Genomic DNA, 53,985 nt, shown 5'->3' on the forward strand with positions numbered 1-53,985 from the left:
CCGGGGAACGGTCGGTCAGCGGCCGTCCTGCGGGCCCAGGTGGGCGGTGAAGGAGAAGCGGTCGCCCCGGTAGAGGGTCCGTACGCGCTCCAGCGGCCGGCCGGCGGTGTCGCGCGATACGCGGTGGAGCAGCAGCATGGGCAGCGCGGGCGGGGTGCCGATGAGCAGCGCCTCGCGGGGCGTCGCGAGCACGGTCTCGATCCGCTCGTCGCCGTCGCCGAAGGAGATCCCGAGCCGGTCGCGGAGGTAGGCGTAGAAGGACGAGTCGGGGTCGAACTCCGTGTCCAGGTGCGGAATGCGGGCGACCGGGACGTACGTGCTCTCCAGGCCGACCCGGTCGTCGTCGGCGAGCAGCACCCGCTCCAGGTGCCAGACCGGCTCGCCCCGGGCCACCCCGATGTCCCCGGCCAGCGCCTCGGGGCAGGGGAACCGCTCCAGGCCGATGAGGGTACGGCCCGGGGTGCGGCCCTGGCGGCGCACGCCCTCGGTGTAACTCGCCAGCGAGAGCGGCTGTTCCAGCTTGGGGCCGGCCACGACGGTGCCCCGCCCCTGCCGGGCGAGCCGCCCCTCCAGCAGGAGTTCGCGCAGCGCCTGACGCACCGTCTCGCGCGAGACCTCGTGGCGCTCGGCGAGATCGCGCTCGGTGGGCAGCATGCCGCCCTCGCCCAACTCCCCGATGAGTACGGAGATACGGGCCTTGACCGCGTAGTACTTGGGAATGCGGCCGTGCTCCGGGATGCCGGAGCGGATGGGTGCGCCAGGTGCCTGGTCGTACGGGTAGTCCACCGGCCGATCGTGGCAGACCGACATGAACACCGGTGAACATCCGGGGACGTGCGGGCGATCGGGGAGTTGCGGGAGCGGTGCCGGGGTGTCCCCCCGGGGCCCTCAGGTCCTGTCGCGGCGCAGCCGCCGGGCCGTGACCACCATCGCGCCGCCGGCGATCAGCAGCCCGGTGGCGGCGAGGGCGGGGGCCGTGAGCGGGTCGGTGCCGGTCGCGGCGAGTCGGGGGAGGTCGGGGTCTTCCGCGTCGGGGGTGCCGGTATCGGCGTCGCCCGGGTCGGGATCGCCGGGGTCGGCGGCGGGCGGGGGTGTGCGGGGGCCGTCCGGTACGGATTCGGCGGTGCCGGGCTCGTCGGGTCCGGTCGTTTCCGTCGCCGCCGGGGGTTCCGCGGTCCCCCCGGTGTCCCGCTCGGTCCCGTCGCCGTTGTCGTCGACGACGGTGAAGGGGTAGTCGTCGGACTCGCCGATCCAGGCCCCGTCGTCCTTGCCCGCCGCTCGCTGCCGCTGGACGACGACGGCGTTGGCGGTGATCCGGCCGGGGCTGGTGTCGGAGGTGAACGCCATCCGGACCCGGACGGTGACGGTGCGGCCCGCCGGGACGGTGAAACCGGCGAAGGTGTCGCCCCCGGTACCGCCGAAGACCCCGATGTGCTCGTCCTGGTCGGTGGTCTCCCAGCTGACGCGGTGCTCCGTAGCGGGGCGGGCCTGCTCGGAGAACTGGAGCTGGATCTGGTCGGAGGTGAGGTTGCGGTCCGCGTCGGTGAGGACGAGCACGGGGTGGACGGCCCGGCAGGGTTCGGCGGTGGTGTTGGTCAGGTCCAGGAACCAGGTGCCGTACCCGCCGCCGGAGGAGTAGGTGTCCGGGCCGCCGTGGATGCGGGTGGTGAGGGGGAAGTCCTTCGCCGCCGGGTCCCCGCAGGCCGCCGGGGGCCCGGGGGTGGGGACGGCGCCCGGTCCCGGGGCCGGGTCGGGGGCCGGGGCCGGGGCGGCGGAGGGGCCGGGCGCGGAGGAGGTGGAGCGGGCGGCCGAGGCGGGCGCGACGGACGTGCCGCCGAGGACGACCGCCGGGACGACGCTCGCCACGGCCAGCCCGAGCGCGAACCCGTGCCTCGTCCGCCCGGGAGGCGCCGGGTGCGGGGGCGAGGGAGGGTGCGCGGGGGCGGCGATCACCGGGATGGACGCGGCCGTGGTCACCGGTACGGAGGTGGGGGCGGCGGTCGCGTACGGCGCGAGGCGCGGCGGGGCGGGGTGCGTGTTCGGGGGCGCGGCGGGCGGCGTACCGGCGGGTTTCTCGGGGGGCGGGGTGGGGGCCATCGGGGGTCCTTCGCTGGGCGCGGAACGGTCGGCTCACCCCGTGCGCCGGAGTTCACCGGGTCCGGCCGACGCTGCCACCCGCGCGCGCGAAGGGCGGTTCCGACATGCCGCCCGTACGCCGATTGCCCGCCGTGCGTACGCCGATCGCGTGCCGCTCGCACTCCGCTCGTGCCCCGCTCGTACCCCGCTTGTACAAGGGAGGGCCTGTTGCTTGAGTGGCGGCATGAGCGCCCACGCGAGTAGCGGCGAGACCGCCGACGCCCCCCGCCAGCACCCCGGACCGCCCGACGCCCCGCTGCGCGTCGGACTCGTCGGCTACGGCCTGGCGGGGTCCGTCTTCCACGCCCCGCTGATCGCCGCGACCGACGGCCTCGTCCTCGACACCGTCGTCACCCGCAACGAGGAGCGCCGGGCGGCGGCCCGCGCCGAGCATCCCGGGGTGCGGTTCGCCGCCTCGCCGCAGGAGCTGTGGGAGCGCGCGGGCACCCCCGAGGCCCCCGATCTGATCGTGATCGCCTCGCCGAACCGGACCCACGTCCCGATCGCGACGGCCGCCCTGGAGGCCGGGCTGCCGGTCGTGGTGGACAAGCCGATCGCCGGGACGGCGGCCGGGGCGCGGGGGCTCGCGGCCCTGGCGGACGAGCGCGGGCTGCTGCTCTCGGTCTTCCAGAACCGCCGCTGGGACAACGACTTCCGCACCCTCGCCGGACTGCTCGCGGACGGGGCGCTGGGCGAGGTGCAGCGCTTCGAGTCCCGTTTCGAACGGTGGCGCCCCCGGCCCAAGGGCGGCTGGCGCGAGTCGGGCGATCCCGAGGAGATCGGAGGGCTGCTGTACGACCTGGGCAGCCATGTCGTCGACCAGGCGCTCACCCTGTTCGGGCCGGCCGTGCTGGTGTACGCGGAGGCCGATGTGCGCCGCCCCGGGGCCGCCGCCGACGACGACACCTTTCTCGCGCTCACCCATGCGGACGGGGTCCGCTCGCACCTGTACGTGAGCGCCACGACGGCCCAGCTCGGCCCGCGCTTCCGGGTCCTCGGCCAACGCGCCGGGTACGTGAAGTACGGCCTCGACCCGCAGGAGGCCGACCTGCGCGCCGGCCTGCGCCCGGCACCGGGCCGCCCCTGGGGCGAGGAGCCCGAGGAGCTGTGGGGCCGGATCGGCTCGGGCGAGTCCCCGGCCACCGGCGGCGGCACCCCGGTCCGCACCCTGCCGGGCGACTATCCGGCGTACTACGCGGCCGTGGCCGACGCGCTCCGCGGCCGCGGCCCGAACCCGGTGACCGCCCTCCAGGCCGCGGCGGCGCTGGACGTCCTGGAGGCCGCCCGCCGGTCGGCCCGCGAGGGCGTGGCCGTACGTCTGCCGCACGCCACACCCCCGCACGCCTCCGATCTTTCCGGCGTCTGAGTCGTGGTGCCGGGGGCGCGCGCCCCCGGCGCCTACGCGTCCTTCAGCTGCTGGCGCTGCCGTCCGAGTCCGACGATCTCCAGTTCCACCACGTCCCCGGCCCGCAGGTACGGCTTGGGCTCGGGCTGCCCGAGCGCGACGCCGGCCGGGGTACCGGTGTTGATCACGTCGCCCGGGTACAGCGTCATGAAGTGGCTCAGGTAGCGGACCACCTCGCCCACCGGGAAGATCTGGTCGGCGGTGGTGCCGTCCTGCTTCAGCTCGCCGTTGACCCAGAGCTTCAGCGACAGCGCCTGCGGGTCGGGGACCTCGTCCGCCGTCACCAGCCACGGGCCCAGCGGGTTGAACGTCTCGCAGTTCTTGCCCTTGTCCCAGGTGCCGCCGCGCTCGATCTGGAACTCGCGCTCGGAGACGTCGTGCGCGGTCGCGTACCCGGCGACGTGCGCGAGCCCCTCCTCGGCGGACTCCAGGTACCGGGCCGTGCGCCCGATGACGACCGCCAGCTCGACCTCCCAGTCGGTCTTCACGCTGTTGCGCGGCACCAGCACCGTGTCCTCGGGTCCGACGACGGTGTCCGGTGCCTTGAAGAACAGGATCGGCTCGGTGGGAATGTCCGCACCGGTCTCGGTGGCGTGGTCGTGGTAGTTCAGCCCGATGCACAGGATCTTGCCGATCCCGGTGAGCGGCGGCCCGGTCCGCAGCCCCTCGGCGTCGAGCTCGGGCAGGTCACCGGCGGCCGCCGCGGCCCGTACCCGGGCGAGCGCCGACTCGTCGGCGAGCAGGGCGCCGTCGATGTCGGTGACCAGCCCCGACAGGTCGCGCAGGGTTCCGTTCCCGTCCAGCAGCGCCGGTCGTTCCGCCCCTGCCGTACCCACACGAAGCAGCTTCAACTCTCTGTCTCCCCTTGGTCGAGATCGGGCCCGTCGGATGGGTGGCGGCCATCGCAGGCTTGTCCGATCGTCCAAGACATCCGATCACTCCACAAGACCCTGTTCACCACCTGGACCGGGGCGGCCGCCGTCCCGGTGGCCCCGTACGCGTCCCGCCCGCTCACACCGGGCTGGCCACGGCGGCCCCGGCGGCCGGCATGTCGCGGTAGAGGACGGCCCGCTCGACCGCGGTCCAGGTGGTGCTGGTGACGACGTACAGCGCGGCGGCGAGCGGTACGACGGCCACGGTGACGAGGGTGAAGAACGACATCAGCGGCATCAGCTTGGTCATCGCGCCCATGCCGGGCACCGGCTGCCCGTCCGGGCCGGCGGCCGGGGTGACGGGGTTGGCGGCCAGCTGCCGCTTCGTCCGCCGGAAGTTGAACGTGGCCACGGCGGCGACCACCGCGAAGAGCGCGAGGTAGACCAGCCCCTGCGTCCCGAACGGCCCGCCGTGCGCGAGCGCGTCGTGCCAGCGCGCGCCGAGCGGGGCGCCGAGGAGCTGGTGGCCGAGGAGTTCGTTGGGGGCGTCGCCGATGCGGTGGCTGGAGAAGAGGTGGTAGAGCAGGAAGAAGGCGGGCATCTGGAGCAGGCTGGGCAGGCAGCCGGAGAGCGGCGAGACCTTCTCCTCGCGGTGCAGCTCCATCATCGCCTTCTGGAGCCGTTCGGGGTTCTTTCCGTGCTTCCTGCGCAGTTCCGCGATCTTCGGCTGGAGTCTGGTGCGGGCCTTCTGCCCCCGCGCCGCGGCCCGCGACAGGGGGTGCACGGCAAGCCGTACGAGTGCGGTGAACAGCACGATCGCGGCGGCGGTGGAGGCGGTCTGGAAGAGCGGGTGCAGCGCGTCGGCCAGCGCGCCGACCAGGGCCGCGAACGCGGACATGAAGACGGACATGGGTGAGCCCTCCGGGGGTCTCGTCGTGCCGGGAGAAGTACGGGATCGGCATGACGGACCGCGCGACGGGGCGGCGAACGGCGCCTGCTCCGGCCGGTGTCCGAATGGAACCGGAACGGCCGGGCCGGCGGCGGGATCGAGCCTCTACGCGGTCGTCGGGAGGGCGTGTCCGGGGGCTCGGGGGCGTCTGCGCCCCTTGGCGTCGGGGTCGCGCTGGGGAAGGAACGCGGTGCGTTTCTCCCGGTCGCGGATGGCGGTGCGGATCCGGGTGCGGGGCACCGGGGGCGCGCAGCGGGCGCTGATGAGCGAGGCGACGGCGAGCGCGGAACCGGCGGCCGCGGTGGCGGCCAGCGCGACCGCGGCGGAGAGGCTGCCGCCCTCGGCGAGCAGCACCTCGGTGAGGAGGAAAAGCAGCAGACCGGCGGGGCGGAGCAGCCGGGCGAGACCACCGCGCAGACGGTTCATGTCACCGTTCATCGGTCCCTCCCCCTCTTCCCTCCGGCCGGACGCGTCGTCCGGTGCTCTCCAGCCGTTATACACGACCGGCCGGAACGACCGGCTTACGAGGCGGGCCCGCGGGCCCGCCACACCGGCCCGCCACGTGGGCCCCGGCCCTCACCCCGCCGCCACGGGAGGACGGACCTCGTCCCGCGCCAGCACCTCCTCGTCCGGCCGGTCGTCGCGCTCGCGCGGCCCCGCGTACGTCACGGCGAGCGCGACGGCGAGGTTGGCGGCGAGCGCCACGATCCCCGCGTTCACCCCCCACACCGGATCGTGCTCCGTGAACACGAACCCGCACACCAGGGCCACGCCGACGGCCAGCCCGCTCAACGCCCCCCATAGGGTCAGCCGCCGCCACACCAGCCCCAGCAGCACCATCGGCAGCAGCTGCGCCATCGCCTCGTACGAGATGAGGGAGAGCCGGACCAGGGTGTTCGGCGCGGTGTACGTGAGCAGCAGCGCGAGGCTCCCCGCGACCACCACGACGGTCTGCGCGGCCCCCTTCTGCCGCCGTTCCAGGCGCGGTACGAGCGAGACCACGCTGCGCCCCCACATGGTGCCGATGACCAGCATGAAGACGGCCATCGGCACGATCGAGGAGAGCGCTGCGGCCACCCCGATGACCCCGACCGCCCAGGCCGGCAGCGAGTCCACCACCAGCTTGAAGAGCGCCAGGTTGGACTCGGCGCCCACCAGCCCCGGCACGACGAAGAGCGCCGCCATGCCGAGCAGCATCGGCACGAACAGCAGCACGTTGTACGCGGGCAGCAGCATGGCGTTGCGGCGCAGCACGTCGGCGTTCTTCGCGCCGAGGTAGCCGGCGACGGTGGTCGGGAAGATGACCACGGTGAGCGAGTTGAGGAACGAGGTGGTGATGAACCACGCCTGGCCGAGCCCGCTGTCCCCGTGCCCGGGGAAGGTCAGCCACTCGCTCTTCTCGGTGACGAGCCGGTCGAGGAAGGGCCCGTACCCGCCGAAGTAGTGCGACGGCACGTAGAACGCGAGGAAGCCGAGGGTGGCGATGACCAGCACGTCCTTGAGTACCGAGACCCAGGCACTGCCCCGCAGCCCGCTCACCACGACGAAGCCGGTGGTGACGGCGAAGGCGATGAAGTAGGCCCAGTCCAGGCTGATGGATCCGTAGGAGATCGTCGAGACGACCACGCCCATGCCGGTGATCTGGAGCTGGATGTACGGGAGCAGGAAGACGGTGACGAGCACGGCGAGGAACGCGCCCAGCCAGGGCCGCCCGAAGCGGTGCGCCACCATGTCGGTGATCCCGACGAGCCCGTGCTCGCGCGCGTACGCCCAGAGCATGGGGCCGACGACGTAGCCGACCGCGTAACCGCATGACATGTACGCGACGACGTACAGCACCGGGGTCCCGTAGTTGTAGCCCCAGCCCGCGGCGCCCAGGTAGCTGAAGCTGGTGTAGCCCTCGCCGGCCATCAGCACCCAGATGAACACCGTGCCGAGGCTGCGCCCGCCGACGGACCACTCGGCGAGCCCGCCGCCCTCGCCGCCCTTCCGCCGCCCGCGCGCGGCGAGCAGCCCGAGGGCGACGGTAACGACCATGAAGGCGCCGAAGACGGAGGTCGCGACCGTGGCGTTCACCGGCGGTCCCCCCGTCGGGTCAGCCATACGGCGACGGGGGTCAGCAGGGTCGCCCCGAGCAGCCACACGAAGAGGAAAGGCAGCCCGAGAACCACCGGGTGGACCCGGTTCACGAGCGGCAGCACCCCCAGGTACAGCACGTAGGGGACCAGCAACCACAACAACTGCGGACGTCGTCTGAGCACGTCAGGGAACCTTAGGCCCTCCGCGTCACCGCGACCGGGCTTCCACCAGTTTTCCCCAGACGACGAGCCGGTACCGGGAGGTGAATTCGGGCGTACAGGTCGTGAGCGTCAGATAGGTACCGGCCCGGTGGTACCCGGGGTACGGGGCCAGGTTGCTGCGCGGAACGGCCGCGACGACCCCGCCGTCGCGCGGGCTGGTGCGCGCCAGCGTCCGGTCGACGGTGTACGTGTACACGGTGTCCCGGGTCTCGACGGCGATGCGGTCGCCGCGCCGCAGCCGGTTGATGTACCGGAAGGGCTCGCCGTGCGTGTTGCGGTGCCCGGCGAGGGCGAAGTTCCCGGGGCGGCCGGGCTGCGCGGTGCCCGGGTAGTGCCCGACGTACCCCTTGTCGAGGACGCCCCGCTTGTCGACGCCCTGGGCCACGGGGGCGACGAGCCCGAGCCGCGGGATGCGGATGACGGCGTACGCCTGGTCGCCACGCGGCTCCGTACGCCCACCGGACCCGCCGCCGCCGGCGGCCCCGGGCCTGCCCCCGCCCGCGCGCCCGTCCCCGCTCCCGGCCGCCTTCCCGCCCCCGTTCCCGTCTCCGTCCCCGTCCGTGTCCGCCCGCTCCACCGCCCACTCCCGCTGGAGCGAGCGCACCTCGTCCCCGGCCCCGGCACGGGCCTGCCGGTTGGTCCACCACAGCTGATGAACAACGAGCAACAACAGGACGACGCCGAGGGTCACCACCAGCTCCGCCCCGGCCCAGAGCCCGCGCGCGACGGCCCTGCGCCCGCGCGCGCTCCGCTGTGTCACCACCGGTATCCGCTCCCGCACGGCCCGCACGATAGGCCCCCGGCCCGTAACTCTCCAGGGTCCGAACGACCCTCCGCCCACGACCCGCACGGCAGTACGGTGTGGTCCATGCGCCCCGACACGCCTGCCGCCCACACCGCCGAAGCCGAGCGCCTGCTGCGCGCCGCGGCGCGGTACCCCGAGGACCGTGAGCCACTGCTCATCCAGGCCGCGGCCCATCTGGAACTCGCCGGCGACCGCGCCCGCGCCACCACCCTCTACGACGACCTCCTCGCCTCCCCCGACCTCGTCCGGCCCCACCTGGTCAAGGCCCTCAACGCGGCCAACCTGTGGGAGTACGGCCACGAGGCGGAGGCCCGCGCGATCATCGAGGGCGTCCGCACCGCGGCCCCCCTCGACCCCGGCCCCTGGGAGATCGCGGCCCTCACCTTCGAGGCCCACGACGAGCTGGAGTCCGCCCACGACTTCTTCTCCGCCGCGCTGACCCTGCTCCTGACCCCCGGCGAGGAAGTCCCGTACGCCACCCGGTCCCTGCTCTTCGGCCGCCACCGGGTCCGCAGGCTGATGGGCACCGGCCACGACGCCTGGGACGAGCTGGCCGACACCCTCCACACCGCGTCCGTCCCCCTGGACGAACTCCACGACCCCAAGCGCCTGTGGTCCCTGGGCTCGTCCGACCCGGCCGAGCTGAAGGCCGAGATCACCCGCCTGCGCGCCGAGTTGGGCACGTACCGCGACGCCCTGTCCCGGCCCTTCCCGGTCGCGGTGCTGCACTGGCCCGAGGCCGAACTCACCGAACTGCTCGCCGGCTACCCGGAGCTGCGCGGCGAGTACCCCTCGCACACCGAGCACCTGGCCCGCCTGGAGTCCGCCCTGCGCGACCTCCACCAGGCCGGCACCCCGAACCTCGGCATCGTGACCGGCACGGTCCCGTCGTACGAGGCGTTCGCCGCCTCGGAGGCCACGTCCCCGTCCGACCCGGACCTCCTCCCCCAGTACGCCACCACCCTCGCCGCCCGCGGCCGCGCCGTCCCCTGGCCCCCGGCCCGCACCGCCCCCTGCTGGTGCGGCTCCGGCCGCACGTACCGGGAGTGCCACGGCGCGGACTGACACCCCCTTGCGGGGGGGGGGGGGGGGGCCCCCCCCCCCCCGGGGCGCCCCCCCCCCCCCCCCCCCCCCCCCCCCCCCCCCCCCCCCCCCGCCACGACAAAACACATCGGCCGCACGCCCTCCGGTCCGTAGGGTGACGCCATGCCCGAACTCCAGCGCCTCCGCCCCGACCACGCGCCGGCCCTGCTCGCCTTCGAGCGGGAGAACCGCGCGTTCTTCGCCGCGTCCGTCCCGGACCGGGGCGACGCCTACTTCACCGACTTCGACGCCCGCCACGCCGCCCTCCTGGCCGAGCAGTCCGCCGGCATCAGCCACTTCCACGTGCTGATCGACCCCGACGGCGAGGTGCTGGGCCGCTTCAACCTGATGGACGCCGTGGACGGCACCGCCGAACTGGGCTTCCGCATGGCCGAGAAGGCCACCAACCGCGGCCTGGCCACCGCCACCGTCCACCACCTGTGCACCCTGGCGGCCACCGACTACGCCCTCCCCACCCTCCGGGCCAGAGCCGCCGTCACCAACACCCCCTCCCGCACCGTCCTCACCCGCACCGGCTTCACCCCCACCGGCGAAACCCTCCACCTCGACGGCCGGCCCGCCCTCGCCTATGTACGCAGGGCAGGGCAGGGAACCGTCAGTCCTGCTTGATACAACTGCATACCCAATGTTGGGATGAGGGGGGATCGGTCGTGCCTCACGACTCTGCAGATGCCACAGCTCCTGTTGCCGGGCTCTACGAAACGCTGATTACTCGACGTCTCGAAGACCGCATGAAGCAGTTCGACGCTGCAGGATGGCGTTCCATTGAAGAAGCGGTCGGGCACGAATCCGCCCCGCACGTACTAACACGCCACATCGCAAGCGTCGTACGTAGAGTGCTACAAGGTCTCTCGCCCGCGGAGCAGGTCCTCGCCGCCAACCACATCCTGGACTCGCTCAGCACGATCAAAGGCGCTGCCGAGTGGGTTGACCTCGTCATCGACGGCCCCCGCCAGTTGCTTGCAGTGGCCGAGCAAGAAGCACCCGGCGTATACGCGATCCGCCCGGCTACCCCGCTCTCCGAGACGGCTCTCCTCACCAACTCCCCCGAGGACCCCAGCCTGGGCTTCGAGTTGCGAGCCGAGTTGGCCACGGCAGACCGCGTAGACCTGCTCTGCGCCTTCGTCAAATGGCACGGGCTGCGTGTGCTGGAGCAAGCACTCACATCTGCACACGAGCGCGGCGTTCCCATTCGCGTGCTGACAACCACATACATCGGAGCCACCGAGCGTCGCGCCCTTGACCGTCTGGTCCGCGATTTCGGCGCTGAAGTGCGGGTGAATTATGAACTCCGGTCCACGCGCCTCCATGCCAAGGCTTGGCTTTTCCGCCGCGACAGCGGATTCGACACGGCATACGTGGGTAGTTCAAATCTCTCCAAGGCTGCTTTGCTCGATGGCCTCGAATGGAATGTGCGGCTTTCCTCGGTCGCTACACCTGCTGTCATCCGAAAGTTCGAGGCAACATTCGACACATACTGGAGCGATCGATCTTTTGAGCTCTACGACCCCCACACTGATGCCTCACGACTGGACGAGGCTCTGGCACAAGCTGGCGGATCCAGCAGGGGTAGCCAGCCCGTCATCACGCTCTCTGGGCTTGAAGTCCGCCCGTACCCTCACCAACGCGACATGCTTGAGCGCCTCGAAGTAGAGCGCATCGTCCACGGCCGGCACCGCAATCTCCTGGTTGCGGCGACCGGCACGGGGAAGACCGTCATGGCCGCCTTGGATTTCAAGCGTCTTCGGCAGACTTTGGGCCGCGATCCACGCCTGCTCTTCGTTGCCCATCGCAAGGAAATTCTGGAACAATCACTGCGGGTCTACCAAAATGTTTTGGTAGATGCAAACTTCGGAGAGCTTTTCGTCGGAGGAGAGATCCCAGAGAACTGGACACATGTCTTCGGTAGCGTTCAGTCCCTCAGTAGCTCGCGGGCGCTAGACCGACTGAATCCCGATCACTTCGATGTCATCGTGATTGACGAGTTTCATCACGGCACTTCCCCGACCTATCGAAAAATATTGAACCACTTTGAACCGCAAGAGCTTCTCGGCCTGACCGCAACTCCAGAGCGCATGGATGGACTAAACATCCAGGACGAGTTCTTCGACGGCCGGATCGCAGCAGAAATGCGCCTTTGGGAAGCCCTAGAGAACGACCTACTCAGCCCGTTTCATTACTTTGGCGTCACCGACAATACCGATATGAGCGCCATCGCTTGGAAGCGTGGCTCATACGACTCGGCTGACCTCAGTAACCTCTTCACTGGAAACACTGCTCGGGCCAGACTCGTCGTACAAGCCGTGCGAGACAAGGTCATGAACCCAGGCTCGATGCGCGCCTTGGGGTTCTGTGTATCGATCGCACACTCCAACTTCATGGCCGACTTCTTCCGCCAAGCCGGTCTCAACGCCGTCGCCCTGTCGGGTGAGACCCCACGCGACGAACGCAAGAATGCCCTGGAGAAACTCAGGGCCGGAGAGATCCAGGTTATTTTCTCCGTCGACCTGTTCAACGAAGGACTCGACATCCCGGATGTCGACACGCTCCTCCTCCTTCGCCCGACGTCGAGCGCCACGGTATTCCTTCAGCAACTAGGGCGCGGGCTGCGGAGAACAGAAGGCAAGCCCGTCCTCACTGTCCTGGACTTCATCGGTCAACACCGCAAAGAATTCCGCTTCGAGGAACAGTTCCGAGCGCTCACCAACCTCACACGCAACCGTCTACTCACTAACGTTGAGCAAGATTTTCCGCAGTTGCCTTCTGGTTGCCAAATCATCCTTGAGTCAAAGGCCAAGGACCTCATCATCCAGAACATCCGAAGCCAGATCAGCGTGAACGTGACCCATCTCGCTCGCGAGGTCGCAGAGTACGCCGAGCCGCAAATCGACAAGTATCTCCGGGAGAGTCGTCGCGAACTCAAGGAGCTTTATCGCGGCAACGGCAACTCATGGACTGGCCTACTCCGCAGAGCGAAGCTCCTTCCTGAATCCGGCCCGGATGGAGAGTCATCACTTCTCAAGCGCATTCCATCCTTCCTGCACGTTGATGATCCCCTCCGCGTCGCCACGTATACCAGGATGCTCACCGACGACGCCCCCGAGTACGACTCTCTCAGCGCACAAGATCAAGCTCTCGCTCGCATGCTTTTCTTCTCGCTATGGCCACTGGGCGGAGGTTTTAGCAGCTACCAGGAAGGCTTCGACACTCTTCGGCGACAACACGACTTCCGCAGCGAACTCCGCCAGGTCCTCGCGCACGCACTGGACCAAGCCGACCACGTCCCCGTCCCGCTTCTCGGCGTACACACAAGCGCACCACTGTCTGTCCATGCCTCGTACAGTCGCGAAGAGATCCTCCCCGCCCTCGGGCAGTCCCATATCGGCGGCTTCATGCCTGGACACTTCCGCGAGGGCGTGAAGTGGTGCGAGAGCATCCAGACTGACGCATTGCTCATCACCCTCGAAAAGGACGAGAAGGACTTCTCCCCGGAGACTCGTTACAAGGACTACGCGCGCAACGAGTATCTGTTCCACTGGGAATCCCAGAACCAGACCTCAGAAACCTCACCCACCGGCGTTCGCTACCAGACCCACAAGGAGAAGGGCTCCAACGTCCTCCTCTTCGTCCGCCGCTACAAGAAGACAGACATCAACGGGGCTCAACCCTGGATGCTCCTCGGCCCCGCCGATTACGTCGAGCACAAGGGCAGCAAGCCCATGGGCATTGTTTGGAAGCTCCACCACGAGATGCCAGCCGACGTGTGGACCTACTCGACAATTGCAGCCGGCTGACTGACCGCTCCGCTCCACTCCTCCTTACCGCCTCACCTCCTGCACAAGACACTGCCCCCGCACTCCACGGTGTGGAGCGCGGGGGCAGCGGGGCCGGTGTTGAGGCCGGTCAGTGCTGGGCGGCCTTGCGGCGGCGGAGGGCCAGGTAGGCGCCGGCGGCCACGAGGGCGGCGGCGGCTGCGGAGAGCAGGGCCACCGGGGCGCCCGTGCCGGTCTCGGCGAGGTCGCCCTCGGCGTGGTCGTCGGAGGTCGGCTCGGCCGCCGCCGGGGACGAGGTCGAGGCGGACGGGGTGGCGTCCGCGGGGGCGGACGAGCCCGGGGTCCCGGTCGGCGTCGCCGGCGTGGAGGTGTCGGTGCCGGGGGTGGACCCGGAGGGCGTCGGCTTCTCGCCGGGCTTCTCCTCACCCGGCTTCTCCTCGCCGGGCTTCTCCTCGCCGGGCTTCTCCTCGCCCGGCTTCTCGCCGCTGCAGTCGGTCCAGAAGACCTTCTGCTTGGCCTTGCCGTGCTCGCCGTCGAAGTTCCAGTACAGCTTGTAGTGGCCGTCGGGCAGCGTCTGGTCCGGCGTCCGGCCGTGGCCGTCGGCGTCGAGCTTCAGCGAACCGGACTTCACGATCTCGCCCTTGACGGCGGCGGTCGGGGCCCAGGCGGCGATGCGCCAGTCGACGTTCTGGCCACCGTCGAACCCGAAGGCGTCGAGGTAGAACGTGCAGACGTGCGGCTCGTTCTTACGGAGTTCCTCGCCGGTCTTGGCGTCGTGAATCTTCACGGTGCCGTTGTCGCCGGGAGGGTTGGCGTGGGCGGCAGGGGCGAAAATCATCGCTGCGGCTACGGCAGCGGTGAGTGTGCCTGCGGAAGCAAGTGGGCGCATGAACAATCCAACATCTGAAGAAGGGCTTCCGTGGGGGGCGCCTCAGCCTCCTTCGGTCGCATGATCCCGTCAAGGCACATAGATGCCCGCTTGTCGCCTATTCCTCCTTTGCCCTCCCGGCGGCGTATAACGATTGGGGCCCGACGCGGCCGGGGCGGGCGCCCGGCCGCATTTGACTCGACGCTACGTATCGCGAAAGATAGATGCGTACCTGATGGGCGCCACGAGGAGGCGGAGCGATGGACCCCCTGGCCGTGCACAAGGCGCTCGCCAACCCCGCGCGCCTCCAGTTCATGCGGTGGCTCAAGGAGCCCGGGAAGCACTTCGACGAGGACTCCTACCGGCAGCAGGGGCTCGGCTTCCACATCGGCGTCTGCGTCGGCGACATCCAGAAGCGCTCCGGGCTGGCGCAGTCCGTGGTCTCCGGCTATCTGCAGACCCTCAAGGACGCCGGGCTGCTCACCTCGGAACGCATCGGCAAGTGGACGTACTACCGCCGCGACGAAGCGGCGATCGCCGAGTTCGCCGCCCACGTACGGGACGAGCTGTAGGACGAGCGCGAGCCCGCCCCCACGGGGTGCGGCGCCGCATCGCCACTCAATACATCTAGATTTCGCGATTTGACGAAAGGACTTGGTCGTCTCGATGAGAAGGGCCTCCCTCGCCGTTCCGGTACTCGCCCTGGGCGTGTTCGGGATCATCACCACCGAGATGGGCATGGTCGGCGTGCTCCCCCGGATCTCGGCCGAGCTCGGCGTCACACCGTCCGACGCAGGCTGGCTCGTCGGGGCGTTCGCCCTGGTCATCGCGGTGTCCGGACCGTTCACCACGCTGCTCGCCTCCGGGATCGACCGCAAGAAGGTGCTCGCCGCCGCGATCGCGGTGTTCGCCGTGTCCAACGCCGTCTACGCGCTCACCACGCAGTACGGGGTGATGCTCGCCTTCCGGATCGTGCCCGCCCTGTTCCATCCCGTGTTCTTCGCGGTCGCGCTCGCCTCCGCCGCCCGGCTGGCGTCCGGGCAGGACGCGACCCGCGCCACGACGACGGTGTTCGGCGGGGTCACCGTCGGATTCGCGTTCGGCGTGCCGCTGACCTCGTACCTCGCCGACCACCTCTCGCTGGCCGCGGCCTTCTGGTTCGGGGCGCTCGTCAATCTCCTCGCCCTGCTGGGCATCCTGCGGTTCGTGCCGCCGATGCCGGTCGAACGACGCTCCTCCTACGGTGCGCAGCTGAGCGTGCTCAAGCGCACCGGTACCTGGCTGAGCATCGTCTCCGTCGTGCTCGTCTTCGCGTCGATGTTCTCGGTCTACGGCTACTTCGCGGAGTACCTGGGGCAGGTCACGGAGATGGGCGGTACATGGGTCAGCGCGATGCTGATGGCCTTCGGCGTGGTGATGATCCTCGGCAACTTCGCCTTCGGCGGCCTGCTGCGGCGCTCCCCCGTCCGCACCGCCGTCGCGTACCCGGTGCTCTGCCTGCTGGTCTACGTCCTGGTGTACGCCGTCGGTCCGCTGCTCGCGCCGATGGTGGCGGTGGTCCTGGTGTGGGGTGCCGTCCACTCCGGCGGGCTCGTCGTGAGCCAGAACTGGCTGGGGCGGGACGCGGCCGACGCACCGGAGTTCGGCAACAGCCTCTTCATCTCCTTCTCCAACCTGGGCATCACGCTGGGCACCGCCGTCGGCGGATGGGCCCTGGCGGCGTACGGGCCCCGCCAACTTCCCTGGGTCGGAGCGGGATTCGCGGTCGCCGCCGTGGCGGTGATGGCGCTGCGGCTGGGGCTCGGGGCGCGGGTGAACCGATACGGCCGAACGAGTGGCACCCGTACGGAGTGCGGGGTGCGCGGAAGCGCTGCTCAGGAGACTTGCCGGGAGAGCTGACGGTGGTTCGGGAGACGTCTCGCCCGATGGACGATTTCCGGCCACAACACAACACCCCTTACCCTGCGGTACGTCGGTCACCAACGGTCCGCAGGGACAGAAGGGCTCCACCATGACCTCCGAGACCAGCACATTGGTCACCATCGACGCCACAACCACCTTGCTGGAGGCGGAGCTTCCCCGCCTCGAACAGCACCAGCAGACGCTGGAGAAGGAACTCGCGGCCGTCACCGAGCGCCTGGGTTCGGTACGGACCGCGCTGACCGCGCTGCGGGCGCTGTCGGGTTCGTCCGCGCCTGTCGCCGGGGAGACGTCCGGGGTGGCGGCCGACGTCGACGCGGCCGTCGACGCGCCCGCGATCCCGCAGCAGGCACGCACCTCCGCCGAGCCCGTCGAGTCCGTCGAGTCCGTCGCGCGGACGGAGGAGGAGCAGGCGCCCGAGGAGCCGGCCGCCGCCCCCGCGCGCCGTTCCGCCGCGCGCAAGACCTCCGCCGCCCCCAAGAGCCGCAAGCGTCCCGCCGCCAAGCCGAAGGCCCAGCAGCGCGGCCGGGCCAAGGGTGCGAAGGACACCGCCAAGGACGCCGCCGAGGAAACGGCCCCGGCGGCCAAGGCGCCGAAGAGCGCCACCACCGCCAAGGCCGCCAAGCCCGCGAAGGCCAGGGCGGCGAAGCCCCGGGCCGCCAAGAAGGCGACCGCCGAGGACGAGAGCGGCAGCCTCACCGAGCTGACCCTGAAGGTGCTCGCGGAGGCCGGTGCCCCCGTGCGCGCCCGTGACGTGACGGAGGCGCTCGGGCGCGAGCTCTCGCCCAACGGCATCAACACCGTGCGCAGCACCCTCGACCGGCTCGTCGCCACCTCCCGGGCCCACCGCGCCGGCCGGGGCCTCTACCAGGCACCCGCCAACTGACGTACGGACAAAGGTAGTTCGCCGAGATGCCCGACCCCGCCCAGCGCGGGGCCGGGCATCCGCGCGACGGGGCCGGTCATTAGGTTGGGCCCATGTCTTCATCCTCATCACTGCGCCTGGAAGAGGTCACGGCGGACAACGTCGAGGCCGCCTGCGCGCTGACCGTCCGCCCCGACCAGCAAGGACTCGTGAGGCCGGTCTCCTGGTCGCTGGCCCAGGCGTACGCGACCCCCGACATCGCCTGGCCCCGGCTGGTCTTCGACGGGGACCGGCTCGTCGGCTTCGTCATGGCCTTCTTCGACGTCGAGTTCCACCCGGGGGACGCGAGGAAGCGCTCCGGACTCTGGCGGCTGAACATCGCGGCCGACCAGCAGGCACGCGGATACGGACGGTTCGCCGTGACGGCGGTGTGCGAGGAGATCCGGCGGCGGGGCGGCACCCGGACCACGGTGACCTTCGTTCCCGGTGAGCACGGGCCTGAGGGCTTCTACCTCGGTCTCGGATTCGAGCCGACCGGGGAGACCAGCGGGGACCAGGTCGTCGCCGAGCTGGACCTCGGCGACGCGTAGCGGTGCGCATGGAGCAGTACGTGCAGCAGTACGTGCAGCGGTGCGCGTGCGGTAGTACGTGTGCGGCGGTGCGTGTGCAGCGGCGCGGCGTGATGTTCGTGGGTGCGTGTCGTGCTGTGGCCGGAAATGGCGGTGGGGTCGGGCCGGGGCCGCGTCGGGGCCGCCGCCGGGGTCCGCCCCGGCCCGCACCCGGTCGCTCCGGAAGGCGTCCGGGCGGTCCGGGCGGTCCGGGCGGTCCGGGACCGATACGGCGGATCATGACCCGGTTGGCGTCAGCAGAACCGATTCAGCAGTTGCCGTCCAGGTGACGGAGGACGGAACGCGACGAGTAACCGCATGCCGAAGGCGCAGACTTGGGCCGTTTCCCACCTCTCGCACAAGGAGTTCCCCATGCGCCTGTGTCCGCGTTCCGCCGTCGCCGCCGCCCTCGGCGCGCTCGCGCTCATCGTCGCCGTTCCGGCCTCGGCGAGCGCGGCGACCGGAGACTTCACGTACGTCTACTCCGGCCACGACGGCTCGCTGCGGCCCGGCTACCTGGTCGACCCGCCGAGCCGGATGTGCATCACGCTGCCCGAGGTGGCCGACCCGGCCTCGTCTCTGCCCGCGACCACCCCGCTGAACCTCACCGGCTCCACCGCGACGGTCTTCACCGGCCCGGACTGCGAGGGCGACCACTTCTCGCTCCGGCCGCACGGCGGCTACGCCTCCAGCCGGCTGAAGCTCCGTTCGGTCGTCTTCAGCTGATCCGGGCGGCGCCGGGGCGGGCGGTCCGGTTCAGATCGCCACCGCGGTGCCGCTGACCTCGATACCGGTGTCCGCCCCGGCGGGCACCCGTACCCGGATCGTGCTCGGCCGCCCCATGTCGTACCCCTGGTGCACCGTCAGCGTCGCGGGGGTGTCGACGAGGCCCTCGGTGCGCAGATAGCCGCCGAAGGCGGCGGCCGCGGCGCCGGTGGCCGGGTCCTCGACGACGCCGCCGGGCGGGAACGGGTTGCGGGCGTGGAAGACCGAGGGGGACTCGCGCCAGACCAGATCGACGGTGGTCCAGCCGTGGTGTGCCATGAGGGCGGAGAGGGCCTCCCGGTCGTAGTCGAGCCGGGCGAGCCTGGCGCGGTCCGCCGCCGCGACCACCGGGTGCCAGGCCCCCGCGTACGCGGCCCGCACGGGCAGTGCGGGGTCCAGGTCCTCCGCCGACCAGCGCAGCGCGGCGAGCAGCCGGTCCGTCACGTCCCGCGGGATCGGCTCGGACCGGGGCGCCACGCTGACCAGGGTGGCCATGACCGATCCGTCCGGTCCGGTCTCCGTGGAGACCAGCACCTCGCCGGCCTTCGTACGGAAGGTGCGCTCGCCCACCCCGTGCCGCTGGGCGTGGGCGACGGCGGTCGCGATGGTCGCGTGCCCGCAGAACGGCACTTCGGCCAGCGGGCTGAAGTACCGGACGTCGAGGTGGCTGCCCTGCCCCGGCTGCGCCCCGCCCCGCCCCGGGAGGACGAACGCGGTCTCCGAGTGGCCGACCTCGGCCGCGATCCGGAGCATGGCCGCGTCGTCCAGCCCGGACGCGTCGAGGACCACTCCCGCGGGGTTCCCGCCGGTGGGGTCCGTGCTGAACGCCACGTATTCGAGGATTTCCATGGATCAGGACCCGTCTATCAGGGCCTGCAGCGCGGGCGCGTACAGGTCGGCGAGGTGTTCGGGGGTGGCGTCCGCTCCGGCGCCGGAGCGGTGGAGGCCGAGGGTGGCGCCGAGGCCGAGGAGGTGACCGGCGATCAGTTCGGCGCGCAGGGTGCGTTCGCGGCCGGTGAGGCGGGCGGCGAGGGCGTCGGTGACCTGTTCCTGGAAGCGGTCGCGCAGCAGGGAGCGTTCGTCGCGGTTGCCGAGCGAGAAGACGACGCGCAGCAGCGGGTCCGACTGGAGGGCGCGGCGGTGGCGGACGAGCGTGACGACCATGTGGCGGCCCAGGACCGGAAGCGGGGCGTCGAAGAGTTCCGCGGCGGCGGGGCCGAAGTCGGCGACCGTGTTGAAGAGCTCCTCCTTGCGGCCGAAGTGCTTGACCACCAGCGAGGGGCTCACTCCGGCGTCGGCCGCGATGCCCCGGATGGTGACGTCGGCGTACGGGCGCTGGGTGAACGCCCGGCGGGCCGCACGCAGGATCGCGTCGCGGCCCGTGCCCGGATCGCCCGTACCCGGATCGCCCGGGTCGGTGTCGGACCGGACCGGGGCCGGTACGGCGGCCTGCCCGCTGGTCATGTGCTCTCCTGGATCGGCATCGTCCGCACACCGTCCTTCCGGTCGCCCGGGACGTCGCGGCTGCTTTCGACCGTACCTGTCGCGGGGGTCCGCGCGCCCGGCAGGAACAGGGTGACCAGCAGCGCGAGGAGCGCCGCACCCCCGGCGACCAGGAAGACCAGCTGGTACGCGTGGAGCGTCGGGGCGGTCCGGCCGCCCACCCGGAAGGTGAGGTTGGCGAGGACGGCGGCGACCGTCGCGCTGCAGAACGCCTGCCCGATCGAGCGCATCAGGGTGTTGAGGCCGTTGGCCGCGCCGGTCTCGCTCACCGGGACGCCGCGCATGACCAGGGCGGGCAGCGCGGAGTACGCGATGGCCGTGCCGGAGGCGACGACCGTCGCTCCGGCGATGATCAGCCAGAGGTTGTGGCTGGTGAAGTAGCGGACCACGTAGCCGGTGGCGATCACCGCGGCGGCCAGGGCCAGGCTGACCTTGGGGCCGTACTTCCCGGAGATCCGGGCCGAGACCGGGGAGAGCGCGACCATCATCACGCCGCCCGGCAGCAGGCAGAGACCGCTGACGACGAGCGAGGCGCCGAGCCCGTAGCCGGTCTCCTTGGGCTCCTGGACCATCTGGGCGGTGACCAGGGAGTTCGCGTAGAAGGCGAAGCCGATGAGCAGGGCGGCGACGTTGGTGAGCAGGACGGCGGGGCGGGCCGAGATCCGCAGGTCGACCATGGGCGAGGCGACCCGGAGCTCGTACGCCCCCCAGCACAGCGCCACGACGACGGCCGCGACCAGCAGCCCGAGCGTCCGGGCCGAGGTCCAGCCCCAGTCGGCGCCCTGGGTGACCGCGAGCAGCAGGCAGACCAGGGCCCCGGAGAGCCCGAGCGCACCGAGCGCGTCGAAGCGGCCCCGGCTGCGCAGCGGCGACTCCGGCACGCACCACAGCACGAGCACGATGTCGAGGACGCCGATCGCGCCGGAGACCCAGAACATCGTGTGCCAGTCGAAGTTCTCGACGACCAGGGCCGCGACCGGCAGGCCGACCGCCGCGCCGATGCCGAGCGTCGAGCTCATCAGCGCCACGGCGGACAGCACGCGCTCGGGCGGGAGTTCGTCGCGCAGGATGCTGATGCCCAGCGGCAGTACGGCGAGCGCGGCGCCCTGCAGGGCGCGTCCGGCGATCAGTACGCCGATGTGGGAGCTGACCGCGCACAGCACCGAACCGGCCACCAGCACCCCGAGCGAGGCGACGAGCACCCGGCGCTTGCCGTACATGTCACCGACCCGGCCCAGGACGGGGGTGAAGACGGCACCGGTCAGGAGGGTGACGGTGACCAGCCAGCTCGCGGCGGCCGGGCTCGCGCCGGTGAGGGCCGGGATGTGCGGGAGCAGGGGGACGACGATCGTCTGCATCACCGCGACGACGACACCGCAGAACGCCAGGACGCCGACGGCGAACCGGGGGTGTGCGGGCTGCTTCGCGGCGGGGGTCGGGGCGGCGGGTATGTCCGCTGGCATGGCTCTCCGTACGGGGTCCGGGACGGCTGGGGTGTACACGCGTTCACCCCAGGGTAAACGCGTGTGCACCCCCTCGGCGACCGGTATCCCGGGGACCGCGTTAGCCTCGAAGACCCGGGCCGGGGCGTGTCGGACACGCCCACGGGGCCCGGATCACCGAGACGGGAAGGCGAGGGTGGCTGCGATGGCGAAGGTTCCGGCAGCGGCGGTTGCGGCGGGCGGGCTGGTCGGCGGGTACGCCGTGGCCCGGTGGACCAGGAAGCGGCCACTGGGCGGGGTCGCCCTCGCCGCCGCGGGCACGGTCGCCGCGTACGAGTGGAACCGGCAGGCCGGGCCGCGCGCGGCGGCCGGGCTGACGACGGCCTACCTCGCCGCGTTCGCCGGATCGCACCCGCTGGCCAAGAAGATCGGCGCCTGGCCCTCCGTCTTCGCCGTGGCGGGCTCCATGGCCGTCGCGTCCTGGGCGGTCACCCGCCGGGCCGCCTGAGAGCCTGGTACGGGAACGCGAAAAGGGGCGGGGCTCCCGGATCCCTCCGGGAGCCCCGCCCCTTTTCGCGCACGCCGGCCCCGTTATGCGCCCAGCGCCCAGGACACCGTGTAGATCAGCAGACCGGCCAGCGCGCCCACCACCGTGCCGTTGATCCGGATGAACTGGAGGTCGCGGCCGATGTGCGCCTCGATCTTCTTCGACGTCTGGTCCGCGTCCCAGCCCGCGACGGTGTCGCTGATCAGCGACGTGATCTCGGTGCGGTACGTCGTGACGACGTAGACCGCCGCGTCCTCCAGCCAGCCGTCCAGCTTCGCCTGGAGCCGCTCGTCCGTGGACAGCCGGGCGCCCAGCGCCATCAGGGAGGCCCGCGCCCGCAGCCGCAGCTCGCTCTGCTCGTCCTCCGCCGCCGCGATGATCATCGCGCGGACCGACGACCAGGCCGAGGCGATGACGTCCTGGACCTCGCCACGCCCCAGGATCTCCGACTTCAGCCGCTCGACCCGGGCCCGGGTGTCCGAATCGGTCTGGAGGTCGGACGCGAAGTCCGTCAGGAAGGTGTCGATCGAGGCGCGCGCCGGGTGGCCCGGCATGTCCCGCATCTCCGTGACGAACCGCAGCAGCTCCTTGTAGACCCGCTCCCCGATCCGCTTGTCGACGAACCGGGGCGTCCAGCCCGGCGCCCCGCCCTGCACCGCGTCCATCACCGAATCGCCGTGCCGCACCAGCCAGTCGTGGGCCTTCACACAGACCAGGTCCACCATCTTGCGGTGCCCCCCGTCGGCGACGATCTTCTCCAGCATCTTGCCGAGCCCGGGACCGACCTCCACCGCGTTGGCCCGCCGGGTGATCGCCTCGCCCACCACCGCCTGCACATCGGAGTCCCGCAGCACCCGCATCGCCCCGCGCAGCGCGGTCGACAACTCGGCGGTCACCCGGTCGGCATGGGCCGGAGCGGCCAGCCAGGCACCGAGCCGCTGCCCGACGCGGAGGGCGTGGATCCGGCCCCGGACCACGTCACCGGAGAGAAAATTCTCCCCGACGAAGGAACCCAGTGAGGCTCCGAGCTGGTCCTTCTTGGTGGGGATGATGGCGGTGTGCGGGATCGGTAGGCCGAGCGGGCGCTTGAACAGCGCCGTGACGGCGAACCAGTCGGCCAGCGCACCCACCATCCCCGCCTCGGCGGCCGCGGCGACGAAGCCCGGCCAGCCGCCCACCCCCGCGCTCCTCGCCCAGGTGGCGAGCGCGTACACCAGCGCGACCAGCAGAAGGAGGCCCGTGGCCGTGGTCTTCATCCGGCGCACCCCGCGCCGCTTCTCCTCGTCGGCCGCGGTGTACGCGAACGAGCCGAGCGGGGCGGGCCCGGAGCCTTCCCCGGGCCCGGAGCCTTCCCCGGCCCCGCTGCCGATCCGCTCGCCCGTACGCGCCGGCTGCCGCGCCCCCGACTCCCCGGGGCCGGTCCGATCGTTCCGTTCCATCCGCTCCACCTGTCCGCGCACTCCTCGCGCCCGGAAAACCGTACGCAACGTCCCTGAAGGACTGTCCCGTAATCCCTGACGGATCACGGGACATCCCTTACCTGACCTACTCCCGGGCCGCACGCCGAGTTCCCGGCGCCGCGCCCCTCCCGTCCTGCCCCATCATGGGACCAGTCCGTTTGATCTTGAGGAGAGACACCGCCCATGCCCAGGCGCCAGGGGTACCCCCCGCTCATCGCCCCCGTGGCGGGCACCGCCGCGCTCGCCGCCACGGTGGCGTTCGCCGGCTCCCTGCTGTTCTCCGGCCCCGGCGACCGGCCGGGCGCTGTGGTGGCCGTACCCGAGCCTCGGTCCGCGCCCCGGACGCCCGCCGCCCCCGCACACACCACCGGTCTCTGGGCCGCCACCTGGACGGCCTCCCCCGTCACCGGGATGGCCGACTCCACCACCGGCAGCACCCTGCACCGCCGCACCATTCGTAACGTCGTACATACGAGCATCGGCGGTGACGCGGCCCGCATCACTCTTTCGAACCTTTTCGGAACCCGTCCGCTGGTCGTGGAGCAGGCCGGGGTGGGCGGCCGCCCCGCCACCTTCGGCGGGGCGCGCTCCGTGACCGTCCCGATCGGCGGACAGGTCGTCAGCGACGCCGTGCCCGGCCCGGTCGCCCCCGACGCCGACCTCGTCGTCACCCTGCGCGTCCGCAGCCCCGAGGGGCCCGTCACCGTCCACGAGCACAGCCACCAGACCTCGTACCTGGACACCGCCTGGGGCGCCCGGCGGACCGACGACTGGCGCTACCTCACCGCCGTCGACGTCCACACCCTCACCGCCGTCGGGACCGTCGCCGTGATCGGCGACTCGCTCACCGCGGGCACCGGCTCCAGCACCGACACCAACAGCCGCTGGCCCGACGTCCTCGCCGACCGGCTGCACGGCCGGTACGGGGTCGCCAACGCGGGCATCGCCGGCAACCGCCTCCTGCTCGACGGCAGCGGCGTACGGGCCCTCGACCGCTTCGAGCGCGACGCCCTGGACGTCGCCGGGGTGCGCACGGTCGTCATCGCGCTCGGCATCAACGACGTGCAGCGCTCACCGCAGGAGACCCACCCGGAACACATCGTGGACGCCCTGCGCCGGCTGACCGAGCGCGCCCACGCCCGCGGACTGCGGGTCGTCGGGGCGACCCTGATGCCGTTCGAGGGCTACCGCACCTGGACCCCGGCCCGCGAAGCCGTACGGCAGCGGGTCAACGAACTGATCCGGGCGGGCGGCGTCTACGACGACGTCATCGACTTCGACGCGGCGGCCCGCGACCCGCACCACCCGGCCCGGCTCCGGCCGGAGTACGACAGCGGCGACCATCTCCACCTCGACGACGCGGGCTACCAGCGGCTGGGCTCGCTGGTGGACCTGGCGTCGCTGGAACACGAGGAAACCGTCTCCGACCAGCTCTGAGAGGGGAGGGAGCGGGGTCCAACGATCAGGCGCCGCCCGGGGTCAAGCGCCGTCCGGGCCCTTCTCCAGCCGGCCGCGCTCCCGGCCGCCGTCCAACCCCTTCGACCGCTCCCGCTCCGCGTCCCGCAGCCGCTTGCGCTCCGCCTTGCTCCGCTTGTGCTCCACCCCGACACCGCCCATCAGCGCGAACCCGGTGATCCGCACCCGAGGGGCGTCCGGCGACGGGACGCCCTCGTCCTTCGCGTGCTCGCCGAAGCCGCCCATGATGCCGATGCCCCGGACCTCGACGTTCAGCTCCGGCGGCACCGTCACCTGCATCCCGCCCATGATCGTGATGCACCGGATGACCACTTCGCGGTCCTCGAAGTTCGCCTCGCGCAGATCGATCTCACCGCCGCCCCACATCGCGAACGCGGTGAACTTCCGGCCCACCGTCCAGCTCCCCCGACGCCCGAAACCGCCCCAGAAGGCGAAGGCACCGCTCGACGTCGCGGGCCGGCCGATCCGGTCCGCCCACCGCTTCCCCGAACCGGTCGGCGCCACCGCCGCACCACCCACCGGGGCCACCGCCGCGCCCGGCGCGGGCAGATCCCGTACCAGCGGCTCCAACTCCCCGTGCGTACGCGCCGTGTAGGCCGCTTCCAGGCGCTGGTCGAACTCCTCCATCCCCAGCCTGCCCTCGGCGACCGCCTCGCGCAGGGTTTCGGCCACACGCTCGCGCTCGGCATCGGAGGCACGCATTTCCGGACTCTCACTTGTCATACCTGAAGCCTATTGAACGCGCGCTTCCGAGGTCGAGGCGTACATCCTCGCGATGACCGTTTCGATGTCCGGCTCCCGCACCGACAGGTCGACCAGCGGGTAGTCCGCGGCGATCCGGGCGACCAGCGCCGCCGCCGACTCCGCGGCCGGGAAGGCCAGCCACTGGCGCGGCCCCTCCACCTTCACGGTCCGCACCGAGGGCGCCGACTCCAGCCGGATCGGCGGCAGTTCGCGTTCCAGGTCGACCACCAGCGTCCGCTCGCTCTCCCCCAGCTCGTGCAGGCCCTCCAGGGCGCCGTCGTACATCAGACGGCCGTGGTCGATCACCATCACCCGCGAACAGAGCTGCTCGATGTCGGTCAGATCGTGGGTGGTCAGCAGGACGGTCGTGGCGCGCTCGGCGTTCAGGTCCCGCAGGAATCCACGGACCTTCGCCTTGGAGACGACGTCCAGGCCGATCGTGGGCTCGTCCAGGTACAGCACCTCGGGATCGTGCAGCAGCGCCGCCGCGATGTCCCCGCGCATCCGCTGCCCCAGGGACAGCTGACGCACCGGAACCTCCAACAGATCGCCCAGGTCCAGGAGTTCGACGCAGCGGTCCAGGTTCTCCCGGAACCGGGCGTCGGGGATCCGGTACATCCGGTGCATCAGCCGGTACGAGTCGCGCAGCGGCAGGTCCCACCAGAGCGTGGTGCGCTGGCCGAAGACCACACCGATCCGGTGCGCCAGCCGGGTACGCTCCCGCGACGGGTCGATGCCCGCGACCCGCAGCCGGCCGCCGCTCGGGGTGAGGATGCCGGTCAGCATCTTGATCGTGGTCGACTTCCCGGCACCGTTCGGGCCGATGTAACCGACCATCTCGCCACGGGCGACCCGGAAGCTGATCGAGTCGACCGCCCGGACCTGGCGGCGCTCGCCGCGCAGGAAGCCGGTTCTGCGGCGTACGTCGAAGACCTTCTCGACCTCGTCGAGCTCGATGAACCCGGGGTCGCCGCCCGTGCCCGCGCCCGTGCCCGTACTCGTATCCACGTCCATGCCCCTTCCCTGGCGGCTGCCCCGCCGCCTCCGCCCGAAGTCCGAAGTCCGATGACCACTGAAGCCAGATGCCCGAAGTCCGCTGTCCCGGCCCGGCCGGTCAGCTGCCCGTGCTGCGGTACGTACGCAGCCCCGCGCGCCACGCCAGCCCCGCCAGCAGACAGCACCCCACCGCCACCACCGGGGACAGGAACGCCACCCACCCCGGCAGCCCCACCGGCAACGGCCGCCCCAGCACATACAGCGCGGGCAGCCAGTTCACGAAGGCCAGCGGCACCACGAAGACCACCCCGCGCACCAGCTCCTTCGCGAAGACCGACGGCGGGTACTGGAGCAGCGTGTTGCCGCCGTACGTGAAGGAGTTCTGCACCTGGGAGGCGTCGTTCGCGACGAACTGGAACGCCGCCCCGGCCACGAAGAGCGCGCCGAAGAGCCCCGCCCCGCCCAGCAGCATCAGCGGCACCACCGCCACCTTCAGCACCGTCCACTCGACGTCCACCGTCGCCAGCCCGTACCCCAGCACCAGCACCCCCTGGAGCACCCGCCCCAGCCTGCGCAGCGCGAACCGGTCCGCCGCGACCTGGGCGAGCACCGGCACCGGCCGCACCAGCAGGGTGTCCAGTGTCCCGTCCCGCACCCGCCGCCCCAGCCGGTCCATCGACCCCATCAGCAGGTCGGCCAGGCCGAACGCGGTGCCCGACGCCCCGTACAGCAGGGCGATCTCGGAGAGGCCGTAGCCGCCGAGCCGGTCCACGTGCGCGAACATCAGCAGGATCGTCACGAAGTCGAAGGCGGTGGCCGCGAAGTTGCCGAGCGCCGCCATCGCGAACGACGCCCGGTACGCCATCGTCGACCGCAGCCACATCGCCACGATCAGCCCGTAGGCCCGCACGCCCTCGCCGAACCGCCGCGGCCAACCCCGCCGCGCGAACGCCTCCTGGGACCAGTCGGCGGACCGGCCCCCGGCCACCTCCACCGCACCGCTCGCGTCAGCCACCCTGGACCACCACCCGTCGCGTCGCCACCGACTGAACCATCCGCCCCACCAGCAGCAGCACCACCGCCCAGCCCGCCTGGAAGCCGTACGCCCGTGCCAGCTCCCACCCCGGGTACTTGCCGAGGAACACGTCGGCGGGCACCTGGAGCAGCGAGGACCACGGCATCAGCCGCGCCACGTCCCCCAGCAGCCCGGGGAAGAGGGTCAGCGGGAGCAGCATCCCGGAGAAGAACATCCCGAACAGCCAGGCCATCTGCGCCACCCCCGCCCCGTCCATCAGCCAGAACGCGGAGAGCGCCACCAGGTAGCGGATCGCGAAGCTGACCACGACCCCGAGCGCCACCGAGCCGAGGAAGGCAAGCCAGGTCCACCCCGACGAGGGCAGCGCCAGCTCGAAGACGAGCGAGCCCACCAGCATCGGCACGATGCCGCGGCCCACCAGGTGGAACGCGGCCCGGCCCAGATCGCCCGCCAGCCACCAGAACTGGAGGTCGACCGGCCGGTAGAGGTCGACCACCACGTCACCGGTGCGGATGCGCTCGATCAGCTCGTCCTCGAAACCGCCGCCCATCATGGAACAGGTCATCAGCAGGGCCTGACCCAGCCAGACGTAGCTGAGCGCCTGCGGCATGTCGTACCCGCCGAGCTGCGGGCGCTCGTCCCACAGCGCCACATAGGTGTACGTCAGGATGAAGCCGAAGACGGTGTTGGTGAACACCCCCGACGCCGTGGCGATCCGGTAGGTGGCGTGGCGCCGGAACCCACCCGCCGCCACCACCGCGTAGAGCCGCACCGCATGCACCCCCATGGTCCGGGTGCCGCACGGTCGCGGGCACCAAAGCGCACGACCCTAGTCCGACGGGATCGGCCGCCGCGACCGGTTTTCCCGGGAACGGGAGCGAGGTCGATCCGATGCTTATTCCGTAAAAAAGGGCAGTATGGGATAACTGACCGCAGTCGAGGAGTCTGCACGGACATGAGCGACGAGCCACAGCAGCCCGGCGGGAACGAGAACGGCGACGGCCCCCAGGGCTGGGCCCCCAGACAGCGACCGGACACCCCCGGTGACGACGGGAGCGGCGGCGACGACGGGGCCGCGGCGGCGGCCGGATCCACGGCCGGACCTGCCGGAAAGCCCCGCCGGCCCAGGCGCACCGGCTGGCGCCGCGCCGTACCCACCTGGCGGATGACGCTCGGCGGACTCCTGGTCGTCGCCGTGCTCCTGGTCGGCGGCTTCATCGCCGGGTACCAGCTCGTCGGCATCCCCGCCGCCAACTCCAGCGCCACCGCGCAGGCCAACGTGTACCTCTACAAGGACGGCAGCGTGATCGCCCGTTCGGGTGAGGTCAACCGGGAGAGCGTCGACCTCGCCCAGGTCCCGCTCACCGTCCAGCGCGCCGTACTCGCCGCCGAGGACCGCGACTTCTACTCCGAACGGGCGGTCGACCTCAAGGCCATGGTCCGCGCCGCCTGGAACACCTTCACCGGCAAGGGCAAACAGGGCGGCTCGACCATCACCCAGCAGTACGTCAAGAACTACTACCTCGGCCAGGAGCAGACCGTCGTCCGCAAGTTCAAGGAATTCTTCATCGCGATCAAGCTCAACCGCGAGCAGTCCAAGAACGAGATCCTCCAGGGCTACCTGAACACCAGCTACTTCGGCCGCAACGCCTACGGCATCCAGGCCGCCGCCCAGGCCTACTACGCCAAGGACGTCGAGCGGATCACCACCGCCCAGGGCGCCTACCTCGCCTCCCTGCTCAACGCCCCCAGCGCCTACGACGTCGTCGTCCACCCCGAGAACAAGTCCGCCGCCGTCGCCCGCTGGAACTACGTCCTGGACGGCATGGTCAAGGAGAAGTGGCTCGGCGCCGACGAACGCGCCGCGATGACGTTCCCCGTCCCCGGCAAGGTCCACCCGCCCACCGGGCTCTCCGGACAGCGCGGCTACCTCGTCCAGGCCATCGACGACTACCTCGCCGACCACGACATCGTCGACGAGAACACCCTCGCCACCGGCGGCTACCGGATCACCACCACCCTGGACAAGAAGAAGCAGAACGCACTGGTCCGCGCGGTCGACGACAACGTCATGTCCCAGACCAGCCCGGACCGCCCGGCCGACCGCAACGTCCGCGTCGGCGGCGCCTCCGTCGAACCCGGCACCGGCCGCGTCGTCGCCATGTACGGCGGCGTCGACTACACCAAGCAGTACGTGAACAACGCGACCCGGCGCGACTACCAGGTCGGCTCCACCTTCAAGCCCTTCGTCTTCACCTCCGCCGTCGCCAACCGCTCCACCACCCAGGACGGCCGGACCATCACCCCCGACACCGTCTACGACGGCACCAACAAGCGGACCGTCCAGGGCCCCAACGGCTCCACCGGATACGCCCCCGCCAACGAGGACGACCGCAGCTACGGGCCCATCACCGTGACCGAGGCCACCGACAAGTCCGTCAACGCGGTCTACGCCCAGATGGCCGAGGACGTCGGCCCCGAGAAGGTCCGGCAGACCGCCCTCGACCTCGGACTCCCCAAGAGCACCCCCGACCTCACCGCCACCCCGTCCATCGCCCTCGGCGTCGCCACCGCCAGCGTCCTCGACATGGCCGAGGCGTACGCCACCCTCGCCAACCACGGCCGGCACGGCTCGTACGTCCTGGTCGACCGGGTCAGCAAGGGGGGCGAGGACCTCGACGTCCCCGGCCGGGGCTCCACCCGCCAGGCCGTCGACCGCGAGGCCGCCGACACCACGACCGCGATCCTCCGCAGCGTCGTCGAGGGCGGCACCGGCACCGCCGCCCAGGCCGCCGGACGCCCCGCCGCCGGAAAGACCGGCACCGCCGAGGAGGACAAGGCCGCCTGGTTCGCCGGATACACCCCCGACCTCACCACCGTCGTCGCCGTCATGGGCCAGGACCCCGAGACCGGCGCGCAGAAACCGCTGTACGGGGCCCTCGGCCTCGCCCGCATCAACGGCGGCGGCGCCCCCGCCCAGGTCTGGGCGCAGTACACCGAGGCGGCGCTGCGCAACACCCCGGCCACCGACTTCGACCTGAACGTCGAGAGCGGCACCGGGCAGTCCACCCCGACCAACGGGCAGAGCACCCCCGGCGGCACCACGAAACCCTCCGGCCCCGCCTCCAGCACCGGCCCGAACACCCCCGGATCCACCCCGCCCGAGATCCCCTCACCCCCCGGCAGCGAGGAACCGCCCACCACCGGCACCGACACCGGCAACCAGAACGGCGGCGGGACCGACAACGGGGGAGCCGGGAACGGCGGGGAGCAGAACGGCGGCGGCGACAACGGAGGCCCCCGCGGCGGCGAGAACGGCGGCGGGGGCCCGGGCGGATACGACAACGGCGGCGCGGGCGCCGGAGGCTACGGATACGGCCCCGGCGCCCGGCCAGGCAGCCGGGGCACCCCCGTACCCGGCCCGGGAACCGGCCCCGGTCAGTGACCCGAGGTCGCCTTCAGGCCGACGACGGCGACCAGCAGCAGACAGACGAAGAAGATCCGGGCGGCGGTCACCGGCTCGTTCAGCACCACCATGCCGAGCACGGCCGCACCGGCCGCACCGATCCCGACCCACACCCCGTAGGCCGTACCGATCGGCAGCGTCCGGGCCGCATGGGACAGCAGCACCATGCTCGCCACGATCCCGGCACCGGTGAACACGCTCGGCCACAGCCGGGTGAACCCCTCGGTGTACTTCATCCCGATCGACCAGGCCACTTCGAGCAGACCGGCGACAACCAGCAGAACCCACGCCATGACAGCACCTCCGGCGAGACAGAACACGCGAACAACACGGGTGCGTCGTCTTTGCGAAACCCGGTACGGCGCGTCTCGTCGGGATGCCCCCAGCCTAGCAAAGGAAGGGCAAAGGGCCTGGTGACACCGGTCACCAGGCCCTCTGCCCCGCGTCATCCCATCGGATCTGGGTCGCGGAACGGTCGAAGGACTACAGATACAGCCCGGTCGAATCCACCGAACCCTCGAACCGGTCGGCCGCCACCGCGTGCAGATCGCGCTCCCGCATCAGCACGTACGCCACCCCGCGCACCTCGACCTCGGCACGGTCCTCGGGGTCGTACAGCACCCGGTCGCCCGGCTCCACCGTCCGCACGTTCTGCCCGACCGCCACCACCACGGCCCAGGCCAGCCGACGGCCGACCGCGGCCGTCGCCGGAATCAGAATGCCGCCACCGGAACGCCGCTCGCCCTCGGGCGTATCGGTCCGGACCAGCACGCGGTCGTGCAGCATGCGGATGGGCAGCTTGTCGTCGGTGTTCTCGCTCACGCCCCGCAACCTACCTGCCCGGCGGCGCCCGGCACCCCTCCGGGGTGCGCGGGCCGCGGCATCAGCCCTTCCGGCGCCGCTTCGACGCCACGATCAGCCCCACGACACCCACCGCGAGCAGCGCCGCCGGAACCACCCGCTCCAGCCGCGGGGCGCCCTCCTCGTCCACGAACCGGGCCCGCACGTCCGACACCGCCCGGTTCACCGCGACGAAAGCCCGCCCGGCCGTCCGGTCCACGGCCTCGGCGGCCCTGGCCTTCATGTCTCCCATGATCGTATCGGGGTGCACGCGCACCCCGATCTCGTCGAGCACCACCGCGAGCTGCTCACGCCTGCTGATGATGTCCGCCTCGATCTGCGCAGGGGTTCTGGCATCCGACACTGCGCCGCCTCCGTGGTCCTCGTCCGGTAAACCTTCGTCGACAGTCTGTCAGCTCGACCCTCCACACACCCGGCGGCACCCCTATTACTCTCGGTCCCGTACACCCCACGTGCCACCCGAGGAGAACCATGAGCGAGCGACTCCAGCCCGGCGACACCGCCCCCGCCTTCACCCTCCCCGACGCCGACGGCAACGAGATCTCGCTCGCCGATCACAAGGGCCGCAAGGTCATCGTCTACTTCTACCCGGCCGCCCTGACCCCCGGCTGCACCAAGCAGGCCTGCGACTTCACCGACAACCTGGACCTGCTCACGGGCGCCGGGTACGACGTCATCGGCGTCTCCCCCGACAAGCCGGAGAAGCTCGCCAAGTTCCGCGAGAAGGAGAACCTCAAGGTCACCCTGGTCGGGGACCCGTCCAAGGAGACCCTCGAGGCGTACGGCGCCTTCGGCGAGAAGAAGCTCTACGGCAAAACGGTGACGGGTGTCATCCGCTCCACGATCGTCGTGGACGAGGAGGGCAAGGTCGAGCGCGCCCTCTACAACGTCCGCGCCACCGGCCACGTGGCCAAGATCATCAAGGACCTCGGCATCTGACCGGTCCCGCTCTTTTTCGGAATGCCCCGCGCCACTTCAGCTCCGACCGAAGCGGTGCGGGGCATTCCGCATCTTGTCGGAATTCGGACGTGACTCACCGGTATCCGGAGCGTTGATCCGTACGAGGCCACGAACACACGGCCGGATACGGAGGGGGAGCATGGGAGCGAGTCCCTACACGCGGGAGCGTCTGGAGGACGCCGTGCGGAGAGCGCGGACACTGACGGAGGCGCTCGTGAGCCTGGGGGTGGACCCAAAGAGCCCAACCCGGCGATATCTCGCCGAGCGGATGCGGAAGCTGGGGGTGGACACGTCCCACTTCGAACGCGAGGTCAAGTGGACCCGGGAGGTCCTCCAAGCAGCTGTCTCGGTGTCAACGAACATGTGCGAAGTTCTGCGCCGCCTCGGACTGGACGTGGTCGGCGGTCACCACACGCACATCAGCCGTCGCATCAAGGCGTACGGCATCGACACCTCGCATTTCGGGGCATCGCGCCGGACCGGCGAACCCTGGCGCCCCCGGACCCCGGGGGGTCTGCTCGTCGAGCAGCCGTCCGACGGGGCCCGACGTGTTCCGGGCGACCGGATCAAGTGGGCCATGACGGCCTCGGGCATCCCGGAGCAGTGCGCACTGTGCGGCTGCGGAAGCGTCTGGCGGGGGCATCCACTCCCCCTGGAGGTCGATCACATAGACGGCAACTGGCGCGACAACCGCATCGGGAACCTTCGGCTCCTCTGCCCCAACTGCCATTCGACGACGGACCATTACCGGGGGCGCGGCAAGGGGCGCCACCGGGAACGCGCCGGGGAGCGTGCCCGCTCATGAGCCACGACGTGCGGTACACCCGTGCACGTCTGACGGAGGCCGCCGCACGGTGTTCCGATCTCGACGAGGTCATCGTCTTCTTCGGCGCCCGGCCTCACAGCGGTCTCCGCAGGTACCTCGCCAGACGGTTCGCCCACTATGGCATCGACACCTCGCATTTCCGACCCTTCGGCAGAATCCCCCGCCCCACTGCCGAAGAGCTGCGTGCGGCGGTCGCCGGATCGGTCTCGGTCGCTGGTGCTCTCCGTCGGCTCCAGCGACCGGACAGCACCAGCCAGCGCGCCGCCCTGCGTCGGTGGATCGCCGAGGAGAACATCGCGACGCCGCACTTCCTGGGCCAGGCCCATCAACGCGGCAAACCGGGCCCGACCCCGCGCAGACATCACACGGACATCCTGGTCAAGCACGACAGCAGGCGCCGGACGAGGAGCTCACTGCTGCGTCGGGCGCTCGGCGAGATCGGCGTGCCGGAGAAGTGCGCGGAGTGCGGCACCGGCCCGAAGTGGCTCGGGAAGGCGATGACGCTGGAAGTCGACCACATCAACGGGGACTGGAGCGACGGCCGGCCCGCGAACCTCCGACTGTTGTGCCCCAACTGCCATGCGATCACCAGCACCTGGTGCCGGGGAGGAGACGTCCGAAGCATTCCCTGACATCTTCCCTTCCCGGTCCGACCGGGAGCGGTAAGCTGACCTCTGGTATGCGCCCGTACGCCAACTGGTGAGCGGCGATCTTTAGGTGGTCGTGTTTGTGTCGGTTCGAATCCGACCGGGCGCACCAGAAACGGGAGATGCCCGGCTCCGAAGAGCCGGGCATCTCCCGTTTCAGCCCACCAACTCCCGCACCACCGGCACCAGCGCCCGGAACGCCTTGCCCCGGTGGCTGATGGCGTTCTTCTCGGCCGGGGTCAGTTCCGCGCAGGTGCGGGTCTCGCCCTCGGGCTGGAGGATCGGGTCGTAGCCGAAGCCGTGGGTGCCGGCGGGGATGTGGCGCAGGGTGCCGGTCAGGCGGCCCTCGACGACGCGTTCCGTGCCGTCGGGCAGGGCGAGGGCGGCGGCGCAGGCGAAGTGGGCGGCGCGGTGGGGGGCGTCGATGTCGGAGAGCTGGGCCAGGAGGAGGTCCAGGTTGGCCTGGTCGTCGCCGTGGCGGCCGGCCCAGCGGGCGGAGAAGATGCCGGGGGCGCCGCCGAGTACGTCCACGCAGAGGCCGGAGTCGTCGGCGATCGCGGGGTGGCCGGTGGCCTTGGCGAGGGCGTGGGCCTTGAGCAGGGCGTTCTCCGCGAAGGTGACGCCGGTCTCCTTGACGTCGGGGATGTGCGGGTACGCGTCCGCGCCGACGAGTTCATGGGTGAGGCCTGCGTCGGCGAGGATCGCGTGGAGTTCGGTGATCTTCCCGGCGTTGCGGGTGGCGAGGATGAGGCGGGTCATACCCCCCAGTATCGGGGGTGGTCAGGAGGTGCAGACCTTGCCGATCTCGGCCGCGGCGTCGGTGACCGGGCCGATGTCGGGGGTGGCGTCGCCCTTGTCGATGGCTTCGCGGACGTTGGCGACGCCGTTCCGGAGGCCGGTGATGGCCTTGCCGAGGTCGGCGTCGCCGGTCTTGTCGCCGAGTTCGCCGATCTCCTTGTCGATCTCGTCGAGGGCCTCGGACGCCTGGGTGGGGTCGGAAGTGGCGTTGGAGACGGCCTGTTGGAGGTTGTCGGCGCTGGTGGCGATGGCGTCGGCGGTGCGGACGCAGTCCAGTGCCTTGTCGACGGCGCCGCAGCCGGTGGCGGCGGTGAGGGCGAGCGTGGTCAGGGTCAGCGCGGCGGCGATACGTCGGCGGGTGGCCATGGCCATGGTCCGGTTCCTCCCGGGTGCGGATGCGGTGCGGATACGTGGACGGGCGCACGGTTCGATCCGTGCGCCCGTGCTCGTAACGACGCGGTGCGGTGGGTGCGTGGTTGCTCCGCCGGGAAGCGTGTACGGGGCAGCCGTTATGCGCCGAGGGTGCGGGAGAGGGCCTCGGTCTGGAAGGCGGTGAGGTCCGTGCAGCCGGCGGTGGCGAGGTCGAGGAGGGCGCCGAGTTCGGTGCGGTCGAAGGGGGTGGCCTCGGCGGTGCCCTGGACCTCGACGAAGCGGCCGTCGCCGGTGCAGACGACGTTCATGTCGGTCTCGGCGCGGACGTCCTCCTCGTAGCAGAGGTCGAGGAGGGGGGTGCCGTCGACGATGCCGACGCTGACGGCGGAGACGGTGTCGGTCAGCGGCTTGCGGCCGTGCTTGACGATCTTCTTCTGCTGGGCCCAGGTGACGGCGTCGGCGAGGGCGACGTAGGCGCCGGTGATGGCGGCGGTGCGGGTGCCGCCGTCGGCCTGGAGGACGTCGCAGTCGAGGACGATGGTGTTCTCGCCGAGGGCCTTGTAGTCGATGACGGCGCGCAGCGAGCGGCCGATGAGGCGGCTGATCTCGTGGGTGCGGCCGCCGATCTTGCCGCGGACGGCTTCGCGGTCGCCGCGGGTGTTGGTGGAGCGGGGCAGCATGGAGTATTCGGCGGTGACCCAGCCTTCGCCGCTGCCCTTGCGCCAGCGGGGGACGCCTTCGGTGACGGAGGCGGTGCAGAAGACCTTGGTGTCGCCGAAGGAGATGAGTACGGAGCCTTCGGCGTGCTTGCTCCATCCGCGTTCGATGGTGACGGGACGGAGCTGATCGGGGGTGCGGCCGTCGATACGAGACATGGCGTCGACCCTATCGGGTGCGGGGGTGGCGTCCGTTCGGGTGCGGGCGGGCCCCGTGGCGGTGCGGGGCGAGGTGCGTCGTCCGGGTACGGCACAGGCCCCGTCCGGGGCGGGCGGGGCCTGTGCGGGGCCGAGCGGTCGGCTCAGCGGGGGGTTCGGGGGCCGGTCACATCATGTCTTCGATGTCGGCGGCGATGGGGTCGGCGTCGGTGCCGATGACGACCTGGATCGCGGTGCCCATCTTGACGACGCCGTGGGCGCCGGCGGCCTTGAGCGCGGCTTCGTCGACCTTGCTGGGGTCGTGGACCTCGGTGCGCAGGCGGGTGATGCAGCCTTCGATCTCGTCGATGTTCTCGATACCGCCGAGCCCGGCGACGATCTTCTCAGCCTTGCTGGCCATGGCCTTCTCCCTGGTTGTTCACATGGTTCTTCGCAGGCGTGCGACGGCCCACTCCGGGTCCGTTTCGTCACCGTAACGCACGTTTGGCCCAACTTCGCGAGCGGGTGACTGGCCCGTCCCGAATGATGACGATCATCGGTGCCCGGCCTCCAGGCGGGTTACGCACCGTACCCCAAGTGGTCTACACCATTGTGCAACGACCGCCGAGCACGCCTTGTTCCGGGAGGACGCCGATGAGCGCGAGCAGCGCCGCAGTACCGCGGAAGACCTGGTGGAACGGGCTGTTCCAGGGGCTTCAGAAGATGGGCCGCAGCCTTCAGCTGCCGATCGCCGTACTGCCGGCGGCCGGCATCCTGAACCGGTTGGGCCAGCCGGACGTGTTCGGCGACGAGGGCCTGGGCTGGAACAACATCGCCAAGGTCTTCGCGGCGGCGGGCGGCGCGCTGCTCGATTCGGGACTCGGCCTTCCGCTGCTGTTCTGCATCGGTGTGGCGATCGGCATGGCGAAGAAGTCCGACGGTTCGACGGCGCTCGCGGCGGTGGCCGGCTTCCTCGTCTACTACGCGGTGCTGCACGCCTTTCCGGTCGACTGCGGTCCGGGCTCGACGTTCACCCCGGGCGGCATCTGGTTCGGTACGTGCGTGACCACGGACGCCAAGGTCACGGCGGCGGCGTACCAGAATCCCGGGGTGTTCGGCGGCATCGTGATGGGGTTGCTGTCGGCCTGGTTCTGGCAGCGGTTCCACCGGGTGAAGCTGGTGGACTGGCTGGGCTTCTTCAACGGCCGCAGGCTCGTTCCGATCATCATGGCGTTCGTCGGCCTGCTCTTCGCGGGGCTGTGCGCCTGGCTGTGGCAGCCGATCGGCGACGGGCTGACGAGCTTCTCGAAGTGGCTGGTGGACCTGGACTGGGTGGGTTCGGGCATCTTCGGTCTGGCCAACCGGGCGCTGCTGGTGATCGGGCTGCATCAGTTCCTGAACACCTTCGTGTGGTTCCAGTTCGGTGACTTCACCAAGCCGGACGGGACGGTCGTGCACGGTGACATCAACCGGTTCCTGGCGGGCGACCCGACGGCCGGGCAGTTCACCTCGGGCTTCTTCCCGATCATGATGTTCGCGCTGCCGGCGGCGGCGCTGGCGATCTACCACTGCGCGAAGCCGAACCGGCGCAAGGCGGTCGGCGGGATGATGCTGTCGGTCGGGCTGACGTCGTTCGTGACGGGCATCACCGAGCCGATCGAGTACTCGTTCCTCTTCGTCGCGCCGCTGCTGTACGGCATCCACGCGGTGCTCACCGGCGTCTCGATGGCGGTGACCTGGGCGCTGGGGGTGAAGGACGGCTTCAGCTTCTCGGCGGGGCTGATCGACTACGTCATCAACTGGAGCCTGGCGACCAAACCATGGCTGATCATCGTGATCGGTCTGGCCTTCGCCGTCGTCTACTACGTGATCTTCCGGTTCGCGATCACCCGGTTCAATCTCCAGACGCCGGGCCGGGAGCCCGACGAACTGGAGGAGGAGATCGAGAGAAACCTCACGAAGTAGCACGTCAGACGCGTGGATTCGGTCTCCGCGCACCCCCCGGAAGGCCCTTGGACCCGTGCGGTCCGAGGGCCTTCGACGCGTTACCGAGGGTCAGCGATAGCTGATGCGAAGTAGTCGGTTTTTGCAGGTTCCTTATCCAACCCTCACCGTGCTACAACTGGTCTACACCACTGAGTGGTCCAGACCACGTGGCGCTCTGCCGCGTTCCTCGAGTCGCCGCCTCCCCCCGAATCAACGTCCTGGGCGGCGCCTTGCCCCCCATGGAGGAAGTTGATGTCCACGGCAGACACCGCGTCCGCGGCTCCCAAGAAGAAGGGCGCCGGCGTGATGTCGGTCATGCAGCGCATCGGCCGCAGCCTCATGCTGCCGGTCGCCGTGCTGCCCGCCGCCGCACTGCTGGTGCGCCTCGGCAACGACGACATGCTCGGCAGGGACTCCTTCCCCGCCTTCATCACCAAGATCGCGTCCTTCATGGCCGCGGGCGGCAACGCGATCCTCGACAACATGGCGCTGCTGTTCGCCGTCGGCATCGCGATCGGTTTCGCGAAGAAGTCGGACGGTTCGACCGCGCTCGCGGCCGTCACCGGCTACCTGGTCTTCCAGAAGGTGCTGGCCACCTTCACCGACAGCAACCTGCCGCAGGTCGCGACGGTCGTCGACGGCAAGGTCGTGATGACGGACGCCCCCGTGGACGCCAAGGTCCTCGGCGGCGTGGTGATGGGCATCGTCGTCGCCCTGCTCTACCAGCGGTTCTACCGTACGAAGCTGCCGGCCTGGGCGGGCTTCTTCGGCGGCCGCCGCCTGGTCCCGATCCTCTCCGCCTTCGCGGGTCTGGTCATCGGCATCGTCTTCGGTTACATCTGGCCGGTGCTCGGCACCGGGCTGCACAACTTCGGCGAGTGGCTCGTCGGTTCCGGCGCGGTCGGCGCGGGCATCTTCGGTGTCGCCAACCGTGCGCTGATCCCGGTCGGCATGCACCACCTGCTGAACTCGTTCCCGTGGTTCCAGGCCGGTGAGTTCCACGGCAAGAGCGGCGACATCAACCGCTTCCTGGCCGGTGACCCGACCGCCGGGCAGTTCATGACCGGCTTCTTCCCGATCATGATGTTCGCCCTCCCGGCCGCCTGCCTCGCCATCGTGCACTGCGCCCGCCCGGAGCGCCGCAAGGTCGTCGGCGGCATGATGTTCTCGCTCGCGCTCACCGCGTTCGTGACCGGTGTGACCGAGCCGATCGAGTTCACGTTCATGTTCATCGCCCCCGTCCTGTACGCGATCCACGCGGTGCTCACCGGTGTCTCGATGGCCCTGACCTGGGGGCTCGGTATGAAGGACGGCTTCGGCTTCTCCGCGGGTGCCGTCGACTTCTTCCTGAACCTGGGCATCGCGAGCAAGCCGTGGATGCTGGTGCTGGTCGGCCTCTGCTTCGCGGCGGTGTACTACGTGGTCTTCCGGTTCGCGATCACGAAGTTCAACCTGCCCACACCGGGCCGCGAGTCCGACGAGGAACTCGCCGAACTGCTCAAGGCCGAGGCGAAGTAACCCCGGCCCGGCCGCCCCGTGCGGCGAAGCCCCCGTCTCCTGCGAGGCGGGGGCTTCGTCGCGCCCTCGTCACCCCGGGCCCTCAGACCTCGTACACCGCGCCCGCCACCGCCACCTCCGCCGGGCCGTGGAAGACCGCGCGGGCGTCGGCCAGATTGCGTTCCCCGTCGGTCCACGGAGGGATGTGGGTCAGGACGAGCCGTCCCACCCCGGCACGGGCGGCGGTCTCCCCCGCCTCGCGGCCGTTGAGGTGGAGGTCCGGGATGTCCTCCTTGCCGTGGACGAACGACGCCTCGCACAGGAACAGGTCGACCCCCTCCGCCAGTTCGTCCAGCGCCTCGCAGACCCCGGTGTCACCGGAGTACGCCAGCGAACGGCCGCCGTGTTCGATCCGGATCGCGAAGGTGTCGACCGGGTGGCAGACCTTCTCCGTACGGACCGAGAAGGGGCCGATGTCGAAGGAGCCCGGCTTCAGCGTGTGGAAGTCGAAGACCTCGCCCATCGCCTGCTCGGACGGGGTGTCGCCGTGGGCGGTGGTCAGCCGCTGCTCGGTGCCCTCGGGTCCGTAGACGGGGAGGGGGGCCGGGCGGCCGCCGTCGTGCCGGTAGTAGCGGACGACGAAGTACGCGCACATGTCGATGCAGTGATCGACATGGAGATGGCTGAGAAAGACGGCATCGAGGTCGTAGAGACCGACATGGCGCTGCAACTCGCCCAGGGCACCGTTGCCCATGTCGAGGAGCAGCCGGAAGCCGTCGGCCTCTACGAGGTAGCTCGAACACGCCGATCCCGGGGACGGGAACGAGCCGGAGCAGCCGACGACGGTGAGCTTCATGGAGCGTGAACCTCCGGGGCGTGGGAACGGGGAGGGTTCGTGCGGTCGGTTGAGCGGTTCGTCGAGCGTAAGGCGCGAATCGGCCGGTCGCTCCTTCACGGCCGCCCGTTGTGGGGGAACTCACCTGCGCTGTCACCGGTTCGATGGAAGCGGCGGGGGCACCGGTACGGTCGGGGCATGGACATGCCCTGGTGGTGGATCGCTCTGGCTCTGGTCGTGCTGCTCGCGCTCGTCGCGGCGGTGTCCGACGGACGGGGGCGGGGCGGGCGCGGGCCGCGTGGCCGGACCCGGCCGCCGGCGGGTCCCGGGCGCGGTGCGGGGCGCGGTCCCGGCCGGGCGGAGGGGGCGGGGCGCGGGCCTCGGCCGGGCGAGATCTGGTGGGCCGAGGTGCCGTACGAGGACGGGCCCGGGGCGAAGGACCGGCCGTGCCTGGTGCTGTCGGTGCGGGGTGGTTCGGCGCGCGTCGCGAAGATCACCAGCAAGCATCACGCGGAGCGGCCGGGGGTGATCGCGCTGCCCGCGGGGGCGGTGGGCGATGCGCGGGGCCGGGCGAGCTTCCTGGAGACGGACGAGCTCAGGGACGTGGCCGTGCGCGCGTTCCGGCGGCGGGTGGGCGTGGTGGACGCGGCGGTGTGGAAGCGGGTGCGGGGGCTGGGGTGAGGCGTTCTCCGGCGGGCGGGTCCTCGGGACCGGCCCGCCGGAGAAGGCCCTGGGCCGTCTCCTGGGGAAGCGGTTCTACGCCCAGAGCTGGCCGTGCAGGGTTTCGATGGCCGCTTCGGTGGACGGGGCGGTGTAGACGCCCGTCGACAGGTACTTCCAGCCGCCGTCGGCGACGACGAAGACGATGTCGGCGCTCTCCCCGGCCTTGACGGCCTTCTTCCCGACGCCGATCGCGGCGTGCAGCGCGGCGCCGGTGGAGACGCCCGCGAAGATGCCCTCCTGCTGGAGGAGTTCACGGGTGCGGGTGACCGCGTCCGCCGAGCCGACGGAGAAGCGGGTGGTGAGGACGGAGGCGTCGTACAGCTCGGGGACGAAGCCCTCGTCGAGGTTGCGGAGTCCGTAGACCAGGTCGTCGTAGCGCGGCTCGGCGGCGACGATCTTGACGTCCGGCTTGTGCTCGCGCAGGTAGCGGCCGACACCCATCAGGGTGCCGGTGGTGCCGAGCCCCGCCACGAAGTGGGTGACGGAGGGGAGGTCGGCGAGGATCTCCGGGCCGGTGGTGGCGTAGTGGGCGCCCGCGTTGTCCGGGTTCCCGTACTGGTAGAGCATGACCCAGTCGGGGTGCTCGGCGGCCAGTTCCTTGGCGACGCGCACGGCCGTGTTGGAGCCGCCGGCCGCCGGGGAGGAGATGATCTCGGCGCCCCACATGGTGAGCAGGTCGCGCCGTTCCTGGGAGGTGTTCTCCGGCATGACGCACACGATGCGGTAGCCCTTGAGCTTGGCCGCCATGGCGAGCGAGATGCCGGTGTTGCCGCTGGTGGGCTCCAGGATGGTGCAGCCGGGGGTGAGCCGGCCGTCCTTCTCCGCCTGCTCGACCATGTGGAGCGCCGGGCGGTCCTTGACCGAGCCGGTGGGGTTGCGGTCCTCCAGCTTGGCCCAGATGCGGACGTCGTCCGAGGGCGACAGCCGCGGCAGGCGGACGAGCGGGGTGTTGCCCACCGCGGCGAGCGGACTGTCGTACCGCATCAGCGCATGCCCGCCGGTCGGCCGTCCACCGCGCCGGCGGCGCCTCCGGCGACGGCCGGGAGGATCGTGACGCTGTCGCCGTCGCTCAGCTCGGTGGAGATGCCGTCGAGGAAGCGGACGTCCTCGTCGTTGAGGTAGACGTTCACGAAGCGGCGGAGCTCCTCGCCGTCGACGATGCGCTCGCGGATGCCGGTGTGGCGGCTCTCCAGGTCCGTGAGGAGGTCGGCGAGGGTCTTGCCGTTGCCCTCGACGGCCTTGGCACCGTCGGTGTAGGTGCGGAGGATGGTCGGGATGCGGACCTCGATGGCCATGACGGGCTCCTGTCGGATGCAGAGGATGCGGGAGTTGCGGAAGTGGCGTGGGCGCGCGGCTCGACCCCCGCGCGGGGGTTGGTGCGTGGTGGTGCGGCCGGCGCCGCGGCCCTGCTCAGGACCCGGTCAGGCCCTGCGTCCGGCGGGCGGGCAGCATGGACAGATCGCGCTGGCCAGCCTGCACAGGTCGACGTGCAGCCGCGCGACGAGCAGTGTGCCCGGCGTGTTCTCGCTCACGTCATGGGAAACCATGGGCTCATCGTATCGATTCCCGGTCCGCGATCCCGAGTGTGATCTCAGCTGTCGGACGTCTGCCGTTCGCCAGGTGGACGGGGGTGGGGTGCGTCCCGGCCCCGTCCACCCGTGCGGCGACGGTCGGGGCCTGGTCAGGCGGGTTCGTACGCCTCGACGACCCGGACCTCTTCCTCGGTGATCTCCCCGTCCACGATGCGGTACGAGCGGAACTGGAAGGGGCCCGCGTCGTCGGTGTCCGCGGTGGAGACGAGCACGTAGTGGGCGCCGGGCTCGTTGGCGTAGGTGACGTCGGTGCGGGAGGGGTACGCCTCGGTCGCGGTGTGCGAGTGGTAGATGATCACCGGCTCCTCGTCGCGGTCGTCCAGCTCGCGGTAGAGCTTGAGGAGGTCGGCGGAGTCGAACTCGTAGAAGGTGGGCGAGCGGGCGGCGTTGAGCATCGGGACGAACCGCTCGGGGCGGCCGGTCCCGGCCGGTCCGGCGACCACGCCGCACGCCTCGTCGGGGTGGTCGGCGCGGGCGTGCGCGACGATCTGGTCGTGGAGCGCCTGGGTGATGGTCAGCATGGCGCCAGGATAGGCATGCGGGCCACCGCGTACCGGAGTGTGGAACGCGGCCGCCCGCATGGTGGAAGCGCGGGTGCGGCTCACCTCCGGGCGAAGGCCCGGTTCGCGGGGTCGCGGGCCTTGAGGACCCGGTACGCGACGCCGAGGAGGGCGGCCCAGAGCGGGGCGCAGTACAGCGAGATCCTGGTCTCCGCGTCGAGGGCCATCATCACGACGACCAGGCCGAGGAAGGCCAGCGCGAAGACGCTGGTGTACGGGGCACCGGGGGCGCGGAAGGACGAGCGCGGGAGCAGGCCCCGGTCGGCGAGGCGCCGGTAGCGGAGCTGGCAGACCAGGATCATGATCCAGGCCCACATGCCGGAGACGGTGGCGAAGGAGACGACGTAGCCGAAGGCGTCGCCGGGCCAGCGGTAGTTGATCCAGACGCCGACGAGCATCAGGGCGGCGGAGAAGGTGGTGCCGGCGAGCGGGGTGCCGCCGCGGGTGAGCCGGGTGAAGCCCCGCGGCCCCTGTCCGTTGCGGGCCAGGTCGCGCAGCATCCGGCCGGTGGAGTACATCCCGGAGTTGCAGGAGGAGAGCGCGGCGGTGAGGACGACGAAGTTGACGATCCCGGCGCCGATGCCGAGGCCCATGGTGCGGAAGGCGGCGACGAACGGGGAGACGCCGGGGCCGAACGCGGTCCACGGGACCACGGAGAGGATCATGACCAGGGCGCCGACGTAGAAGACGGCGATGCGCCACGGCACGGTGTTGATGGCCCTGGGCAGCACGGTCGCGGGGTCCTTGGACTCGCCCGCGGTGACGCCGACGAGTTCGACGGCGACGAAGGCGAACATCACGATCTGCAGCGTCGCCAGGGTGCCCCCGACGCCGTGCGGGAAGAATCCGCCGTCGGCCCAGAGGTGGGTGACCGAGGCGGTCTCCCCGGCCTCGGAGAAGCCGAGGGTCAGAATGCCGACGCAGATGAGGATCATGCCGATGATGGCGGTGACCTTCACCATGGAGAACCAGAATTCCATTTCCGCGAAGAGTTTCACGGAGATGAGGTTCGCGCCGTACAGGACGACCGTGAAGACCAGCGCGGACACCCATTGCGGGGCGGCGAACCAGTAGGTCATGTACTGGGCGGCGGCGGTGACTTCGGTGATCCCGGTGACGACCCAGAAGAGCCAGTACGTCCAGCCGGTGGCGAATCCGGCAAAGGGGCCGACGAATTCCCGGGCGTATTCGGAGAAGGAGCCCGACACCGGGCGGTACATGAGGAGTTCGCCCAGGGCCCGCATGATGAAGAAGACGACCAGCCCGGCGATCGCGTACGCCAGGACGAGGCTGGGGCCGGCCTTGGCTATCGCCTTTCCCGCGCCGAGGAAGAGTCCGGTGCCGATGGCCCCGCCGATGGCGATCATCTGGATCTGCCGGGCGCCGAGGGCGCGCCGGTAGCCCTCCCCCGCCGCCGCGCCGGTCCCCGTCCCCGTGGCGTCCGGGGCCCGGCGGCCCTCCTGGCCCTCGTCGAGCTGTGCCGATGTCATGCGCCGCGCCTTTCGCCGTACTGCCCACCGGGAATTATGTGGCGGTCAGCACAAGGAAAAGCCGATAAACCTACTCAGTCGCAGTAATAACGACCATTCAGGTGAGGTGTTCGTCATTCTGTTTGCCGGTCCGCCGGGGATCGCAGGCCGGGGGCGGCCACGGCGCTAGGGGGTGTCTGATAAATGAGTGCGGGTGAAGGAGCGGGGTCCGGTGCGTGCGATCGCAAGGCGCCGGGGCGTCTGCGTGGCGGAGCCACGTGGGCGGTTCGGCAACGCCGCGAGCGTGCGTGCCGGACCCCGCGACGCCGCAGGCATTTGTCAGACACCCCCCAAGGGCGGTCCTCAGGACATCAGCGTCCCCACCAGGGTCTCCTGGAGGGCGCCGAGCCAGAGGAAGGCCATGACCATCGGCTTGCGCGGGTCGCTGTCGGGGAGCCGGTAGAGCGAGCCGGCGTCGCCGTCGTCCTCCTCGCTGATCTCCAGCCGGGTGCCGATGGTGAGCCGGAGGTCGTTGAGGGTGCCGAGCCAGCTGCGGGACGCGTCGGCGTCGAGTTCGAGCACGGCCTCGCCGTCCTCGTCCGCCTTGAGGGCGTCCAGGGTGCGGACGACGGCGAGGGCGTCGGTGCGCTTGCGGGCGCGCAGGTCGTTCTCGGTGAAACGGCGGAACTCGGCCGACGCGGCGCGCAGTTCGGTGTCGTCGGTGCCGTACGCGTCGGGGAAGAGGCGGGCCAGGGCAGGGTCGGCGGGCGGCTCGCTGGGCCCCTCCGCGAAGAGCGCGGCGAGCGGGTCGGCGCCCTCGGCGGGCTCGTCGCCGGGGCCGATCAGCTCCAGCAACTGGACGGCGAGGGAGCGCAGGATCGCGATCTCCACCTCGTCGAGCACGACGGACGCACCGCCGCCGGGGGTGGCCTCGAAATGGCCGGCCATGGATCTTCTCCGATTGATGGGTCGGTCGGGGCGGGGACGGGGGCGCGCGGAGCCCGGGTCAGTTGCGGTCCTGGCTGAGGGTGGCCCACAGCCCGTAGCCGTGCATGGCCTGCACGTCCCGCTCCATCTCCTCGCGGCTGCCGCTGGAGACGACCGCGCGCCCCTTGTGGTGGACGTCCATCATCAGCTTGCGCGCCTTGTCCTTCGAGTAGCCGAAGTAGGCCTGGAAGACATAGGTCACGTAGCTCATGAGGTTGACCGGGTCGTTGTGGACCAGCGTCACCCAGGGCACGTCGGGCTCGGGGACGACGAGGTTCTCCTCGGCCGATTCGGGACGTTCGATCTCTACGGGGGCGACACTCACCCACCCCATGCTGCCACCCGGGAGGGCGCATCGCACAAACGACCCGAGATCTCGTCACTCTGACGAAATAGGGGTAGCATCCGGAACATGAACTCTGCGGACCTTGGTCGACGGGTCGGCGTGCCCTCGACCGCGCTCTTCACCGACCAGTACGAGCTCACGATGGTGCAGGCGGCGCTGAAGGCCGGCACGGCCGAGAGGCGCTCGGTCTTCGAGGCCTTCACCCGCCGGCTCCCCGAGGGACGGCGCTACGGCGTCGTCGCGGGCATCGGCCGGGTACTGGACGCGGTGGAGAACTTCCACTTCGACGACGAGATGCTCACCTTCCTCCGCGAGCGCTCGATCGTCGACGGGCCCACGCTCGACTGGCTGGCCGACCACCGCTTCAGCGGCGACATCTGGGGCTACCCGGAGGGCGAGGTGTACTTCCCCGGCTCGCCGGTGCTGCGGGTCGAGGGCTCCTTCGCCGAGTGCGTGCTGCTGGAGACGGTGATCCTCTCGATCCTCAACCACGACTCGGCGATCGCCGCCGCGGCCTCGCGGATGTCCGCCGCGGCCGGCGGGCGCGGGCTGATCGAGATGGGCGCGCGCCGCACCCACGAGCTCTCCGCGGTGGCCTCGGCCCGCGCCGCGTACGTCGGCGGCTTCGACACCACCTCCGACCTGGCGGCGGGGTTCCGCTACAACATCCCCACCGTCGGGACCAGTGCCCACGCCTTCACCCTGCTCCACGACACCGAGCGCGACGCCTTCCGGGCCCAGGTCGACTCGCTGGGCCGGGGAACGACGCTGCTGGTCGACACGTACGACGTCGCCGAGGCGGTCCGGGCCGCGGTCGAGATCGCCGGCCCGGAGCTGGGCGCGGTACGGATCGACTCCGGCGACCTGCTGCTGGTCGCGCACCGGGTCCGCCAGCAGCTGGACGAGCTGGGCGCCACCGGGACGAAGATCGTGGTCACCTCCGACCTGGACGAGTACGCCATCGCCTCACTGGCCGCCGCCCCGGTCGACGCGTACGGGGTGGGCACGCAGCTGGTGACCGGCAGCGGGCAGCCCACCTGCTCGATGGTCTACAAGCTCGTCGCCCGCGCCGACAGCGCCGACCCCGCCGCGCCGCTGCGCCCGGTGGCGAAGAAGTCGCTCGGCCCGAAGTCGTCGATGGGCGGCCGCAAGTGGGCCGCGCGCCGGCTGGACGGGAACGGGGTCGCCGAGGCCGAGGTGGTCGGCACCGGCCCGGTGCCCGCGGAGCTGGCCGGCCGGCAGCTGCTGGCCGAGCTGGTCCGGGGCGGCGAGGTGGTCGCCCGGGAGCCGCTGGACGCGGCGCGCGAGCGGCACATCGCGGCCCGGGCCGGGCTGCCGATGTCGGCGGTGCAGCTGTCGCGGGGCGAGCCGGTGATCCCCACCGAGTACGTCTGAGCGCCGGCCCGGCCGGGCACCGAAAGCGGCACGACTTCGGCCCCGCCCCCTCCCGGGTCGGGGCCGGAGTGCCTAGGCTCGAAAACGAATCCCCCACCACCGCCCCCACCCGCTAAGGACACCCGTCATGCACCGCGCCTTGATCGTCGTCGACGTTCAGAACGACTTCTGCGAGGGCGGCAGCCTCGCCGTTGCGGGCGGCGCCGATGTCGCCGCCGCCGTCACCGACCTGATCGGTGACGCCCAGGCCGGGTACCGCCATGTGATCGCGACCCGGGACCACCACATCGACCCCGGCGACCACTTCTCGGACCGGCCCGACTTCGAGAACTCCTGGCCCGCGCACTGCGTGGCCGGAACGGAGGGCGTGGGCTTCCACCCGAACTTCGCCCCGGCGGTCGCCTCGGGGGCGATCGACGCGGTGTTCGACAAGGGTGCCTACGCGGCCGCGTACAGCGGCTTCGAGGGGATCGACGAGAACGGCACGGGCCCGGCCGACTGGCTGCACGCCCACCACGTCACCGAGGTCGACGTCGTGGGCATCGCCACCGACCACTGCGTACGGGCGACGGCTCTGGACGCGGTCCGGGCGGGCTTCACCACGCACGTCCTGCTCGACCTGACCGCGGGCGTCGCCGAGGAGACCACGGAACGGGCCCTGGAGGAGCTCCGCCGGGCCGGCGTGAAGCTCACCGGCAAGCCGGTGGTCTGAGCCCTCTCCCGTGCGCCCCGGACCGTTCCCCGGGTCCCACGCCCCTCAGGCGGTGCCGCGCGCCGGGACGGCCCGGGCCGGGCGGAGCAGGGCGCGGATCGGGTGCCAGAGCTCCTGGGCCCGCTCCGGGCGCGCCCGCCACAGCAGCCCGTCGGGGTGGTGCAGCACGGCGGTGATCTCGTCGGGGGTGGGCGGCTCGGCGTTGCCCCGGAGGTAGACCGGGCTGAGGCCCGCGTTGCGCAGCCGGGTCAGGGCGCGGGGCCGGTTGGCCGCGTGCACCAGGACCCGGACCGGGGTCCCCGGCGCCGCCCCGCCCTTCGGGCTGGGCAGCGTGATCGCCACCACCACGCTGCCGTTCGGCAATGTGCAGAATCCGCCGCCTGCCATGCTCCGTGCTCCCCCGTGAGACATCGCGTCAATAAGTATCTGAACAAGACGCACCTAAACACGATCGGCCGCCGCCCGCTAGAGGGCGACGGCCGATCATGCTTTGACCTGCGGTTATGCGAGATTACTTCTTGGACGGACCGACCTGGACGGTGATCGTCTTGCCGCTGGCGGGCTGGTTGACGATCGAGATCCGGGTGTTCGTGTCAGGGACCTGAACACTGCCGGTCGGGTTCTCCGCGTACCAGTACGTGCCCTTGTGGTCGTCGAAGGCCGAAACGCCGGCCTGCGACTTGATCCGGACCGGAACGTCCGCCTTGTGCAGCGTGAACGCGTCGGTGCGGAAGCGGCTGAACGGGGCGTCGAACGGCTGGATCTTGTTGCGGATGATCGTGCCGTCGGCCCACTTCAGGGGCTTGGCGTGGGCGTCGACCGGAAGGATCAGGCCCTGGCCCGGGTGGACCGAGACGTTGTTGTCCTTCTGCGACTTGTCCCACAGCCAGACCATCAGGCCGGTCTGGTACGGGTAGTGCTCGACCCAGTCGGGACGGGTCTGGGAGAAGCCGAAGTTGTACGGGCCGACCTCAAGGGTCTTGTCGTAGCTGACGTACTGGCGGTTCTCCGCGATGTAGTACTGCGGGTAGTCCTTGGTGAAGGACTCGCCGACGCGGGAGAAGCCCTTGGCGGTCCAGCCGTTGTCGTCGCCCTCGGCGTTGTCCGAGAAGAGCACGGCACCGTCGGCGGTGACCGCGATGGTGTCGGCCGCGAAGCCGGCGCCGCCCGCGCCACCGTCGGTGGAGTAGCGGAAGCGGATGTCGATCTTCTTGCCCGCGTAGGCGTCCAGCGGGTACGAGAGCTTCTGGTACTTGCCGGAGACGTCGGTCAGGGCCGGCTTGTCGCTGGCGTCGCGCGGGATCGCCTTGCCGTCGGCCGTGCCGTCGATCGCGGTCCAGCTGGCGCCGCCGTTGTCCGACACCTCGGTGTAGAGGAAGTCGTAGTCCTTCTCGATGTCCCACCAGCCGGCGAGGTCGAGGGAGGCCTTGGACTTGCCGGTCAGGTCGACCGAGCGGCTCAGGGTGTTGCTCAGGTTGTCACCCATGTCGCTCCACCACTGCTTGGAGCCCTCCGCCGGCTTGGTGACGGAGGTGGTGACGGCCTTCTCGGGCAGCGTGACGACGAGCGCCTGCTTGTTCTTGGTGTTGTACTCCGAGACGCCCAGCTTGTGGGTGGACTTCGTCGCGGCCTTGGCCTCGGCGTAGTCGAGCCAGCCCAGCTGGAGCTTGTCCCAGGCGGTCATGTCGCCGGGCAGGTCACCGATCTCGCCCTTGCCGGTGCCGAGCCAGGAGCCCGCCGACATCAGCGACCAGAAACCGACCGAGTTCTCGGCGGTGTTGGTCGTGTCGTAGAGGTCCGGCAGACCGAGGTCGTGGGCGTACTCGTGGGCGAAGACACCCAGGCCGCCGTTCTCGGGCTGCGCGGTGTAGTCGCCGACCCACATGCCGGTGTCACCGATCTGGGTGCCGCCGGCCTTGTTGTAGGACGGGCCGGTCGCACCGGCGTCGGTGCCGTAGGCGTACCAGCGGTGGGCCCACACGGCGTTGGTGCCCTCGGCGCCGCCGCCCGCGGACTCGTCCTCGCCGGCGTGGACGATCTGGAAGTGATCGATGTAGCCGTCGGGCTCGTTGAAGTCGCCGTCGTTGTCGTAGTCGTACCGGTCCCACTGGTCGTACTGGGCGAGATCGGTCTTGATCTGCTCCTGCGTACGGCCCTTGGCCTTCTGGTCGGCGACCCAGGCGTTCACGCCGTCGCGGACCATGTCCCAGACGCTGGCGCAGTTGGTCGAACCGCAGTAGTTCGAGCCGTAGCGCGCCTCGTTGTAGGGGACCTTGACCCAGTCGGAGACCTCGCCGTCGACCGAGTAGCGCCCGGAGGACGTCTTCTCGTAGTACGTCTTCAGGGAGTTCTTGCCCGCGCCCTCGCCGAAGTACAGGTCCTGGAAGTGGGCCTGGTTGTAGTCGGCCTGCCAGGCGGTGCTGTTGTCCTTCTTCGGGTCCGGCTTGGCGATCGTGTTGTGCAGCGGACCGGGGGTGCCGCCGTACTTCACGACGGGCGGCTTCGGGCCCTCGCCGTCCGGGTCGTACATGGTGCTGTTGTCGACCTTGTCGCCGAACTCGACCAGGACCGTGAAGATCTTGTCGGTCTTCTCGCGGCCGAGCTCGACGTACTTCTTGTCGCCGAGCTTGACGACCTTGGAGCCGTCCCGCTTGGCGACCTTCTTGTCGCCGGATATGACCTTCTCCAGGGCCGCCTGACGCTGTGCGTCCTGCTGCTTGGTGAAGGGGCCCTTGAGGTCGTGCTCGTTGCCCTTGGCCGAACCCGGGTCGCGGCGCTCGACCGTGCTGCTCTTGGCGCCCGGCGCCTGGTCGTCCGCCTGGGCCGTGAAGGCCGAGGCCGTGGCGACGGTCGCGGCCATGGTCACGACAACCGCGGCAGCGCGAAGCGCCCGTCTGTTTGTGGTCACTTGATGCAGTCCTCCCCGGCACTCGCCGCTGCGGCCAGGGTGAGGTGTGGGCCGCGCGCGCGAATACGCGTCACAAGTGACGACATTCGACCGGAGTTAAGCGAGAAAAGACAGATCTTGACTTGTGCAGGCCAAGTGCACTATGTAGGAGCACGCTTCCGCTATCCGGACGCGGGTCGCGCGGGTGACCAGTTCCGTGACCGGCGGGGTCTGCCCGGAAGGAGCGCCGTCCGGTGCGTGCGACCGCAAGGCGGCCGGAAGCCCTCGTAGCGGGCTACGTGGGCTTTTGACCAACGCCGCGAGCGTGCGTGCCGGACGACGCGACGGGGCAGATCTTGCCGTGAGCGGCACCAGCGCGTAAGGGGCCAAAACCGGGGCCGGACATGACTCCGTGCGCCCCCCGTGCACCGGAACCGCGGGGCGGGCCGGGCTTATCCGGTGCCGCTCCCGGGCATCCACCGTCGTAGGGGATGCCCGGCCGATCGGGTGTCCTCCCGCGCCGCTTGGCCGGGTGACCGTGTCGGGCGACCGGCCTTCGTCGCCCCGAGGACGGATTCCGCCATGCCTCGTCCCACCACCGCACAGTTCGCCTACGGTTCGCTCACCGTGGTCCTCTCGACCCTCGCGATGCTGCTGCTCTCCCGTACGGATTCGACCGCCGGGATCGCCGTCGCCGGTACGGCCGGGTTACTGCTCGGTCTGCTGGTGGCCATGACCGTGCCCCGGCCGGCCCCCTCGACGGCCGCGCGGCGCGCCAGGGCGCGGCGGCACGCGGTGCGCGTGCAGTCCGACCCGGTCTCCGAGGCCGTCGCGGCCGAGGGGCTCGCGCGCGACGGGGAGCGCGGCCCGGCCGCCGGGCCCGCGCCGGGGTCCGCCCCCTCCGCGAAGCCCGTGGACCGCTCGTCATCCCTGCGGCGCTGAGCCGGGCGGGCGGCCACGGGGCACGAGGCCACGGCCCCGGACCGGGTGTCATGGCCGGGTGCCGGAGGCTCAGTTCGTCTGGACGACCACCGTCTTCGCCGCCTTGTCGTGGAGGCCCTGCCGGTACGGCTTGTCGGTGAACATGAGCACGATGTTGATCAGCCACCACAGGCACGGGCAGCACAGCAGCGCCGGCAGCCACAGCACCACGGCGCGCAGGAACGACGTACCGCTGTCCGGGACCCGGCCGTCGTTGAGCATGGCGACCCGCATCCTCAGCATCCGCTTGCCGAGGGTGCGGCCGTCCTTGTGCGTGAAGTACGTGTCGTACGCGACGTAGACGACCAGGCCGATCAGCGACCAGATCAGCTGGTGCCCGCTGTAGGTCTGGCTGAAGACGTCGCCGACCCCGCTGCCGCTGCCGTTGTCGTTGGTCACCTCGACCGCGCCGCCCCACGGCAGGGAGATCAGATAGAGCGGGATCGAGATGATCAGGAAGTCGATCAGCCGGGCCAGGATGCGCTTGCCCGGCTCCGCCAGCGGGGGCATCCCGGCGAGCGGGTCCGCACCGCCGTACGGGCCGCCGCCGTAGGGACCGGGGTCGTACGGCGGCGGGGGCGGGGGCGGGCCGCTGCCGTACGGCGATCCCGATGACGGCGGCTGCTCATGCGGCTTCTTGAGGAACGGGTCGTCCTCGGGCGGCTGACCGGACGCCGGCTGATCGTTGCTCATGGGGGCAGTGCATCCCGGTCCGGAGGTGCCCGCAACGGCTCAGGTGCGTTCGGGGGACCGGCCCGCCCGGGCCGCCCGCTGATCCGTCAGGGATTACGGGACAGCCCTCAGCCGGCGACGAAGGTGTGCGCCGCCTTGTCGTGCCAGCACTGGCGCCACGGCCGGTCGACCAGGCACCACGCCATGTCGACCACCCCGATCACCAGCAGGCCCAGCACGCCGTGGACCAGCCAGCGGCGCAGCGCGGCGCCGAAGGACGGGGTGTCGTGGGACTCGATGTCCCGCACGTCGAGCCCGCAGAGCTTCTTGCCGAGCGTACGGCCCCACTTGGCCACGGGCAGCGCCTCCAGCAGGACTCCGAGCACCAGGAACGCGGCGAGCACACCGCCGAACAGAACGGCCGTGGTGGAGTCCACCAGCCAGACGGTGACCGTCTCGCCGGACCGCCGCGCCGCCTCGATCTTCCCGTCGATGTGGTCCAGCGCCCGGGTGACGAGCGGGAAGCCGGCCGCGCCGACGAGCGCCATCAGGACGACGGAGTCGATCAGCCGGGCGGCGAGCCGCTTGCCGAGCCCGGCGGGCCGGGCCGCCGCCTGGGCCCGCGCGAGCTGCTGGAAGGGGTCGTCGACCGGCGGCTTCCACGGTACGACCGGCTGGTCGGGCCCGGCCGCCTGCGCACCGAACTGCGGCGGGACGGTCTGCGGGGGCTGCTGGAACGGGTGGGGTTGCTGGGCTTGCGGGGGCTGCGCGGCTTGCTGTGCCGGGAGCTGGGAGTGCTGCTGCTGGGCCGGGAGTTGCGGGCGGGACTGCTGGGCGGGCGGACCCGCGTACGGGGCGGGGGGACCGGCCTGCTGCGCCCAGGGGGCGGGGGCCTGGCCCTGGGCCGGTACCTGGCCCTGCGCCGGGGGCCGGTGCGGTGCGGATGCCTGGTTCGGTACGGGGGTGGCGGCGGGGGGCTGCGGGG

Annotated in this window: 57 protein-coding genes, 1 tRNA gene and 1 riboswitch (1 of these 59 running past the window's edge); of the genes, 22 read left to right on the forward strand and 36 right to left on the reverse strand. The window is 71.0% G+C overall.

Translation table 11 applies throughout. The features are described 5' to 3' along the window. Window positions 1-15 precede the first annotated feature (15 nt). Both ACIQGQ_RS06905 and ACIQGQ_RS06910 read right to left on the reverse strand, forming a co-directional pair. On the reverse strand, window positions 16-786 hold the full coding sequence (locus tag ACIQGQ_RS06905) for a GntR family transcriptional regulator (RefSeq protein ID WP_402391614.1): 771 nt from the start codon (window positions 784-786) through the stop codon (window positions 16-18). Between the two features lie 102 nt (window positions 787-888). Then, window positions 889-2,097, reverse strand: coding sequence for a hypothetical protein (locus tag ACIQGQ_RS06910; protein ID WP_402391616.1), 1,209 nt, complete (start codon window positions 2,095-2,097; stop codon window positions 889-891). A gap of 223 nt (window positions 2,098-2,320) precedes the next feature. On the opposite strand from ACIQGQ_RS06910, the gene ACIQGQ_RS06915 reads away from it, so the two are divergent. Next, entirely contained in the window at window positions 2,321-3,502 is a 1,182-nt protein-coding gene (locus ACIQGQ_RS06915; RefSeq protein ID WP_402391618.1) for a Gfo/Idh/MocA family oxidoreductase, read from the forward strand. Between the two features lie 32 nt (window positions 3,503-3,534). On the opposite strand, the gene ACIQGQ_RS06920 is transcribed toward ACIQGQ_RS06915, so the two are convergent. The 6 genes from ACIQGQ_RS06920 to ACIQGQ_RS06945 form a co-directional block, all read right to left on the reverse strand. Beyond that, window positions 3,535-4,392, reverse strand: coding sequence for a fumarylacetoacetate hydrolase family protein (locus ACIQGQ_RS06920; RefSeq protein ID WP_402391620.1), 858 nt, complete (start codon window positions 4,390-4,392; stop codon window positions 3,535-3,537). Window positions 4,393-4,552: 160 nt separating this feature from the next. Continuing rightward, window positions 4,553-5,323: a YidC/Oxa1 family membrane protein insertase gene (locus ACIQGQ_RS06925; protein ID WP_402391622.1), complete on the reverse strand. Its 771-nt coding sequence runs from the start codon at window positions 5,321-5,323 to the stop codon at window positions 4,553-4,555. A 144-nt stretch (window positions 5,324-5,467) separates the two neighbouring features. Further along, entirely contained in the window at window positions 5,468-5,800 is a 333-nt protein-coding gene (locus tag ACIQGQ_RS06930; RefSeq protein WP_352273774.1) for a DUF6412 domain-containing protein, read from the reverse strand. Window positions 5,801-5,938: 138 nt separating this feature from the next. After that, complete coding sequence (locus ACIQGQ_RS06935; RefSeq protein ID WP_402391625.1) at window positions 5,939-7,438, reverse strand: sodium:solute symporter; 1,500 nt, start codon at window positions 7,436-7,438, stop codon at window positions 5,939-5,941. Beyond that, entirely contained in the window at window positions 7,435-7,593 is a 159-nt protein-coding gene (locus ACIQGQ_RS06940) for a DUF3311 domain-containing protein (RefSeq protein WP_093540511.1), read from the reverse strand. The genes ACIQGQ_RS06935 and ACIQGQ_RS06940 overlap by 4 nt, the downstream gene beginning before the upstream one ends. A gap of 55 nt (window positions 7,594-7,648) precedes the next feature. Then, window positions 7,649-8,452 (reverse strand): class E sortase, encoded by an 804-nt coding sequence (locus ACIQGQ_RS06945; RefSeq protein WP_402391628.1) that lies wholly within the window; start codon window positions 8,450-8,452, stop codon window positions 7,649-7,651. Window positions 8,453-8,530: 78 nt separating this feature from the next. Between ACIQGQ_RS06945 and ACIQGQ_RS06950 the strand changes: the two genes are divergently transcribed. The 3 genes from ACIQGQ_RS06950 to ACIQGQ_RS06960 all read left to right on the forward strand — a co-directional run bounded on the left by ACIQGQ_RS06950 (window position 8,531) and on the right by ACIQGQ_RS06960 (window position 13,365). Further along, window positions 8,531-9,532: an SEC-C metal-binding domain-containing protein gene (locus ACIQGQ_RS06950; protein ID WP_402391630.1), complete on the forward strand. Its 1,002-nt coding sequence runs from the start codon at window positions 8,531-8,533 to the stop codon at window positions 9,530-9,532. A 141-nt stretch (window positions 9,533-9,673) separates the two neighbouring features. After that, window positions 9,674-10,180: a GNAT family N-acetyltransferase gene (locus ACIQGQ_RS06955; protein WP_402391633.1), complete on the forward strand. Its 507-nt coding sequence runs from the start codon at window positions 9,674-9,676 to the stop codon at window positions 10,178-10,180. Window positions 10,181-10,302: 122 nt separating this feature from the next. Continuing rightward, window positions 10,303-13,365: a DUF3427 domain-containing protein gene (locus ACIQGQ_RS06960; RefSeq protein ID WP_402391635.1), complete on the forward strand. Its 3,063-nt coding sequence runs from the start codon at window positions 10,303-10,305 to the stop codon at window positions 13,363-13,365. Between the two features lie 109 nt (window positions 13,366-13,474). Here the strand turns inward: ACIQGQ_RS06960 and ACIQGQ_RS06965 are convergent, their stop codons facing one another. Then, window positions 13,475-14,233 (reverse strand): LPXTG cell wall anchor domain-containing protein, encoded by a 759-nt coding sequence (locus tag ACIQGQ_RS06965; protein ID WP_402391638.1) that lies wholly within the window; start codon window positions 14,231-14,233, stop codon window positions 13,475-13,477. Window positions 14,234-14,472: 239 nt separating this feature from the next. Here ACIQGQ_RS06965 and ACIQGQ_RS06970 point away from each other — a divergent pair, with 239 nt between their 5' ends. From ACIQGQ_RS06970 to ACIQGQ_RS06990, 5 genes are all read left to right on the forward strand, one after another. After that, entirely contained in the window at window positions 14,473-14,784 is a 312-nt protein-coding gene (locus ACIQGQ_RS06970) for a helix-turn-helix transcriptional regulator (RefSeq protein ID WP_352273756.1), read from the forward strand. Between the two features lie 94 nt (window positions 14,785-14,878). After that, a complete protein-coding gene (locus ACIQGQ_RS06975) occupies window positions 14,879-16,111 on the forward strand; it encodes an MFS transporter (RefSeq protein WP_402391640.1) in 1,233 nt (410 codons plus the stop codon). 112 nt (window positions 16,112-16,223) lie between these two features. Continuing rightward, window positions 16,224-17,018: a hypothetical protein gene (locus ACIQGQ_RS06980; RefSeq protein ID WP_402391643.1), complete on the forward strand. Its 795-nt coding sequence runs from the start codon at window positions 16,224-16,226 to the stop codon at window positions 17,016-17,018. Window positions 17,019-17,110: 92 nt separating this feature from the next. After that, entirely contained in the window at window positions 17,111-17,587 is a 477-nt protein-coding gene (locus tag ACIQGQ_RS06985; RefSeq protein WP_402391646.1) for a GNAT family N-acetyltransferase, read from the forward strand. A gap of 390 nt (window positions 17,588-17,977) precedes the next feature. Beyond that, window positions 17,978-18,331, forward strand: a complete 354-nt coding sequence (locus ACIQGQ_RS06990) for a hypothetical protein (RefSeq protein ID WP_402391649.1) — start codon at window positions 17,978-17,980, stop codon at window positions 18,329-18,331. 30 nt (window positions 18,332-18,361) lie between these two features. Here the strand turns inward: ACIQGQ_RS06990 and ACIQGQ_RS06995 are convergent, their stop codons facing one another. The 3 genes from ACIQGQ_RS06995 to ACIQGQ_RS07005 are packed head-to-tail and all read right to left on the reverse strand — an operon-like array spanning window position 18,362 to window position 21,336. Further along, window positions 18,362-19,219 carry a PhzF family phenazine biosynthesis protein gene (locus ACIQGQ_RS06995; protein ID WP_402391651.1) on the reverse strand — a complete coding sequence of 286 codons (858 nt, stop codon included), beginning with the start codon at window positions 19,217-19,219 and terminating at the stop codon, window positions 18,362-18,364. Window positions 19,220-19,222: 3 nt separating this feature from the next. Further along, window positions 19,223-19,834: a TetR family transcriptional regulator gene (locus tag ACIQGQ_RS07000; protein WP_402391654.1), complete on the reverse strand. Its 612-nt coding sequence runs from the start codon at window positions 19,832-19,834 to the stop codon at window positions 19,223-19,225. After that, window positions 19,831-21,336, reverse strand: a complete 1,506-nt coding sequence (locus ACIQGQ_RS07005) for an MFS transporter (protein ID WP_402391657.1) — start codon at window positions 21,334-21,336, stop codon at window positions 19,831-19,833. Before ACIQGQ_RS07005 ends, ACIQGQ_RS07000 begins: the two co-directional genes overlap by 4 nt. A 184-nt stretch (window positions 21,337-21,520) precedes the next feature. Between ACIQGQ_RS07005 and ACIQGQ_RS07010 the strand changes: the two genes are divergently transcribed. Then, window positions 21,521-21,823, forward strand: coding sequence for a hypothetical protein (locus ACIQGQ_RS07010; RefSeq protein ID WP_352273748.1), 303 nt, complete (start codon window positions 21,521-21,523; stop codon window positions 21,821-21,823). An 83-nt stretch (window positions 21,824-21,906) separates the two neighbouring features. On the opposite strand, the gene ACIQGQ_RS07015 is transcribed toward ACIQGQ_RS07010, so the two are convergent. Then, on the reverse strand, window positions 21,907-23,301 hold the full coding sequence (locus ACIQGQ_RS07015; protein WP_402391660.1) for a DUF445 domain-containing protein: 1,395 nt from the start codon (window positions 23,299-23,301) through the stop codon (window positions 21,907-21,909). A 204-nt stretch (window positions 23,302-23,505) separates the two neighbouring features. On the opposite strand from ACIQGQ_RS07015, the gene ACIQGQ_RS07020 reads away from it, so the two are divergent. Continuing rightward, the gene (locus ACIQGQ_RS07020; protein ID WP_402391662.1) at window positions 23,506-24,759 is read left to right on the forward strand and encodes an SGNH/GDSL hydrolase family protein; all 1,254 of its coding nucleotides are present in this window, start codon (window positions 23,506-23,508) and stop codon (window positions 24,757-24,759) included. A 42-nt stretch (window positions 24,760-24,801) separates the two neighbouring features. Here ACIQGQ_RS07020 and ACIQGQ_RS07025 read toward each other — a convergent pair whose 3' ends face one another. The 4 genes from ACIQGQ_RS07025 to ACIQGQ_RS07040 form a co-directional block, all read right to left on the reverse strand. After that, window positions 24,802-25,500 (reverse strand): DUF1707 domain-containing protein, encoded by a 699-nt coding sequence (locus ACIQGQ_RS07025; protein ID WP_402391665.1) that lies wholly within the window; start codon window positions 25,498-25,500, stop codon window positions 24,802-24,804. A gap of 30 nt (window positions 25,501-25,530) precedes the next feature. Beyond that, on the reverse strand, window positions 25,531-26,556 hold the full coding sequence (locus ACIQGQ_RS07030) for an ATP-binding cassette domain-containing protein (protein ID WP_402391668.1): 1,026 nt from the start codon (window positions 26,554-26,556) through the stop codon (window positions 25,531-25,533). 100 nt (window positions 26,557-26,656) lie between these two features. After that, on the reverse strand, window positions 26,657-27,526 hold the full coding sequence (locus ACIQGQ_RS07035; RefSeq protein ID WP_402392006.1) for an ABC transporter permease: 870 nt from the start codon (window positions 27,524-27,526) through the stop codon (window positions 26,657-26,659). A 19-nt stretch (window positions 27,527-27,545) separates the two neighbouring features. Continuing rightward, on the reverse strand, window positions 27,546-28,346 hold the full coding sequence (locus tag ACIQGQ_RS07040) for an ABC transporter permease (RefSeq protein ID WP_402392008.1): 801 nt from the start codon (window positions 28,344-28,346) through the stop codon (window positions 27,546-27,548). A gap of 183 nt (window positions 28,347-28,529) precedes the next feature. Between ACIQGQ_RS07040 and ACIQGQ_RS07045 the strand changes: the two genes are divergently transcribed. Continuing rightward, window positions 28,530-31,019, forward strand: a complete 2,490-nt coding sequence (locus ACIQGQ_RS07045; RefSeq protein WP_402391670.1) for a transglycosylase domain-containing protein — start codon at window positions 28,530-28,532, stop codon at window positions 31,017-31,019. On the opposite strand, the gene ACIQGQ_RS07050 is transcribed toward ACIQGQ_RS07045, so the two are convergent. The 3 genes from ACIQGQ_RS07050 to ACIQGQ_RS07060 all read right to left on the reverse strand — a co-directional run bounded on the left by ACIQGQ_RS07050 (window position 31,013) and on the right by ACIQGQ_RS07060 (window position 32,244). Beyond that, window positions 31,013-31,333, reverse strand: coding sequence for a DMT family transporter (locus ACIQGQ_RS07050; protein ID WP_385209857.1), 321 nt, complete (start codon window positions 31,331-31,333; stop codon window positions 31,013-31,015). The genes ACIQGQ_RS07045 and ACIQGQ_RS07050 overlap by 7 nt on opposite strands. 39 nt (window positions 31,334-31,372) lie before the next feature. Further along, a riboswitch (guanidine-III (ykkC-III) riboswitch) is annotated at window positions 31,373-31,448 on the reverse strand. 75 nt (window positions 31,449-31,523) lie between these two features. Next, window positions 31,524-31,862 carry a co-chaperone GroES gene (locus tag ACIQGQ_RS07055; RefSeq protein WP_352273741.1) on the reverse strand — a complete coding sequence of 113 codons (339 nt, stop codon included), beginning with the start codon at window positions 31,860-31,862 and terminating at the stop codon, window positions 31,524-31,526. Window positions 31,863-31,923: 61 nt separating this feature from the next. Continuing rightward, window positions 31,924-32,244, reverse strand: a complete 321-nt coding sequence (locus tag ACIQGQ_RS07060; protein ID WP_402391673.1) for a DUF3618 domain-containing protein — start codon at window positions 32,242-32,244, stop codon at window positions 31,924-31,926. Window positions 32,245-32,372: 128 nt separating this feature from the next. Between ACIQGQ_RS07060 and bcp the strand changes: the two genes are divergently transcribed. From bcp to ACIQGQ_RS07080, 4 genes are all read left to right on the forward strand, one after another. Then, window positions 32,373-32,840 carry a thioredoxin-dependent thiol peroxidase gene (gene bcp / locus ACIQGQ_RS07065; RefSeq protein WP_352273739.1) on the forward strand — a complete coding sequence of 156 codons (468 nt, stop codon included), beginning with the start codon at window positions 32,373-32,375 and terminating at the stop codon, window positions 32,838-32,840. Between the two features lie 160 nt (window positions 32,841-33,000). After that, window positions 33,001-33,666, forward strand: a complete 666-nt coding sequence (locus tag ACIQGQ_RS07070; RefSeq protein ID WP_402391676.1) for an HNH endonuclease signature motif containing protein — start codon at window positions 33,001-33,003, stop codon at window positions 33,664-33,666. Next, window positions 33,663-34,319: an HNH endonuclease gene (locus tag ACIQGQ_RS07075; RefSeq protein WP_402391678.1), complete on the forward strand. Its 657-nt coding sequence runs from the start codon at window positions 33,663-33,665 to the stop codon at window positions 34,317-34,319. Before ACIQGQ_RS07070 ends, ACIQGQ_RS07075 begins: the two co-directional genes overlap by 4 nt. A 49-nt stretch (window positions 34,320-34,368) precedes the next feature. Beyond that, window positions 34,369-34,446, forward strand: a tRNA-Leu gene (locus tag ACIQGQ_RS07080). A gap of 44 nt (window positions 34,447-34,490) precedes the next feature. Here ACIQGQ_RS07080 and rdgB read toward each other — a convergent pair. From rdgB to ACIQGQ_RS07100, 4 genes are all read right to left on the reverse strand, one after another. Continuing rightward, window positions 34,491-35,093, reverse strand: a complete 603-nt coding sequence (rdgB, locus tag ACIQGQ_RS07085) for an RdgB/HAM1 family non-canonical purine NTP pyrophosphatase (RefSeq protein WP_366296293.1) — start codon at window positions 35,091-35,093, stop codon at window positions 34,491-34,493. 21 nt (window positions 35,094-35,114) lie between these two features. Beyond that, window positions 35,115-35,504: a hypothetical protein gene (locus ACIQGQ_RS07090; RefSeq protein WP_402391681.1), complete on the reverse strand. Its 390-nt coding sequence runs from the start codon at window positions 35,502-35,504 to the stop codon at window positions 35,115-35,117. A 137-nt stretch (window positions 35,505-35,641) separates the two neighbouring features. Then, window positions 35,642-36,379 (reverse strand): ribonuclease PH, encoded by a 738-nt coding sequence (rph, locus tag ACIQGQ_RS07095; RefSeq protein ID WP_402391683.1) that lies wholly within the window; start codon window positions 36,377-36,379, stop codon window positions 35,642-35,644. A 166-nt stretch (window positions 36,380-36,545) separates the two neighbouring features. After that, entirely contained in the window at window positions 36,546-36,779 is a 234-nt protein-coding gene (locus tag ACIQGQ_RS07100) for a glucose PTS transporter subunit EIIB (protein ID WP_014156020.1), read from the reverse strand. Window positions 36,780-37,012: 233 nt separating this feature from the next. Between ACIQGQ_RS07100 and ACIQGQ_RS07105 the strand changes: the two genes are divergently transcribed. Both ACIQGQ_RS07105 and ACIQGQ_RS07110 read left to right on the forward strand, forming a co-directional pair. After that, on the forward strand, window positions 37,013-38,323 hold the full coding sequence (locus tag ACIQGQ_RS07105; protein WP_402391686.1) for a PTS transporter subunit EIIC: 1,311 nt from the start codon (window positions 37,013-37,015) through the stop codon (window positions 38,321-38,323). Between the two features lie 273 nt (window positions 38,324-38,596). Further along, window positions 38,597-39,862, forward strand: a complete 1,266-nt coding sequence (locus tag ACIQGQ_RS07110) for a PTS transporter subunit EIIC (protein ID WP_402391688.1) — start codon at window positions 38,597-38,599, stop codon at window positions 39,860-39,862. Window positions 39,863-39,944: 82 nt separating this feature from the next. On the opposite strand, the gene ACIQGQ_RS07115 is transcribed toward ACIQGQ_RS07110, so the two are convergent. After that, a complete protein-coding gene (locus ACIQGQ_RS07115) occupies window positions 39,945-40,697 on the reverse strand; it encodes an MBL fold metallo-hydrolase (RefSeq protein ID WP_402391690.1) in 753 nt (250 codons plus the stop codon). 177 nt (window positions 40,698-40,874) lie between these two features. Here ACIQGQ_RS07115 and ACIQGQ_RS07120 point away from each other — a divergent pair, with 177 nt between their 5' ends. Beyond that, window positions 40,875-41,357, forward strand: a complete 483-nt coding sequence (locus tag ACIQGQ_RS07120; RefSeq protein ID WP_402391692.1) for a type II toxin-antitoxin system PemK/MazF family toxin — start codon at window positions 40,875-40,877, stop codon at window positions 41,355-41,357. Window positions 41,358-41,432: 75 nt separating this feature from the next. On the opposite strand, the gene ACIQGQ_RS07125 is transcribed toward ACIQGQ_RS07120, so the two are convergent. The 7 genes from ACIQGQ_RS07125 to clpS all read right to left on the reverse strand — a co-directional run bounded on the left by ACIQGQ_RS07125 (window position 41,433) and on the right by clpS (window position 46,341). After that, window positions 41,433-42,383 (reverse strand): cysteine synthase, encoded by a 951-nt coding sequence (locus tag ACIQGQ_RS07125; protein WP_352273729.1) that lies wholly within the window; start codon window positions 42,381-42,383, stop codon window positions 41,433-41,435. Next, window positions 42,383-42,694, reverse strand: coding sequence for a MoaD family protein (locus tag ACIQGQ_RS07130; protein WP_402391695.1), 312 nt, complete (start codon window positions 42,692-42,694; stop codon window positions 42,383-42,385). Before ACIQGQ_RS07130 ends, ACIQGQ_RS07125 begins: the two co-directional genes overlap by 1 nt. A gap of 126 nt (window positions 42,695-42,820) precedes the next feature. Next, a complete protein-coding gene (locus tag ACIQGQ_RS07135) occupies window positions 42,821-42,946 on the reverse strand; it encodes a putative leader peptide (RefSeq protein WP_366296307.1) in 126 nt (41 codons plus the stop codon). A 134-nt stretch (window positions 42,947-43,080) separates the two neighbouring features. Beyond that, a complete protein-coding gene (locus tag ACIQGQ_RS07140; RefSeq protein ID WP_366296309.1) occupies window positions 43,081-43,512 on the reverse strand; it encodes a M67 family metallopeptidase in 432 nt (143 codons plus the stop codon). 80 nt (window positions 43,513-43,592) lie between these two features. Beyond that, on the reverse strand, window positions 43,593-45,041 hold the full coding sequence (locus ACIQGQ_RS07145) for an amino acid permease (RefSeq protein WP_402391699.1): 1,449 nt from the start codon (window positions 45,039-45,041) through the stop codon (window positions 43,593-43,595). Window positions 45,042-45,383: 342 nt separating this feature from the next. Next, complete coding sequence (locus tag ACIQGQ_RS07150; protein WP_402391702.1) at window positions 45,384-45,968, reverse strand: DUF2017 domain-containing protein; 585 nt, start codon at window positions 45,966-45,968, stop codon at window positions 45,384-45,386. Window positions 45,969-46,026: 58 nt separating this feature from the next. Next, window positions 46,027-46,341 carry an ATP-dependent Clp protease adapter ClpS gene (gene clpS, locus ACIQGQ_RS07155; RefSeq protein WP_366296314.1) on the reverse strand — a complete coding sequence of 105 codons (315 nt, stop codon included), beginning with the start codon at window positions 46,339-46,341 and terminating at the stop codon, window positions 46,027-46,029. Between the two features lie 78 nt (window positions 46,342-46,419). On the opposite strand from clpS, the gene ACIQGQ_RS07160 reads away from it, so the two are divergent. After that, a complete protein-coding gene (locus tag ACIQGQ_RS07160) occupies window positions 46,420-47,748 on the forward strand; it encodes a nicotinate phosphoribosyltransferase (protein WP_402391705.1) in 1,329 nt (442 codons plus the stop codon). 127 nt (window positions 47,749-47,875) lie between these two features. Next, window positions 47,876-48,460: an isochorismatase family protein gene (locus tag ACIQGQ_RS07165; protein ID WP_402391708.1), complete on the forward strand. Its 585-nt coding sequence runs from the start codon at window positions 47,876-47,878 to the stop codon at window positions 48,458-48,460. A gap of 45 nt (window positions 48,461-48,505) precedes the next feature. On the opposite strand, the gene ACIQGQ_RS07170 is transcribed toward ACIQGQ_RS07165, so the two are convergent. Together ACIQGQ_RS07170 and ACIQGQ_RS07175 are read right to left on the reverse strand one after the other, a co-directional pair. Next, on the reverse strand, window positions 48,506-48,847 hold the full coding sequence (locus ACIQGQ_RS07170) for a hypothetical protein (protein ID WP_402391711.1): 342 nt from the start codon (window positions 48,845-48,847) through the stop codon (window positions 48,506-48,508). A 124-nt stretch (window positions 48,848-48,971) separates the two neighbouring features. Then, window positions 48,972-51,368, reverse strand: coding sequence for an immune inhibitor A domain-containing protein (locus ACIQGQ_RS07175; RefSeq protein ID WP_402391713.1), 2,397 nt, complete (start codon window positions 51,366-51,368; stop codon window positions 48,972-48,974). Between the two features lie 561 nt (window positions 51,369-51,929). On the opposite strand from ACIQGQ_RS07175, the gene ACIQGQ_RS07180 reads away from it, so the two are divergent. Beyond that, window positions 51,930-52,289 carry a hypothetical protein gene (locus tag ACIQGQ_RS07180; RefSeq protein WP_402391716.1) on the forward strand — a complete coding sequence of 120 codons (360 nt, stop codon included), beginning with the start codon at window positions 51,930-51,932 and terminating at the stop codon, window positions 52,287-52,289. A 69-nt stretch (window positions 52,290-52,358) separates the two neighbouring features. Here ACIQGQ_RS07180 and ACIQGQ_RS07185 read toward each other — a convergent pair whose 3' ends face one another. Next, the gene (locus tag ACIQGQ_RS07185; RefSeq protein ID WP_402391717.1) at window positions 52,359-53,021 is read right to left on the reverse strand and encodes an RDD family protein; all 663 of its coding nucleotides are present in this window, start codon (window positions 53,019-53,021) and stop codon (window positions 52,359-52,361) included. 107 nt (window positions 53,022-53,128) lie between these two features. Further along, window positions 53,129-53,985: the 3' portion of an RDD family protein gene (locus ACIQGQ_RS07190; RefSeq protein WP_402391720.1), read on the reverse strand. 781 nt of this gene lie beyond the right edge of the window; 857 of the gene's 1,638 nt are visible here — the last part of the coding sequence; the start codon falls outside the window, past its right edge; the stop codon is at window positions 53,129-53,131.

It is taken from the genome of Streptomyces sp. NPDC092952 (genome assembly GCF_044754785.1).
GTDB lineage: Bacteria > Actinomycetota > Actinomycetes > Streptomycetales > Streptomycetaceae > Streptomyces.

Coding starts and splice junctions, on each gene's coding strand:
- ACIQGQ_RS06915 (WP_402391618.1), top strand. CDS start 2,321: ATGAGCGCCCACGCGAGTAGCGGCGAGACCGCCGACGCCCCCCGCCAG.
- ACIQGQ_RS07135 (WP_366296307.1), bottom strand. CDS start 42,946: ATGGTTTCCCATGACGTGAGCGAGAACACGCCGGGCACACTGCTCGTC.
- ACIQGQ_RS07045 (WP_402391670.1), top strand. CDS start 28,530: ATGAGCGACGAGCCACAGCAGCCCGGCGGGAACGAGAACGGCGACGGC.
- rdgB (WP_366296293.1), bottom strand. CDS start 35,093: ATGACCCGCCTCATCCTCGCCACCCGCAACGCCGGGAAGATCACCGAA.
- ACIQGQ_RS06980 (WP_402391643.1), top strand. CDS start 16,224: ATGACCTCCGAGACCAGCACATTGGTCACCATCGACGCCACAACCACC.
- ACIQGQ_RS07180 (WP_402391716.1), top strand. CDS start 51,930: ATGCCTCGTCCCACCACCGCACAGTTCGCCTACGGTTCGCTCACCGTG.
- ACIQGQ_RS07020 (WP_402391662.1), top strand. CDS start 23,506: ATGCCCAGGCGCCAGGGGTACCCCCCGCTCATCGCCCCCGTGGCGGGC.
- ACIQGQ_RS06955 (WP_402391633.1), top strand. CDS start 9,674: ATGCCCGAACTCCAGCGCCTCCGCCCCGACCACGCGCCGGCCCTGCTC.
- ACIQGQ_RS07015 (WP_402391660.1), bottom strand. CDS start 23,301: ATGGAACGGAACGATCGGACCGGCCCCGGGGAGTCGGGGGCGCGGCAG.
- ACIQGQ_RS07000 (WP_402391654.1), bottom strand. CDS start 19,834: ATGACCAGCGGGCAGGCCGCCGTACCGGCCCCGGTCCGGTCCGACACC.
- ACIQGQ_RS06975 (WP_402391640.1), top strand. CDS start 14,879: ATGAGAAGGGCCTCCCTCGCCGTTCCGGTACTCGCCCTGGGCGTGTTC.
- ACIQGQ_RS07115 (WP_402391690.1), bottom strand. CDS start 40,697: ATGAAGCTCACCGTCGTCGGCTGCTCCGGCTCGTTCCCGTCCCCGGGA.
- bcp (WP_352273739.1), top strand. CDS start 32,373: ATGAGCGAGCGACTCCAGCCCGGCGACACCGCCCCCGCCTTCACCCTC.
- ACIQGQ_RS06930 (WP_352273774.1), bottom strand. CDS start 5,800: ATGAACGGTGACATGAACCGTCTGCGCGGTGGTCTCGCCCGGCTGCTC.
- ACIQGQ_RS07005 (WP_402391657.1), bottom strand. CDS start 21,336: ATGCCAGCGGACATACCCGCCGCCCCGACCCCCGCCGCGAAGCAGCCC.
- ACIQGQ_RS06950 (WP_402391630.1), top strand. CDS start 8,531: ATGCGCCCCGACACGCCTGCCGCCCACACCGCCGAAGCCGAGCGCCTG.
- ACIQGQ_RS07160 (WP_402391705.1), top strand. CDS start 46,420: ATGAACTCTGCGGACCTTGGTCGACGGGTCGGCGTGCCCTCGACCGCG.
- rph (WP_402391683.1), bottom strand. CDS start 36,379: ATGTCTCGTATCGACGGCCGCACCCCCGATCAGCTCCGTCCCGTCACC.
- ACIQGQ_RS07120 (WP_402391692.1), top strand. CDS start 40,875: ATGGACATGCCCTGGTGGTGGATCGCTCTGGCTCTGGTCGTGCTGCTC.
- ACIQGQ_RS06965 (WP_402391638.1), bottom strand. CDS start 14,233: ATGCGCCCACTTGCTTCCGCAGGCACACTCACCGCTGCCGTAGCCGCA.
- ACIQGQ_RS07185 (WP_402391717.1), bottom strand. CDS start 53,021: ATGAGCAACGATCAGCCGGCGTCCGGTCAGCCGCCCGAGGACGACCCG.
- ACIQGQ_RS06995 (WP_402391651.1), bottom strand. CDS start 19,219: ATGGAAATCCTCGAATACGTGGCGTTCAGCACGGACCCCACCGGCGGG.
- ACIQGQ_RS07030 (WP_402391668.1), bottom strand. CDS start 26,556: ATGGACGTGGATACGAGTACGGGCACGGGCGCGGGCACGGGCGGCGAC.
- ACIQGQ_RS06960 (WP_402391635.1), top strand. CDS start 10,303: ATGAAGCAGTTCGACGCTGCAGGATGGCGTTCCATTGAAGAAGCGGTC.
- ACIQGQ_RS07140 (WP_366296309.1), bottom strand. CDS start 43,512: ATGCTGACCATCACCCAGGCGCTCCACGACCAGATCGTCGCGCACGCC.
- ACIQGQ_RS07025 (WP_402391665.1), bottom strand. CDS start 25,500: ATGCGTGCCTCCGATGCCGAGCGCGAGCGTGTGGCCGAAACCCTGCGC.
- ACIQGQ_RS07125 (WP_352273729.1), bottom strand. CDS start 42,383: ATGCGGTACGACAGTCCGCTCGCCGCGGTGGGCAACACCCCGCTCGTC.
- ACIQGQ_RS06910 (WP_402391616.1), bottom strand. CDS start 2,097: ATGGCCCCCACCCCGCCCCCCGAGAAACCCGCCGGTACGCCGCCCGCC.
- ACIQGQ_RS06970 (WP_352273756.1), top strand. CDS start 14,473: ATGGACCCCCTGGCCGTGCACAAGGCGCTCGCCAACCCCGCGCGCCTC.
- ACIQGQ_RS06925 (WP_402391622.1), bottom strand. CDS start 5,323: ATGTCCGTCTTCATGTCCGCGTTCGCGGCCCTGGTCGGCGCGCTGGCC.
- ACIQGQ_RS07165 (WP_402391708.1), top strand. CDS start 47,876: ATGCACCGCGCCTTGATCGTCGTCGACGTTCAGAACGACTTCTGCGAG.
- ACIQGQ_RS07145 (WP_402391699.1), bottom strand. CDS start 45,041: ATGACATCGGCACAGCTCGACGAGGGCCAGGAGGGCCGCCGGGCCCCG.
- ACIQGQ_RS07150 (WP_402391702.1), bottom strand. CDS start 45,968: ATGGCCGGCCATTTCGAGGCCACCCCCGGCGGCGGTGCGTCCGTCGTG.
- ACIQGQ_RS07110 (WP_402391688.1), top strand. CDS start 38,597: ATGTCCACGGCAGACACCGCGTCCGCGGCTCCCAAGAAGAAGGGCGCC.
- ACIQGQ_RS07075 (WP_402391678.1), top strand. CDS start 33,663: ATGAGCCACGACGTGCGGTACACCCGTGCACGTCTGACGGAGGCCGCC.
- clpS (WP_366296314.1), bottom strand. CDS start 46,341: ATGGGGTGGGTGAGTGTCGCCCCCGTAGAGATCGAACGTCCCGAATCG.
- ACIQGQ_RS06985 (WP_402391646.1), top strand. CDS start 17,111: ATGTCTTCATCCTCATCACTGCGCCTGGAAGAGGTCACGGCGGACAAC.
- ACIQGQ_RS07170 (WP_402391711.1), bottom strand. CDS start 48,847: ATGGCAGGCGGCGGATTCTGCACATTGCCGAACGGCAGCGTGGTGGTG.
- ACIQGQ_RS07100 (WP_014156020.1), bottom strand. CDS start 36,779: ATGGCCAGCAAGGCTGAGAAGATCGTCGCCGGGCTCGGCGGTATCGAG.
- ACIQGQ_RS07070 (WP_402391676.1), top strand. CDS start 33,001: ATGGGAGCGAGTCCCTACACGCGGGAGCGTCTGGAGGACGCCGTGCGG.
- ACIQGQ_RS07105 (WP_402391686.1), top strand. CDS start 37,013: ATGAGCGCGAGCAGCGCCGCAGTACCGCGGAAGACCTGGTGGAACGGG.
- ACIQGQ_RS07090 (WP_402391681.1), bottom strand. CDS start 35,504: ATGGCCATGGCCACCCGCCGACGTATCGCCGCCGCGCTGACCCTGACC.
- ACIQGQ_RS06990 (WP_402391649.1), top strand. CDS start 17,978: ATGCGCCTGTGTCCGCGTTCCGCCGTCGCCGCCGCCCTCGGCGCGCTC.
- ACIQGQ_RS07010 (WP_352273748.1), top strand. CDS start 21,521: ATGGCGAAGGTTCCGGCAGCGGCGGTTGCGGCGGGCGGGCTGGTCGGC.
- ACIQGQ_RS07050 (WP_385209857.1), bottom strand. CDS start 31,333: ATGGCGTGGGTTCTGCTGGTTGTCGCCGGTCTGCTCGAAGTGGCCTGG.
- ACIQGQ_RS07130 (WP_402391695.1), bottom strand. CDS start 42,694: ATGGCCATCGAGGTCCGCATCCCGACCATCCTCCGCACCTACACCGAC.